The sequence below is a fragment of the Aeromonas sp. sif2416 genome (assembly GCF_019218665.1).
In the GTDB taxonomy this organism is placed as follows: domain Bacteria; phylum Pseudomonadota; class Gammaproteobacteria; order Enterobacterales; family Aeromonadaceae; genus Aeromonas; species Aeromonas encheleia.
The window spans coordinates 1-56,699 of record NZ_JAHUXC010000016.1; the positions used below are offsets into that span (position 1 = coordinate 1).

Here is a 56,699-nt window from a genome sequence, read left to right on the forward strand (position 1 = left end):
CTCCTCACTTCGAAAGTCAAGCGCTTGTTTTCGCTTTTCTTTCGGCGCCCACTTCACAAGGAAGCTGGCTCATCAGTCCGGCGTGTTCTGCCGTGCTGGTAGGGGCGCATTATAGGGAGCCAGGCCGGGATGACAAGAGGAAATCTGCGAAAAATGGCACTTTTTGCCGTTTAGTGGTTCGAATGCCTATTTATCAAACAAAAAGCCCCGCATCGGCGGGGCGTTAACGAGCAATGGCGCGGGTTTGCTACCTTTTTGACCAGAACTCCCGTGCAAAACTGCGCACCTTTTCCCAATCGGTAAACTCGAGATCCTTGCTGGTGTCCGTGCTGCCCCCGGTCAACCTCATGATCAGCTGGATGATGCGGGTCTGCCACCAGTTATAGCGGGAGTATTGCAGCGCACCGGCAAACACCCCCAGCGTCTTCGGCTTCCACGGCGAGAGGCGCAGGAACTTCTTCATATAAGCATTGGTTTGCGGTGTCTGCTTCTCGGGCTTGCGCGCCGTCAGGTTGACACAGAAGAAGGCCGCATTGGCCACTTCCAGCTGTTCATGATGTGCATGGATAAAGTTGAGCAGGCTGGGATGGAAGTTGCCGTAACGAATAGAGGCGCCGATCAACACCTTCTTGAACTTGCTGAGGTTGCACATGGGCAGGGTATGCAGGTCATGCATCACCACCTCGCATCCTGGCATCTCTTCCAGCATGGCATCCACGATTTTCCGTGTTTGGCCGTCCCGAGAAGAATAAAGCACCAAAATCTTATCCATACCTACCTCAACTACGCCAGAATGCAGGAGTAAACAGTACCAGAAGTGTGAAAATTTCCAATCGGCCAAACAGCATGGCGACCACCAGGATCCACTGGGCCGTCGCCGAGATATTGCCGAAGTTGCTGGAGACCTCCCCCAAGCCAGGCCCCACGTTGGTGAAGGCGGCCGCCACGGCCGTGAACGCGGTCACCTCGTTCAACCCCGTCATCAGCAACAGCAGCATGAAGATGAAGAACAGGATGATATAGGTGGCGAAGTAGCCCCACACCGCCTCGACGATCCGCTCCGGCACCGCCCGCCGCCCCAGTTTGAGGGTATAGATGGCGCGTGGGTGCACCAGCCGCTTGAGCTCACGCATCCCCTGCAGGAACAGGATCATGAAGCGCATCACCTTGATACCGCCCCCGGTGCTGCCGGCACAACAGCCAATAAAGGCAGAGAACATCAGCAGCATGGGCAGGAAAGAGGGCCAGTCGGCATAGCTGGTCGTGCTATACCCCGTAGTCGTACCGAGGGACACCGCCTGGAACAGACCGTGGTTGAGTGCCTCCTGCCAGGTGGCGTAGTGGCCGTGGAGCAGCAGGGAGACGAAGCAGATCAGCACCAGTACCCCTTGAATGGCCAGAAACACCTTCAATTCCGAATCGCGCAGATAACTGCTCAGCCGGACCGGCTTGTGGGCGAACACCATGAAGTGCAGGGCGAAGTTGACGCTGGCCAGCAGCAGGAACAGCACCGTGATCAGGTTGATGGCCGGGCTGTTGAAGAAGCCGATGCTGGCATCGTGGGTCGAGAAGCCCCCCACCGACAGGGTGGAGAAGGAGTGACAGATGGCATCGAACAGGGTCATGCCGGCCATCCAGTAGGCCAGGGCGCAGAGCGACGTCAGCAGCAGATAGATGAACCAGAGCGCCTTGGCCGTCTCGGCGATGCGCGGGGTGACCTTGTTGTCCTTGACCGGCCCCGGGATCTCGGCACGATAGAGCTGCATGCCCCCGATGCCGAGCAGCGGCAGGATGGCGACCGCCAGCACTATGATCCCCATGCCCCCCAGCCACTGCAGCAGCTGGCGATAGAAGAGGAAGGCCTTGGGCAGGTTGTCCAGCCCGGTCAGCACGGTCGCACCCGTGGTCGTCAGGCCGGAGAAGGATTCGAAGAAGGCCTCTGAGACCGTCATGCCGGGCACCTCGCCCAGCAGGAACGGCAAGGCCCCCACGCTGCCCAACACGACCCAGAACAGCACGACGATAAGAAAACCCTCCTTGGAGCGGAGGTCTTTCTTATGATGGCGGTTCGGGAACCAGAGCAGGGCACCGAGCAGCAGGGCGATGAAGAAGGAATTGACAAACTCGGCACCGCCACCGTCACGGTACCCAAAAGCGACCATCGCGGGCAGCAGCATGGTCGAGCTGAATAGCGCGACCAGCAGGCCAACGATACGAATAATGCTCAGAATCTGCATTCTGGCTCCCTCTTCAGGCTAAAAGAGCGATGGATTCTAGCCATCTAAGGGACGAAGAGATACCCGGCCATGAGTCCTATCTGTCAGTTCCTGGGCAATCCGGGTCCAGATGGCGGCATCCCAGGACACCTGCAGACGGACCTGCTGACCATAATCGGCCGTCAGCAACTGACCCTGATGGGCGGAGATCAGCGCCTCCACCGCGCCCATGTCGGTATAGTCACAGCAGATAAGGGAGCTGGCTTGCGGGCGTTGAATCCGGGTCTCGAGCCGCTTGAGCGCCGCCCCCACCCCGCCGCCATAGGCCTTGACCAGGCCGCCGGTGCCCAGCAGTACGCCACCGTAGTAACGCACCACCACGGCCGCGATCTCGCCGACACCTGAGCCCATCAGCTGGGCCAGCATGGGCTTGCCCGCCGTGCCCGAGGGTTCACCGTCATCGCTGAAACCGTACACCTGGCTATCCTGTGGCGCCCCGGCGACAAAGGCCCAGCAGTGATGCCGGGCCGTTGGGTGTTGCCGCTTGACCTCGCCGATCCAGGACTTGGCATCCTCGACCGTGGGGGTGTGAGCCAGCAGGGTGATGAAGCGACTCTTCTTGATCTCCTCACTCAATTCCATTGGCGCCGCAGGGATGGCATAGGCTGCCGCCATCAGAGCCCCGCTTGTCTGGTGAGATTCTCCACCCCGTTGGCATGCAGCACCACGTTGTCCTCGATGCGAATACCACCGAAGGGACGCAGCGCCTCGACCTTGTTCCAGTTGACACGCTTGCCCTGATCGCCCTGACGCAGCGGCTCCAGCAGGCTGTCGATGAAGTAGAGGCCGGGCTCGATAGTAAACACCTGACCCACCTCCATCACCCGAGTGCAGCGCAGGTAGGGGAACTGCTCGGGTGCCGGCAGATGGGTGCCGCGCTCGTCCTGCATGAAGCCACCCGCATCGTGTACCTGCAGGCCGAGGAAGTGGCCAAGGCCATGGGGGAAGAACACATTGGTGACGCCGGTGTGGATCATCTCGTCCACCGACATGTCCACCAGTTCCACGGCCTGTAACAGGCGCGCCAGCCTGTGGTGCATCTGCAGGTGTAGCTCGCTGTAGCGGCGACCCGGTTTGATCTCCTCGATGATCTCCTGCTGCTGCGCATCCAGCGCCGCGATCAGATCGGCGAACTCGCCACGGCGCCAGGCCCAGGTGCGGGTGATGTCGGAGGCATAACCGTGATAATCCACCCCGGCATCGATCAGGAAGGAGTGGCGCTCCGCATCCGGCACCCGCTGGGTAGACAGGTGGGTGTAATGGAGGATGGCGGCGTTGCGGTTGATGGCGATGATGTTGCCATAGGGTGCCTCATTGGCGCCCTGCCCAACCGCCTTCATATAGGACAGGTTGATCTCGAACTCGCTCGCCCCGGCCATGAAAGAGTCCTTGGCGGCGATATGGCCACGCACGCCGATGCGGTTCGCCTCGCGCAGACACTCCAGCTCATAGGGCGTCTTGTAGGCGCGGTGATAGTGCAGGTAGTTGAGCACGGCCTCCGGGTTGGGCTGGCCCAGCCCCAGCAGCTGGCCCACCTCGAGGTGACCGCCCAGATAGGCCCACTCCTGCTTGTCGGCGGGCAGATAATCCGCCACCTGCTCCGGCTTGGTCAGGAAGCGAATGTCGAAGAAGTCGACCCAGAAGGCATTGGGCAGGTCCGCCACCTTGTGCCAGAAATCCACCGGGCGATAGAACAGCAAGACCGGCTTGCTCACCCCATCCACCAGCAGCCAGCAATGGGGATTGTCCAGCACCGGCAACCAGGCCTTGAAGTGTGGATTGACCTTGAAGGGGTAATCCTGATCGTCGAGGAAGATGCGGTGTGTCTGGCCCGAATGAATGGCCAGGCCGCCGAGCCCCTGCTGTTGCAGTATGTCGCGGGTGCGTTGCTGTAGGGTGTCGAGGTGCTGGGCAAAAAGTTGACTGTAACTGCTCATGGCGTCCTGCTCCGGGCAAATGTGGCTTCAGCATAACATCAAGCGAATTCTGGCTCGAACCGTCAAGCTGTCGCTTCGTGAGGTAACGCATAGGTTACAAGGATTTTGTTATGAAACAAAAACCAACCATTAACAAATAAAGAACAATTCAATACACTGCCAGCAGATATAAGCAGTCAGGAACAATTCATGCACAACCTTTGCCTGTGGCAACCGGATCAGGACAGGATGCAAGGCTCCAACCTCCATCAGTTTATGGCCGAGGTCAACCACTTCCATGACCTGCAGCTGCGCAGCTATGCCGACCTGTACCAATGGTCGGTGGAGAAGACCACCCGCTTCTGGCCGCTGGTGTGGCAGCACTGTGGCGTCAAGGGCGAGCTGGGCAACATAGTGGCGGAGAACCGCCAGGACATGCAGCGCTCCCGCTGGTTCCCGGACAGTCGCCTCAACTTCGCCGAGAACCTGCTGCGCCGCCAGGACGAGAGCCCGGCCATCATCTCCCGCATCGAGGGAGGGGCGAGCCAGACCCTGAGCTGGGCCGAGCTGGGGGCGCGTGTCGCCCGCCTGAGCCAGTGGTTGCGTGCGCAGGGCATAGGGCGCGGCGATGTGGTCGCCGCCTATCTGCCCAATATTCCGGAAGCCGTGATCGCCATGCTGGCCACCACCAGCCTGGGGGCGGTCTGGACCTCTACCAGCCCCGACTTTGGCGAGGCCAGCGTGGTGGAGCGCTTCGGTCAGACCCGGCCCCGGGTGCTGTTCGCGGTGGACGGTTATCGTTACAACGGCAAGGGGATCGACATTCAGGCCAAGGTGGCCAGCGTGGTCGGACAGATCGACAGCATAGAGCAGACGGTGATGATCCCGCTGCTCGGCCATCCCCTGTTGCTCGGCCAGGATTGGCAACAGATCCTGGCCAGCCAGCCGGACGCCAGCCTCAGCTTCGAGCCCATGGGCTTCAACGATCCGCTCTACATCCTCTATTCGTCAGGCACCACCGGCAAACCCAAGTGCATAGTCCACGGCATCGGCGGCACCCTGCTGCAGCACCTCAAGGAGCATCAGCTGCACTGCGACGTCAAGCCGGGGGAGCGGGTGTTCTACTTCACCACCTGCGGCTGGATGATGTGGAACTGGCTGGTGAGCGCCCTCGCCTCCGGCGCCACTCTGGTGCTCTACGATGGCTCTCCCTTCTACCCAGACGGCAACGTGCTCTGGGACCTGGCCCGTGACGAACAGGTCAGCCTGTTCGGCACCTCCGCCAAGTATCTGGATGCCTTGCACAAGCAGGGTTATGCCCCGATCAAGACCCACCAGCTGCCGGCCCTGCGGCTGATCTGCAGCACCGGCTCAGTGCTCTCGCCGGAGGGGTTCGACTACGTCTATCAGGGGATCAAAAAAGATGTACAGCTCAGCTCCATCTCCGGCGGCACCGACATCTGCTCCTGCTTCGTCATCGGCAACCCCTTGAGCCCTGTCTATCGCGGCGAGAGCCAGGGCCGTGGTCTGGGGCTGGCGGTGCAGGTGTTCAACGAGGCGGGCCAGCCGGTGCAGGGCGAGAAGGGGGAGCTGGTCTGCACCAAGCCGTTCCCGGCCCAGCCCATCTACTTCTGGGGCGACGAGAACGGCGACAAGTATCACGCCGCCTACTTCGATCGCTTCGACAACATCTGGTGCCACGGCGACTGGATCGAGCTGACCGACACCGGCGGCGTCCTCTTCTATGGCCGCTCCGATGCCACCCTCAACCCGGGTGGCGTGCGCATCGGTACCAGCGAGATCTACCGCTACGTGGAGCTGCTGGACGAGGTGGAGGAGAGCATCGTCATCGGCCAGCAGTGGCAGCAGGACGAGCGGGTGGTGCTGTTCGTCAAGCTCAAGGCCGGGCTGCGGCTCGATGAGCTGCTGCGTGAGCGTATCCGCCAGCAGATCCGCCAACACTGCACCGCCCGCCATGTGCCCGCCCGCATCCTGCAGGTGGATGCCATCCCCCGTACCAAGTCCGGCAAGATAGTGGAGCTGGCGGTGCGCGAGGTGGTGCACAACAGGCCCGTCAACAACACCCATGCCCTCGCCGATCCCGAGGTATTGAACCAGTACCGCGACCGGCCGGAACTGGCCAGCTGAGCCGGACCAGCAGAATAAAGGCGCCTCCTGGCGCCTTTATTCTGTCTCGTCACCCAGAACGAGTTTTTACTCGAGATCTGTTAAACAATTGTTTTAAATAGGTGTTGAAATTGTCTTATTTTGGATCAATAGTGAGCCTCGCCCCCTGCTGGGGAGAAAGGAGCAAAGCCCCCCACCGCGTGGGAACAAGGAGACACTCTCATGATCTACCAAGGCGAAACCCTGTCGGTCAGCTACCTCGAACACGGCATTGCCGAGCTGAGGTTTGATGCCCCGGGTTCAGTCAACAAGCTGGATCGCGCTACCCTGCTCTCGCTGAGCGAAGCGATCGCCGCATTACAACAAGAACGTGAACTAAAAGGTCTGATCCTCACCTCTGGCAAAGACGCCTTTATCGTCGGCGCCGACATCACCGAATTCCTGGAACTGTTCGATCTGCCGCAAGAAGACTTGCTCGGCTGGCTGAAGAAAGCCAACGACATCTTCAGTGCCATCGAAGATCTGCCAGTACCGACCCTGTCCGCCATCAAGGGCCACGCCCTGGGCGGCGGCTGCGAAACCATACTGTCCACCGATTTCCGTCTGGCTGACACCACCGCCAGGATCGGCCTGCCCGAGACCAAACTCGGCATCATGCCGGGCTTTGGCGGCACAGTCCGCCTGCCACGGGTGATCGGTGCCGACAACGCGCTGGAGTGGATCACCACCGGCAAGGATGTCCGTGCCGATGATGCCCTCAAGGTGGGTGCCATCGATGCCGTGGTCGCCCCGGATGCCCTGCACGGCGCCGCCCTGCAGATGATGAGAGACGCCATCGCCGGCAAACTGGACTGGCAGGGCCGTCGCGCCGCCAAGAAGGCACCGCTGCGCCTCTCCAAGCTGGAAGCCATGATGAGCTTCAGCACCGCCGCCGGCATGGTCGCCGCGGTGGCAGGCAAGCACTACCCGGCCCCGATGATGGCCGTGAAGACGGTCGAGGCCGCCGCCGGCATGAGCCGCGACGAGGCCCTCGTTGTCGAGGCGCAAGGTTTCATCAAGCTCGCGAAGACCGACGTGGCCAAGGCCCTGGTCGGCATCTTCCTGAACGATCAGCACATCAAGGCGCTGGCCAAGAAGGCTGCCAAGCAGGCTGCCAAGGCCACCAGCCACGCCGCTGTGCTCGGTGCCGGCATCATGGGGGGCGGCATCGCCTACCAGTCCGCCAGCAAGGGCATTCCGGCGGTGATGAAGGACATCAACGAGAAGGCGCTGGCGCTTGGCATGGGCGAAGCCACCAAGCTGCTCAACGGCCAGCTCGAGAAGGGCCGCATCGACGGCATCAAGATGGGCCAGGTGCTCTCCGCCATCACACCCACCCTGAGCTATGACAGCGTCAAGCACGTGGATCTGGTGGTCGAGGCCGTGGTCGAGAATCCCAAGGTGAAGGCCGCCGTGCTGGGCGAAGTGGAAGCCATCATAGGTGATGACGCCGTGCTCGCCAGCAACACCTCCACCATCCCCATCTCCCTGCTGGCCAAGGGGCTGAAGCGCCCCGAGAACTTCTGCGGCATGCACTTCTTCAACCCGGTGCATCGCATGCCCCTGGTGGAGATCATCCGCGGCGAGCAGACCAGCGATGACACCATCAACCGCGTGGTGGCCTACGCCGCCGCCATGGGCAAGTCGCCGGTGGTGGTCAACGACTGCCCTGGCTTCTTCGTCAACCGGGTGCTGTTCCCCTACTTCTTCGGCTTCAACCAGCTGGTCGCCGATGGCGCCGACTTCGCCGCCGTCGACAAGGTGATGGAGCGAGAGTTCGGCTGGCCCATGGGCCCGGCCTACCTGCTGGACGTGGTCGGCATCGATACCGGTCACCATGCCGGTGACGTCATGGCGCAGGGTTTCCCGGCGCGCATGAGCAAGACCAGCCGCACCGCCATCGATGTGATGTATGACGCCAGCCGCTTCGGTCAGAAGAATGGCAAGGGCTTCTACGCCTACGAGCAGGACAAGAAGGGCAAGCCGAAGAAGGTGGCCGATGTCGCCGCTTACGAGCTGCTGGCCCCCATTGCCAAGCCGAAACAGGATTACGACAAGGACGCCATCATCGCCCGCATGATGATCCCCATGATCAACGAAGTGGTGCTCTGCCTGGAGGAAGGCATAGTCGCCACCCCGGCGGAAGCGGACATCGCGCTGGTCTATGGGCTGGGCTTCCCTCCCTTCCGTGGTGGCGTGTTCCGCTATCTGGACACCATAGGTCTGGATCGTTACGTGGCCATGGCCGACCAGTATGCCGATCTGGGCCCGCTCTACCGCGTCAGCGACAAGCTGCGTGCGATGGCCGCCCAGGGCAAAACCTTCTACTGATTGCGGAGAGGAGATCCATTCATGAAAGACGTAGTCATTGTCGACTGTATCCGGACCCCCATGGGCCGGTCCAAGGGCGGCGCCTTCCGCAACGTGCGTGCAGAAGATCTGTCCGCGCACCTGATGAGCTCCATCCTGCTGCGCAACCCCAACCTCGATCCGAACGAGATCGAGGACATCTACTGGGGCTGCGTGCAGCAGACCCTGGAGCAGGGCTTCAACATCGCCCGCAACGCGGCCCTGCTGGCCGGCATTCCCAAGCAGGTCGGCGCCGTCACCGTCAACCGCTTGTGCGGCTCCAGCATGCAGGCGCTGCACGATGCCTCCCGCGCCATCCAGGTGGGTGACGGGGACATCTTCATCATCGGCGGCGTCGAGCACATGGGTCACGTGCCCATGAGCCACGGCGTCGACTTCCACCCCGGCATGGCCAAAACGGTGGCCAAGGCCTCCGGCATGATGGGGCTGACCGCCGAGATGCTGGGCAAGCTGCACGGCATCAGCCGTCAGCAGCAGGACGAGTTTGCCGCCCGCTCCCACCGCCGCGCCCATGCCGCCACCCTGGAAGGACGCTTCGCCAGGGAGATCGTCGGGCTGGAAGGCCATGACGCCAGCGGCGCCCGCTTCTTCTACGACTACGACGAGGTGATCCGGCCTGAGACCACGGTCGAGACCCTGGGCCAGCTGCGCCCGGTGTTCGACCCGGTCAACGGCACCGTCACCGCCGGCACCTCCTCGGCCCTGTCCGACGGCGCCGCCGCCATGCTGGTGATGAGCGCGGATCGGGCCAAGGCACTGGGGCTGACCCCCCGTGCCAGGGTACGAGCCATGGCCATCGCTGGCTGCGACGCCGCCATCATGGGTTACGGCCCGGTGCCCGCCACCCAGAAGGCGCTCAAGCGGGCCGGTCTGACCGTCGGCGACATCGACCTGTTCGAGTTGAACGAGGCCTTCGCCGCCCAGTCCCTGCCCTGCGTCAAGGATCTGGGGCTGCAGGATCTGGTGGACGAGAAGGTGAACCTGAACGGCGGCGCCATCGCCCTGGGCCACCCGCTCGGCTGCTCCGGTGCCCGCATCTCCACCACCCTGATCAACCTGATGGAAGAGAAGGATGCCACCCTGGGGGTCGCGACCATGTGTATCGGTCTGGGCCAGGGCATCGCCACCGTGTTCGAGCGGGTGTGATGAACTGAAAGTCGCTGATCCGGCCATCTCGGCTAGATCAGGGTATCGCCCGCACTCGTGGGTGAGGGCGATACCGAATTGTCTGCTGTGGGGTCGGCCTGACCGACCCGTCATCGAGTCTGTGGAGATCGCCACACGGGGTGATCTCCTGCCGTCGGAATCTGCGTGTTGGCCGCCCCGTTTGGGTCGGCCTTTTTTCTTCTCAACCCCGGATCTGGGGCTATATTGCCCATAACCTCACATTAGGAGGGGGGCTTGCTTGCTTTTTGCCCCCTCGACAGGTTCAATCTGCACAAAAAAATGGGTGGATGCACATACATATGTCAACGAGCAAACAATTGCTGATCGTCGACGACGACCAAGAGATCCGCGAGCTGCTCAACGAATACCTGAGCCGGGCCGGCTTTCAGGTATTGACGGCGGCAGGGGGCGACGAGATGCGTCAGCAACTCGCCCAGCACAGCCCGGATCTGATCATCCTGGACATCATGATGCCCGGCGACGACGGCTTTACCCTCTGCCAGCAGATCCGTCGCGACTCTCAGGTGCCCATCATCATGCTGACCGCCGCCTCCGATGAGGCGGATCGGGTGATCGGCCTCGAACTCGGCGCCGACGACTACATCGCCAAGCCGTTCAGCCCGCGCGAGCTGCAGGCCCGCATCAAGGCGCTGCTGCGCCGGGCCGAGTTCCGCCAGCCGGAAAAAGAGAAGGAGCCGAGCCGTCGCCTGCGCTTCGCCGACTGGACTCTGGACACCCTGAGCCATCAGCTGACCCACGACGACGGCAGCCTGCTGGATCTCTCCGGCAGCGATGCCCTGCTGCTCGGCATGTTCCTGCAGCAGCCCGGCGTGGTGCTGGACCGAGACACCATCTCGGATGCCACCCGTGGCCGCGAGAGCCTGCCGATGGAGCGCGGCATCGACGTGCAGATCAGCCGCCTGCGCCAGAAGCTCGGTGACAACGGCAAGAGCCCGCGCATCATCAAGACCATACGGGGCAGCGGCTACATGCTGATCGCCGAAGTCCACGAGATCCCATGAAAGACCAGACGTTCTGGCAGGCGCAGCGCCATAGCTGCGGCTACCCGCTGATCGACAAGAGGCACGAGATCCCATGAAAAGCCGGCGGTTCTGGCAGGCGCTGGTGCCCCGCTCCCTGCTGTCGCGGATGCTGTTGCTGTTGCTGCTCGCCATCCTGCTCTCCCAGACCATACTCACCGGCATCTGGATGCAGCAGATCCAGAAGCGGGAGCTGGAAGGCATGCTCAGCACCACCCGCAACCTGGCGCTGTCGGCCGCCTCCACCGTCAACTTCTTCAAGTCCCTGCCGCTGCAGTACCGCCATATCGCGCTGGACCAGCTGCGCAACATGGGGGGCAGCCGCTTCTTCGTGTCGCTGAACGAGGAGGAGATCCACATCAGCGCCATCCCGGACAGCGAGCGCAAGACGCTGGTGCTGAAGGAGGTGGAGGAGGTGCTCGCCCGCAAGCTCTCCGACGCCATGGCCATCAAGGTGGATTTCTCCCGTCCGGAAGAGCTGCACGTCTTCAACAACGACACCCTGCTGGCGGATCTGCCCTCCTCCTGGGCCCGCTACACCCTCTCCCTCGAACCCATCAATCCCCCGGTGCTGGTGACCCAGATCGAGATAGAGCCGGGGGAGTGGCTCTACCTGGCGGCCCTGTTGCCCGCCCCCTACATGACGCTCGACGATACCGTGATGCCGAGCAACCAGGTGCGCTTCATCGCCCTGATGACGGTGTTCCTCTGCTTCTTCACCTTCCTGCTGGTACGCTGGCAGACCCGGCCCCTGCGCCGGCTCGCCAAGGCGGCGGTCAATCTCGGCAAGGACATCGATCAGCCTCCCCTCAAGGAGGAAGGGGCCTCCGAGATAGTGGCGGCGACCCGCGCCTTCAACATCATGCAGCAGCGTATCCGCCGCTTCATCGATGACAGGGAGCGACTGTTCAGCTCCATCTCCCACGATCTCAAGACCCCCATCACCCGGCTGCGGCTGCGGGTCGAACTGCTCGACAACGAGACCCAGATCGCCAAGTTCAGCAAGGATCTCGACGAGCTGGAACTGATGGTGAAGGGGGCGCTGCAGACGGTGAAGGAGACCGACATCCACGAGAACATCGAGCTTATCGACGTCAACCTCCTGCTGGAGCAGATGGCCGAGGCCATGAACCTGCACGAGGACCGGCTCACCATAGAGGGGCACTGCAAGTGGCCCTATCGCGGCAAGCTGCTGGCGCTCAAGCGCTGCATCGGCAATCTGGTGGACAATGGCATCAAATATGGCCAGAAGGTGCGCATCATCATCATGGATGACGAAGAGATGCTGATCCTGTTCATCATGGACGAAGGTCAGGGCCTGCCGGAAGATCAGCTGGAGCGCATCTTCGAACCCTACTACCGGTTGAGCTCGGATCCCTCGGGGACCGGTCTCGGCCTCGGCATCGCCCGCAACATCGCCCACGCCCACGGCGGCGATCTGGTGCTGGAAAATCGCCCGCAGGGTGGCCTGCAGGCCACCCTCTCCCTACCAAGGTAGTAACCTTATGAAGTGGTTGTCTTTTTCTGTCATAGCCCTGTTGTCCCTGCCGGTCGGCGCCGCCCAGGTGGAGGTGCTGCACTGGTGGACGTCCGGCGGTGAAGCCAGGGCGGTGGAGGTGCTCAAGTCGGAATGGGCGGAGCGCGGCAACCAGTGGAACGACTTCGCGGTGCAGGGCGGCGGCGGCAAGAGCGCCATGACGGTGCTCAAGAGCCGGGCGCTGGCGGCCAACCCGCCGGAGGCGGCGCACCTCAAGGGCTATGAATTGCACGAGTGGGCCGGGCTCGGCTTCCTGCGCGACCTCAGCCCCATGGCCGAACACCTCGGCTGGTACCCGCAGCTCTCCCCCATGGTGCGCGAAACCCTCAGCCAGAACGGCGCCCTGATGGCGGTACCGACCGGCATCCACAGAGTCAACTGGCTGTGGCTCAACCGCAAGGTGTTCGAGCGGCTGGGGCTGACCCCGCCCACCGACTGGAACCAATTCGTAGCGGTGGCGGAGCAGCTCAAGGCGCAGGGGGTAGCGCCGCTCGCTATCGGCAACGAGCCCTGGCAACTGGCGGTGCTGTTCGAAACGGTGGCGCTGGGGGAAGGCGGCAAGGCGTTCTACCGCAAGGCCTTCCTGGAGCAGGACGAGGCGACCCTGACCGGACCCGACATGGTGCGGGTGCTGACCCGCTTCCAGCAGTTGCGCGGCTACGTGCCGGAGAAGTATGCCGGGCTGAAGTGGCACCAGGCCACCAACCTGCTGGAGAGTGGCGGCGCCGCCATGCAGATCATGGGGGACTGGGTGAAGGGGGAGCTGAGCGCCGGCAACTATCGGCCAGGGGAGGATATCGAATGCCTGCCCAGCCCGGGTAGCCAGGGGCTGTTCAGCTACAACCTGGACTCCATCGCCATGTTCAAGCAGCGGGATCCCGCCCAGATACAGGCCCAGGGCGAGCTGGCCCAGTTGCTGATGACGCCGAAATTCCAGGAGGAGTTCAACCGGGTGAAGGGTTCCATCCCCGCCCTCAACCAGCCGGACATGAGCAGGTTCGATCGCTGCGCCATCCGCTCCTACGAGGACTTCCGGCTGGCGGAGCGCGATGGCAACCTGCTGCCCAGCATGGCGGAGGGGATGGCCACGCCGACCAACATGCGCCAGGCGATCATGGACGTGCTGAGCAACTTCTTCAACGATACCAAGGCCAATCCCGAGCAGACGGCGCTGCAGCTGGAGCGCGCCATGCGCTCGACCCGCTCCGGTGCCGAGCAGAAATGACAAAGGCGGATCCTGTCCGCCTTTGAGTACCGGGAGAGCCTGAGTGGCTCAGGAGCGATCGTTCTCGTCTTCGTCCTCGTCGTAGTAGTCGCTGAGCTCGATCCAGAGCCCCAGACCGATCATCACCATGGCACCAAACCAGGTACCAGTGTTTCCAATCGGGCTGCCCAACACTATCATGGCGAAAGACAGGAACCCCATGCCTGCGTAGGCTTGTAATCTGCCGTAGGAGACCTGCATATTCACACCTCCTTGTTGAATATGGTTCAATTTTTATATTACTCATCGAGCCGGGAGTGGATAGGGCCTGATCACATTTTGGTTACATATGCTGCATATCGCCCTGTAATTTGATTATTTTTTCGCCTTGAGTATTATTGGCAGCTGAATTGGTTGAAGGTTGATTATTGATGAGTGCTTTATTCTGCGACGCAACCCATGAATTGGACGCAATTGGGCTTCGTTGCCCCGAACCCGTGATGATGGTGCGCAAGAAAGTGCGGCTGATGGCCGAGGGGGAGACCCTGCTGGTCAGTGCCGACGATCCCTCGACGACCCGCGACATCCCCAGTTTCTGCCGTTTCATGGATCACACCCTGATCGCCAGCGAAACCGAGCAGGCCCCTTATCGCTATCTGATCCGCAAGGGTCAATGAGCCCAGTTCCGGAGCAAACATGACAGCCATTACCCGAATCGGCACCACGGCCCGCTGGTCAGATGTGGTTATCCACAACGGCACCCTCTATGTGGTGGAAGTGCCTGCCACCGAGACCGCCGACATTCACCAGCAGACCCGCGAGGTGCTGGACAGCCTGCAGCGTCTGCTGGAGGCCAACGGCTCCGGCGTCGACAAGATATTGATGGCCAACATCTACCTCAAGGACATCGCCGACATCGCCGCCTTCAACGCGCTGTGGGATGCCTGGCTCCCGGCCGGTACCGCGCCGGTGCGTGCCTGCGTGCAGGCCCGTCTCGCCCACGAAGGCTACAAGGTCGAGGTCCAGCTGACCGCCGCGGTCTGAGTCGAAGCGGATGGCGCCCTCCGGCAGGAGGCGTGACGCCAAACCGCCAGATAGCAAAAGCCCCGCCAGCGAACTGGCGGGGCTTTTTCGTTGCACGAGTCTAATTGATTATCAGGCGGTCGGCGTCAGGGTGATGGTCACCCGACGGTTCTGGGCCTTGCCGGCGGCGGTGCTGTTGGTGGCAACCGGCTGATCCGGGCCCACACCGCTGGTGGCGATGCGGCTACCGGCCACACCCTGACCGATCAGCTGGGCGGCGACGGCATCGGCGCGCTGGGCGGAGAGCTTCATGTTCAGCTCGCGGGAGCCGGTGCTGTCGGTGTGACCGACCACGTTCAGACGGGTCTTGTCGAACTCGGCCACCACCATGGCCACGCCGGACAGGGTGTTGGCACCGGCCGCCTTCAGCTGGGCGCTGGAGCTGTCGAAGGTGACGTTGTTCGGCATGTTCAGGATCAGCTGATCGCCGCTACGGGTCACGCTGACACCTGTGCCTTGCAGCTTCTCGCGCAGCTTGGCTTCCTGCACATCCATGTAATAACCGATGCCGCCACCCAGGGCGGCGCCGGCGGCCACACCGGTCAGGATCCCCTTCTTGCGATCCCCCTTGCTGGAGGAAAGCGCACCCACGGCGGCGCCCGTCGCGGCACCGGCCAGCGCCCCCCAGGCCCCCTTGGAGGTCTGGGATTCACCGGTATAGGGATTGGTGGTACAGCCGGACATGGCAATGGTCAGAGCAAGCGCTGGAACTAGTTTCTTGAAATGCATGGGAAAAACCTCTGAAAAAACCGACTCGAGCCGGACGAGTCGCGCATTCTACCTCAGAGGGGCGCCAGAGTGTGACGCGCACGCATCGCGGAAATGAACAAGGGGGCCTGAGCCCCCTTGTATCTTGATCACGACGGCATGGTTGCCATCACGCTCGCATCGCCTGCCCATGCAGGTCGCTCATCAGTATTTGATGTCGCGAGCCTCGTCACGGCCTTCCTGCTTGTTCTGGCGATGTTCCTGACGGCAATCGGCATTGCCGAACACACCACTGCGGCAATCTTGCTTGGCTTGGCGGGATTCCTGACGCGTGTCCTGGCGCACATCGCGGGCATCACGGCGTTGTTCCGCCTGTTCGGTTGCCAGTACCGGCGCGGCGGCCAGCAAGGCGGTAGCTGCAAGCAGCACAAATACGGACTTTTTCATGGTGACTCCTTGGCTAGGCGAAATACACCGGCTTGGCGTTACTGAAATTATACACTGAGGTCAACATGGCCGCGGCAAGGGGCCTTGTATGATGCCCACTTGCAAGCGGCCGCTCGGGATCAGTATTTGATGTCGCGGGCCTCGTCGCGGCCTTCCTGCTTGCTGTCACGGTGCTCTTGACGGCAATCGGCATTGCCGACCAGACCTTCGCGGCACTCTTGCTTGGCGTCGCGGGACTCCTGACGGGTGTCCTGACGCACATCACGGGCATCCCGGCGCTCCCCAGCCTGTTCGGTGGCCTGTGCAGGCAGAACAGCCAACAGGGAACTGGCGGCCAACAGCGCGAATACGAACTTCTTCATGATTAACTCCACAGGGTAGACGGGATACATGGATATCACGTCACTTGATTATATACGGAACCACGACTAGCAACGTCCGGCAGGGCGATCCCCTGCAGACTTGTCTGGGTCATTCACGCCGATGAGCCGAGCCTGGGTGGGTCCAGTCAGACCCGCCAGCAGGGCGGACGCTTGAGATCAGTATTTGACGTCGCGGGCCTTCTCCCGAACATCCTGCTTCACTTCACGCTTGTCCTGGCGACACTCGTAGTTGTCCTTGTTGTTGGCCTGACGACAATCTACCTTGGCCTCCCGAACCTCGGGGCGCACTTCCTGGCGCACATCGCGGGAATCCTGGCGATCGGTTGCCTGGGCAGGCATCACGGCCAGCAAAGAGCTGCAAGCCAGGATCAGACCGCCAAGGGCGCGTACACGGGATGGGATCAATGACATGGGGATTTCCTCAAAATGGTTAGGCGGATTTTGAGCAGCGATCACTGTATGCCAACTGAACCGGTGAGCTAATAATGGAGCCACCCTACCCCCGTTGGCACTCGGCATGGCAGGGGCAGGTCACCAGATGATCGTTCACCATCCCCACAGCCTGCATGAAAGCGTAGCAAATCGTACTGCCGACGAAGGTAAAACCGAGTTTCTTGAGCGCCTTTGCCATAGCGTCAGATTCTGACGAGGTAGCCGGGATGTCACCATTGCCCTGGCGCCGATTGACGATGGGGGCGCCGCCGACGAAGCCCCAGAGGAAGTCGGCGAAGTCGATCCCCTGCGCCTCCAGCGCCAGATAGGCCCTGGCATTTTTGATGATCGACTGGACCTTGAGGCGATTGCGGATGATGCCGGTGTCTTGCATCAGCCGCGCCACATCCTGCTCGTCGAAGGCGACGATGAGCCCGGGGTCGAACCCGGCATAGGCGCGGTAATAACTGTCGGTGCGCTTGAGGATGGTGATCCAAGAGAGACCCGCCTGCTGACCATCCAGGCAAAGTTTGGCAAACAGCACGCGCGAGTCGTGCACCGGCCGCCCCCACTGTCTGTCATGGTATTCGATATATTCCGGGTCCTTGGTCACCCAGGCGCAGCGTAGTTTCATTCCTTATCCCCTGTCATTTTTCCGATGCCCGACATGCCGACTGCTGCGGTGACTTCCTGTGGTAAACATCCCGGCCCAACCAGGCCCGGCACGGCGCCACCCCATGAATCCCCTGCAATTTCGCCTATTATCCGACCATGCCAGACGGTATACTCCTTCGGTTCACATTCAGCAAATCTTGCTCTGATCTCATTTCGCGCGAAAAACACTATGCAAAAATTCGATGTCAAAACCTTTCAGGGCCTGATCCTGCAGCTGCAGGACTATTGGTCCCGCCAGGGCTGTACCATCATTCAGCCGCTGGATATGGAAGTGGGTGCCGGTACCTCACACCCCATGACCTGCCTGCGCGCCCTGGGCCCCGAGCCCATCGCCTGCGCCTACGTGCAACCGTCCCGCCGTCCGACCGACGGCCGCTACGGTGAAAACCCGAACCGCCTGCAGCACTACTACCAGTTCCAGGTGATCATCAAGCCTTCCCCCGACAACATTCAGGAACTCTACCTCGGCTCGCTGAAAGAGCTGGGCATGGACCCTGAGATCCACGACATCCGTTTCGTGGAAGACAACTGGGAAAACCCGACTCTGGGTGCCTGGGGTCTGGGCTGGGAAGTGTGGCTGAACGGCATGGAAGTGACTCAGTTCACCTACTTCCAGCAGGTGGGCGGCCTGGAGTGCAAGCCAGTCACCGGCGAGATCACCTATGGTCTCGAGCGTCTGGCCATGTACATTCAGGGCGTCGACAGCGTCTATGACCTGGTGTGGTCCGATGGCCCCCTGGGCAAGACCACCTACGGCGACGTGTTCCACCAGAACGAGGTGGAGCAGTCCACTTACAACTTCGAACACGCCGACGTGGACTTCCTGTTCCACTGCTTCGAGCAGTACGAGAAAGAGGCCCAGCACCTGCTGGCTCTGGAAACGCCGCTGCCGCTGCCCGCTTACGAGCGGATCCTGAAAGCCGCCCACTCCTTCAACCTGCTGGATGCCCGCAAGGCCATCTCGGTCACCGAGCGTCAGCGCTACATACTGCGCATTCGCACCCTGACCAAGGCCGTGGCCGAGGCGTACTACGCCTCCCGCGAAGCGCTGGGCTTCCCCATGTGCAAGCGCAGCGACGAAGAGAACAAGCAAGGTTAAGGAACGGACATGGCACAACATACATTTCTGGTAGAGATCGGCACCGCTGAGCTGCCGCCCAAGGCGCTGCGCACCCTGGCCGAAGCCTTTGCCGACAACCTCAAGAGCGAGCTGACCAAGGCCGATCTGGCCTTCGGCGACGTCGAGTGGTTCGCCTCACCGCGCCGTCTGGCGCTGAAAGTGCACGCGCTGGCCGGCGAGCAGCCGAGCAAGAGCGTCGAGAAGCGCGGCCCGGCCGTCTCCCAGGCGTTCGATGCCGACGGCAAGCCGACCAAGGCCGCCGAAGGCTGGGCCCGTGGCAACGGCATCACCGTTGAGCAGGCCGAGCGTCTGGTGACCGACAAGGGTGAGTGGCTGGTCCACACCGCCAAGGTCGAAGGCCGTCCGGCCAAGGACCTGCTGGGTGAGCTGGTCGCTGCTGCGCTGGCCAAGCTGCCCATCCCCAAGATGATGCGCTGGGGCGACAAGACCATCCAGTTCGTGCGTCCGGTGTTCACCGTGACCCTGCTGCTGGACGGCGATCTCGTGCCCGCCACCATCCTGGGGATCGACTCCGCCCGCACCATCCGCGGTCACCGCTTCATGGGCAAGCCCGAGTTCACCATCGACAACGCCAGCCAGTACCCGCAGATCCTGCTGGAAAAAGGCAAAGTGGTTGCCGACTTCATGGCGCGCAAGGCCAAGATCAAGGCTGACGCCGAAGCGGCCGCTGCCGCCTTCGGTGGCGTCGCCGATCTGGACGACGCCCTGCTGGAAGAAGTCACCGCCCTGGTCGAATGGCCGGTGGTGCTGACCGCCAACTTCGAAGAGAAGTTCCTGGCGGTGCCGGCCGAGGCGCTGGTGCACACCATGAAGGGTGACCAGAAGTACTTCCCGGTCTACGACAAGAGCGGCAAGTTGCTGCCGAAGTTCATCTTCGTCACCAACATCGAGTCCAAGGACCCGAGCCAGATCATCAGCGGCAACGAGAAGGTGGTGCGCCCCCGTCTGTCTGACGCCGAGTTCTTCTTCAAGACCGATCTGAAGCAGACCCTGGCCTCCCGCCTGCCGCGCCTCGAGACCGTGCTGTTCCAGCAACAGCTCGGCACCGTCAAGGCCAAGGTCGAGCGCATCGAAACCGTCGCCGGCTTCATCGCCGAGCGCATCGGTGCCGACGTGACTCAGGCCAAGCGTGCCGGTCTGCTCTCCAAGTGCGATCTCATGACCAACATGGTCGGCGAGTTCGCCAGCACCCAGGGTGTCATGGGGATGCACTACGCCCGTCACGACGGCGAAGACGAAGTGGTGGCCGTGGCCCTGAACGAGCAGTACATGCCGCGCTTCGCCGGCGATGCCCTGCCGTCCGCGCTGGAAGCCTGCGCCGTGGCGCTGGCCGACAAGCTCGACACCCTGGCCGGTATCTTCGGCATTGGCATGCTGCCCAAAGGCGACAAGGATCCGTTCGCCCTGCGTCGCGCCGCCATCGGTGCCCTGCGCATCATGACCGAGAAGCAGCTGGACCTGGATCTGGTTGAACTGGTGGAAGAAGCGGTACGCGTCTACGGCGACAAGCTGACCAACAAAACCGTCGTCACCGACGTGGTCGACTTTATGCTGGGCCGCTTCCGCGCCGCCTATCAGGACGAAGGCATAGGTGCCGACGTGGTGCTGGCCGTGCTGGCCCGCCGCCCGACCCGCCCGCTCGACTTCGATCGCCGGGTCAAGGCCGTCAGCCACTTCCGCAGCCTGGATGCCGCCCTGGCGCTGGCTGCCGCCAACAAGCGCGTCAGCAACATCCTGGCCAAGGTGGAAGGCGAGCTGCCGACCGTGGTCAAACCGGAACTGCTGCAGGACGCCGCCGAAAAGGCGCTGGCCACCCAGGTTGCAGCACTGCAATCCGAGCTGGCCCCGCTGTTCGCCGCCGGTGACTATCAGGCCGCTCTCACCCGTCTGGCCGCCCTGCGCGAGCCGGTCGACACCTTCTTCAACGAGGTGATGGTGATGGCAGAAGACGAGGCCCTCAAGGCCAACCGTCTGGCGCTGCTAAACAACCTGCGCAACCTGTTCCTGCAAGTGGCGGATATCTCCCTGCTGCAGTAATTTGGGTTGATTAAGTGATAAAAAAACGGCGCCACAAGGCGCCGTTTCAATTTACAAAAGTATCAATGTGACAAAACCTAGAAAATGTACGTACTCATGACTACATGCAACTAAGCACTGTAACCATGAATTGAAAAATTGATTAACAACACATTTATCCTTGTATATTTGCATCATCAAAAATATAGTATTTGTCACGTGTAAGTTTTGTTTTTATTTATACAAGAGATATATATGCGCCCCATTTTTATTAGAGCATGCTTTAGACACGCCCTAAAAAAACCAGCACCACAAACTATACCTCGCTCTGGAGAAGAAGGAGCCAAAGTTGATTGCTATGCGGTCAAGATACAAATAGATAAAGACCAAAGTTTTTGGGTTGAAAGAATCTATGGAGATATTTTGTCTGGTTATATTTATGACCAGAGATCAGAACAAAGAGTACCATACGAGATGCCTCTTTCTACACTCGATACTTCCACTATAGAAATTACAAAATTTAAAGGATATTACGATTTTTCATTTAGTAGCCTAATAGAATTCTTTATCAAAGACTTCAGTTCATACATTCATATAAAGATGAGTTTTTTATCAGTCATAGATAGAACCTTACAATACGCATACAATCGCAAAACATTGCAGGCACATAAAAGAACTGAAGTGATTAAATTCCTTATTCAAAGACATCTCTATAAGAGAGAAGAGTTCAATATAGTTGACCTTATGTTGGGTCTACACTCACTTCGATTAATCAATCATCCAGATAAAAATAGAATAAAAGGAATTCTGAAGCTCTATGTTGAATCATTTATTGAGACTGGGGAAATTTTAAGGCTTGGTGGTGGTAGGTATAAAATAACAGGGAAAGCCATTTCAACTTTAGAGGAGTATGAAAACGTAGAGAGAAAACACTCTGAAAATAAACGATTACAGGAAATAATCGCTATGACAACAATAATTTTAATGCTTTTAGCTGCTGGTCTAATTAAATTTCCAGTGATGTTAGACTTTACCTAAGTTGCCCGTTGGGCATAGGTTCGATTAGCGAAGCGTAATCGGACAATCGCGAGACACTTCTCTGCAGGATCGGGGTATCCCCCACTCTCCTACTCGGGATTTACCAAAGTATCGAAAAAATGGTCGCTCCCGGAGGGTGGATGACCCCTGTCGGTCAGGTCTGCACGCCCGCCGTTTCCGTGTACAATCCCTCACTTGTTCCAGCCTCTTTTACCCGACCCGACGGCGACTCTATGAACCGCACGCCCCTGTTGTTGATGATCTGCACCACCCTGTTGGCGGCCGCTGGCTGGTTCTTCTCCAAGGAGGCGATCCGTGAGCTGCCGCCCGCCGCCTTTATCGGCAGTCGCTTCCTGCTGGCGGCGCTGATCCTGCTGCCCCTGGCCTGGCTGTACGAGCCCAGGCTCACCCGTAGCCAGCTGCTGCGTGCCCTGGGTTGCGGCTCCCTGCTCGGTCTCAACCTGCTGCTCTGGGTGACCGCCATCAGTCAGAGCGACGCCCTCGGCAGCGGCGCCTTTATCATGAGCATCGCCACCCTGATGGCCCCGCTGGCCGCCTGGGCCGGTTTCAAGACCCGCCCGGGGCGCCACTACTGGACCACATTGCCCCTGGCCGTGGCTGGCCTGCTGCTGCTCTCAAGCGGCACCGACTGGGGCGTCTCCCGCTCCCTGCTCTGGTTCCTGGCCGCCGCCATGGCCCTGGGGACCCAGCTCGCGGTCCATCGTCACTTCGCCCAGTCGATACCGGCTCGCTGGCTCACCTGCATCCAGCTGGCCATGACCGGCCTCATCGGCACCACGCTCTCCCTGCTGACCGAAAGCTGGCCGGCCTCCGTCAGTACCACCACCTGGGGCTGGTTTGCCGCCAGCGTGCTGCTCGCCACCACCTTGCGCTATCTGCTGCTGACCCTGGCCCTGAGCAAGATGACCACCACTCACGCGGCACTGCTGATGCTGCTCGAACCCGTCTGGACCCTGCTTCTCAGCACCCTCTGCTATGGCGAGGCGCTCGGGGGAGCCAAGCTGGCCGGCGCCGGGCTGGTGCTCGGGGCCCTGGTGCTCTATCAGTTGCCCCTGCTGCGCAGCGGCGCACGCCTGCCCGTGAAGGACCACAGCCCCGATTAGCAATGCGTCATCGGACCATCGCGAGACTCTTCTCTGCGGGATCGGGGTATCCCAAAGAGTCAAAAGAATGGTCGCTATCGGATGGGGCTGTCTCCCGCTTAACCCGCTGGTGAAGTGACGAGTTAGCTTCCCGTGCGTTCGATTACGCTGCGCTAATCGAACCTACAGGCACCTGCCATCTCTACGCCCCTGCCTATTATCCTCCCACCCGGCCACTGCGAGGTGGGCATGGCACTCTCAGACTGGTATGGTTTTACCATCAATTAATCAACGACCGAGGCGTTATGCAACGCAAGACCCTGGCCCTGCTGCTGGCCACTCATCTGCTGATCGGAGGCGCGGGCTTTGCCGCCGGCATCTATCTGTTGCCGATCCTGATAGCGCCACCCGCCCCCGCCGATGAACAGGTCGCGGCCAGCCAGCAACAGGCGAGCTTCAGCGGCACCTTTCGCCGGGATCTTAAAGACAGCGACCGGCTGCACTGGGGGGAAGGCAAGGTGAGCATTGGGCCGCACGCCATCAGCCTGATGGGCAAGCTGGCGCCGGGGCCCGATTACCGGCTCTACCTGTCGCCGGAATTTGTCGAGACAGAGGCGGACTTTGCCCGCCTGAAAGGCCAGATGGTGCAGGTGGGATCGGTGAAGACCTTCGACAACTTTATCGTGCCGCTGCCCGCCGGGATCGACCCGGCTCGCTACAACAGCGTCATCGTCTGGTGCGAGACTTTCGGCCAATTTATCACCGCCGCCCGTTACCGCTGATACCGGACTCTGGCAGACCCCCAGGCACAATTAGCACGGCTTAATCGGATTTTCACAATATTCGCTCTGGTGCTTATTTCAGGGGAGGATGTCAATATGCTGTCCCGGCAGATATTGATTCGATGGCAGGGCAATAATGTTTTCTACGCCTTCATTCAGCCCCAGTTAATATCTGTAGCTCATGGGTCTATATAATGGCGCCATATCTGTCATTGAATTAATTGGGATAGCTGCCGAGTCAACCCATAGATCAACATATTGGCAGCATCTACCATATGTATCACTTTAAAGGGCTTCTGCATGAAACGTCATCTTATCGTTATAGGCGCCATTTTCGCACTGAGCGCCTGCTCTTCCACTCCCAATAGTGAATATATGAAAGATGGCGCATCCGAATCCCAACGTGTCGATGCGTTATCCGAATGCCAATATCAGGTGAAGCTCAATAAGATCGAGGATGAAGAGCAGGAAGAGCTGATCAACCTGTGCATGCAAGGAAAAGGCTTCCGTCTGACCCCTGTGGAATAACCCCGCATTCCCGTCTGAATCAATCTCCGCTCAAAATAAAAAGCCCCAAATGATGACTCTATTTGGGGCTTTTCAGCCATTGGGTCGCAATGGCAAGGCCGTAATCAATGAACCTGAGGCCGATATTCCGGCTTTCACTTTACTGTTGCCGCAATCCCCTCGCCAAGGCCATGGCTCGTCAGAGCGCGACGCCTAGCTGTTGTTGCAGCAGCCGCTGCCCCTTGGCGGTCAGGGTCAGCTCGCGGCTGTCCAGCCCGCGCACCAGCCAGCCCTTGGCCAGCATATGGTCGAGCAGGCGGGCACCCAACTGGCCGCCAAGATGCATGCGCCGCTCGCTCCAGTCGAGACAGTGGCAGGCGAAGGGGCGCTTGCCACTCGCCACGCAGTCGATGCCAAGCTGACCGAAATGCTGCTCCCCCTGCGGGGTCAGTCCATAACCCTCCGCCAGCAGCCAGCCTTGGGCCATCAGGCCGTCATGGAGCCGCACCCCCAGCTCGCCCGCCAGGTGGTCATAACAGCTACGGGCGAAGCGCAGCCGCTCCGGAGTCTTGCTCCTGAGTGCACCGGCGCCCATGTCGACCAGCCCCATCAGCTGTTCAACGACCAGCGCCACCTCATGGCTCGCGATGCGGTAGTAGCGATGCTTGCCCTGCCGGACACAGGCCGTCAGCCCCTGCTGCTGGAGCCGGGCCAGGTGACTGCTGGCGGTTGAGGCCGACACCTCGGCCACCAGGCTCAGCTCGGTCGCCGTCCAGGCGCGTCCATCCATCAGGGCACACAACATGCGGGCGCGACTGCCATCGGCGATGGCGGCCGCCACCTGCGCCAATCCTTGTTCCAGGCTCTCCTGCTCGCTCATCTCGCTCCTCTCTGCTTGCCGCAGTCACTGCCACTCGGCCGTGACCCTACGGGCCTTGTCGATGTCATCGGTGACCAGGATCAGCTGGTTGGCATGGTCGCTGTACAGGGTGATGATGTTGACCGAGGCCTCCCCCAAGGCGCTGCAGATGGCCCCCAGTTGCCCCGGCACCTCCTGCTTCAGGCGGCGCACCAGCACCTCGTGCACCGCCACCACCTGCAGACCCGCCAGCTCGGCGGCCCGGGCCGCGCCGACGCCGTCCTCCACCAGAAAGTGGGCATGACCGGCTCCGCCCGTGGTGAACATGCCCCCCCCTTCCAGGCTGACACCGGCCCGCCCCATCAAGATCCCGAACTGCCCCAGTGTGCCCGGGTTATCGGGCAGCATCACGTGAATATCGTACATCCCTGACTCTCCTTGGCGATAAGAGCCCACAGATTAGTGCCACATCCAGGGCAACGCTTCGATGGCGGGCGAAGTGTCCTCACTCGCCCATGCTGGCCACAGCAAAACGGCGCCCGAAGGCGCCGTTTCTCTATATCCGCTCGACTCGCGAGGGCGGTCGATCAGCCGGTATAGACCGGCAGCAGGCCCGCCATGTTGAGCAGGTGGAACAGGGCGGTCAGCACCCCGAACAGGAAGACGGCCACTATCATCGGCAGGCCGCCCGGCGCCCGGAAGCCATCGCCGCCTTGATTCCCCTTGCCGGCGCGCACCTTCCAGGCCAGCAGGGCCGGGATGATGCAGGTCCAGAGCGTCGCCACGGCGCCGGCATAGCCGATGGCCATCAGGAAGCCGAACGGGAACAGCAGGGAGAGCAGCAGCGGCGGCAGGAAGGTGGCGGCCCAGGACTTGGCGCGACCCTGGCGGCTGTTGTCGAACTTGAACAGATCAGCCAGATAGTCGAACACCCCGAGCCCGACCCCGATGAAGGAGGAGAGGATGGCGGCCATGGAGAAGAGGTTGAGGGCGTTGGCGACGGCCTCGGACTCGATCACCGAGGCCAGCGCCTTGAGCAACACGTCGACGTTGCCGCCCTGGGCCACCACGGGTCCGAACTCGCTGCGCGGCAGGTTGCCGAACACGCTCACCAGCCAGATGAGGTAGAACAGCAGTGCGATGGCGGTGCCGCCGAGGATGGCGTAACGGGCGCGGCGCTCCTCACCGTAGTAGGCGCGCATGGACGACACCGAGTGGTGATAGCCGAACGAGGTGAGCGCCACCGGCAGCATGGCCAGCGCATAGGGCGCATAGCTGGCGTGCTGGCTCAGGGTATCGAACAGCAGGGTCGGCTTGATGTTGAGGGAGAGGCCAGAGATGCCGAACACGAAGCTCAGCCCCATGGCGATGACCAGCACCACAGAGATGCGATCCACCGCCCGGGTCGAATGCCACACCAGGCCGGAGAAGCCCAGGGTGAACAGGATGGAGCCCCAGTGGCTGCCGATGCCAGTCATGCCATCTATGATGAGGCCGGCGGAGGTGATGTAGGCGTAGAGCAGGATGCCGCCGACGAAGTAGACGGTGAGGTTGTTGAGGGCGTTGACCTTGTCCCCCAGCAGCTCCCGGGTCACGGTGTCGAAGGAGACGCGCAGCGGATAGCCCTGATAGGATTCGAGCAGCATCCAGCCGGAAACCGTCATCACTATCATGGTCAGGGTGATGGCCAGCACCGACCAGATGGTCCAGGCGCCCGCCCCGGCACTCGGCAAGCCCAGCATGCCGGCCCCCACACAGACGCCGGCAATGATACATGCCCCGCCCACCAACGATGGTTTATGTTCCATTTACTTCCCCAAAGACGATTGTTGATCTGGTCGCGACCGCGGACCGTTGCATCTGCTACGCCGGTTGTCATCGTAAGATCGCGCTCATCTGTGCTATCGGCGCCCTAGCCGCTTGCTTCTGCGTCAGCGAGGCAAGACGTGGCTGAGGCTAGCTACCGATCCCAAGATGGCAGCAGGGCCGCCATTTTGGGGGTGTGACTTTACTCTGCTCACCCCCGGGTATCAAATTTTGGCGTCATCCCTGTGGGGTTATTCCCCCGGTGAGCCCCCGTCTGCGGGAGGCGTGGCACTATACTGAACCCAGTTTTCACGGCAAGGAGCCCCCCATGGACAGGAAGTTCGTACTCAGCGCCCTCTGCTATGCCCTGCTCGGCATGCTGCTCGGCATCTATATGGCCGCCAGCAAGGATCACGGGCAGTTCGTCACCCACGCCCACATCATGCTGGTCGGTTTTCTGGTCTCGTTCGTCTATGCCCTGTGCCACAAGCTGTGGCTCGGCAACCCCGACGGGCGACTGGTGCGGATCCAGTTCTACCTGCACCAGCTGGGGGCGGCGGTGATGACGGCGGGGCTCTACCTGCTCTATGGCCGGCTGCTGCCGCCGGAGCAGATCGACCCCTTCCTCGCCGCCTCCTCCCTGGCGGTGCTGATCGCCATGGGGATCATGCTGGCGCTGTTGATGCGCCGCCCGGCCACCGCCTGAGCGAAGAGGCCACAGACAGAAACGGCGCCCAAGGGCGCCGTTTCTGTTATCGGGCTGAGATCCTCCCTACCCCGTGTAGGTGGGCAACATGCCCGCCATCGCCAGCAGATGGAAGATGGCGGTGAGCACCCCGAACAGGATGACGGCCACCACCATGGGCTGGCCCCCCGGCGCCCTGAAGCCCGGCTCGTCCTGGGCAATCTCCCGTGATTTTTTCGCCAGCAGGGCCGGGATGATGCAGGCCCACACGGTCGCCGCCGCGCCGGCATAGCCGATGGCGACGACGAAGCCGAACGGGAACAGCAACGACATGATCAAGGGTGGCAGGAAGGTCACCAGCCAGGACTGGGTGCGGCCCCGCCGGCTGTTGTCGAACTTGAACAGATCCGCCAGATAGTCGAACACCCCGAGCCCGACCCCGATAAAGGAGGAGAGGATGGCCGCCATGGAGAACAGGCTGATGGCGTTCGCCACCTGTTTGGACTCGATCACCGAGGCCAGCGCCTTCAGCAGCACGTCGACATCCCCACCCTGGGCGATGACGGGGCCGAACTCGCTGCGCGGCAGATTGCCGAAGATGCTCAGCAGCCACAGCAGGTAGAGCACCAGCGCGATGACGGTGCCGCCGAGGATCGCGTACTTCGCCTTGCGCTCCTCTCCGTAATAGGCCCGCATCGAGGCCACCGAGTGGTGATAACCGAAGGAGGTGAGGGCGACCGGCAGCATGGCCAGGGCATAGGGGGCCTGCTTGACCTCGTCGGCGAGGGAGTTGAACAGCAGGGAGGCATCGATGTGGAAGGCCAGGCCGGAGACCCCGAAACAGAAGCTCAGCACCATGAAGACGATCAGCACCACCGAGATGCGATCCACCGCCCGGGTCGAATGCCAGACAAACAGGGAGAACACCAGCACGAACAGCACGGATGCCAGCTGGCTGTCGATGCCCAGCAATCCCTTCAGGATGAGACCGGAAGAGGTGATATAGGCATAGAGCAGCACGCCGCCGACGAAATAGACGGTCATGTTGTTGAAGATATTGATCCGGCTACCGAGCAGATCCTTGGTGACCGTATTGAAGGAGACGGTTAATTCATACCGCTTGAATGCTTCCAATAGCATCCAGCCGGAGACCGTCATTATTATCATGGTGAGGATGATTGCCAAGGATGACCAGGTTGTCCAGGCGCCGGCGCCCGCACTTGGCAAGCCAAGCATGCCGGCACCGACACAAACGCTGGCAATGATACAGGCCCCTCCAATCACGGATGGTTGATGTGTCATGTGCTGTCACTCCCAAATATTTATTTCACAGAGCAGTGAAAAAAAAGGGCACAGATTAAGCTGTGCCCTTGACTCGTTATGCTTCTATTAATTTTTGATTCTTTTTATTGGCTGTTTTTTCGACGCTCTCGACCTCTTTCAGTCTGGCGGTGAAATGACGCAACACCGCTGGCTCATAAATAAAGTCGAGCCCCTTCACGTTCCTGGCGTTCTTCTTCACCTCGCCGAAGGCCTCGATGACGAAGTCCATGTGGGTTTGGGTATAAGTGGCGCGCGGTATGGTCAGGCGCAGCAGCTCGGCCGGGCAGGGATGCTGCTTGCCGGTGGCCGGATCGCGCCCCAGCAGCAGGGAGCCTATCTCCACCGCCCGGATGCCCGCCACCTTGTACAGCTCGCACGCCAGCGCATGGGCAGGGAACTGATCCGCCGGGATATGGGGCAGCAGCTTGCCGGCGTCCACGAAGGCCGCATGGCCCCCCGCCTGCTGGCACACCACGCCGATCGCCTCCAGGCCATTCACCAGGTACTGCACCTGACCGATGCGGTAGGCCAGCCAGTCCTGGCGCATGCCATCGCGCAGGCCGACCGCGAGTCGCTCCATAGCGCCCCCTTCCAGACCGCCGTAGGTCGGGAAGCCCTCCTGCACCACGCAGAGGGTGCGGCACTCGGTGTAGACGTCCAGCATGCCGTCGTCCTTGAAGCAGAGCAGGCCGCCCATCTGTACCATGGCATCCTTCTTCGCGGACATGGCGAGACCGTCCGCGTACTTGTAGGACTCCATGGTGATGGCCTCTATGCTCCAGTCGGCATAGCCGGGCTCGCGCTGCTGGATGAAGTAGGCGTTCTCCGCGAAGCGGGCCGAGTCCATGATGACCGGAATCTCATATTGTTGGGCGATGGCATAGACCGCCTTCAGGTTGGCGATGGAGACCGGCTGGCCACCGGCGGAGTTGCAGGTGATGGTGCTGACGATATAGGGCACGTTGGCCGGGCCCGCCTCCAGGATGGCCTCCTCCAGCTTGACCAGATCGAAGTTGCCCTTGAAGTCGGCGGTGACCGAGGTATCGAACGCCTCCTTGGTGTAGACGTTCTTGGCGACGCAGCAGTTGATCTGGGTATGGCCCTGGGTGGTGTCGAAGAAGTAGTTGGAGAGCGCCACCATCTTCTTGCGATCCAGCCCCTTCTCCTGCTCCCGCTTCTTGATCAGCACCGGGATGTAGATCTGCTCGGCGCCGCGTCCCTGGTGGGTGGGGATGGTGAGGGAGTAGCCGAAGATCTCCTGCACCGCCTTCTGCAGGGCGTAGTAGCTGCGGCTGCCGCTGTAGGCCTCGTCGCCGCGCAGCATGGCGGCCTGCATGTCCTGGGTGATGGCGCCGGTGCCGCTGTCGGTCAGCAGATCGATGAAGACATCCTCGCTGTCCAGCAGGAAGGGGTTCATGCCTGCCCTGACGATCGCCTCGTCCCGGTAGGCACGGGTGGTACGCTTGACCGGCTCGATGACACGAATGCGGAACGGTTCGGGAAGATGCTTGAAGTTTTCCATAATATAAACACCCATATTTAAATATTCAGGATGAGTCTCATCAGCCGCCCAAAATAGAACATTGGCAGCGCGCAAATAATGAGATCGGGTGCACGACATCGCCTCGCCAATAAACAAGGCGAGAACAGGTGCAGACTATTTCAGATTTGGTATGCAGACGGGCCGGTCACATCTTGATAAATGCACAGACACCGCGGGGATATTACAGCGGGAAGAAGAAAGCGATCTTGTGATCCAGGGTAAACCACTTGGGCGAAGCGATCATGGTAGCCATGTTGTTGCTCATCTGGTTGGAATTAACAACGTCAATTAACCCGACCCATTATGGAGAGCCCCCGCCCATGATCAATTGCCACTTCCACGATTTGGGATGGCGCTAACAGTTTGGCGGGGAATATTTATACAGCCCTGGTCAGGGTCCCCGTCAGCGGCGGCTCAGTGGTTCAACCAGGGCAGCCGTTGCAGCAGCCAGTATCGATCCGCCAGGCTGGTCTGGCTGACCCAGAGATCCAGCAGGCCGTGGGCCAGCAGCGGCAATATCAGCAACAGCAGGCAGAGCAGCCCCAGCAGCCGTTGGGGGCTGAGCCGGCGACGGGGCGTGCCGAGGTGCAGCGCATCGGCACGTTTGGGGCAGGCGGCCACACAGCTCAGGCAACTGCTGCACTCCAGGCTGCGCACCGCGATGAGTCGGTGCACCTGGATGCGGGAGGGACAGGCGCGGGAGCACTTGTCACAGTCATGGCCCGCGCTGCGCAGGCAGCGGGCCGGATCCCGGCGGATGCGCAGCGGGGTCAGCAGGCCGAGCAGGGCCAGCCAGGCGCCATAGGGGCAGAAGTAGCGGCAGAACCCCTGCCGGAAGGCGGCGGTCAGCAGCAGCACCCAGCCCAGGCAGAGGCCGGAGAGCAGGTTCAGGTTGAAGAAGAAGGCCCCCATCTTCATGTCCGCCGCCTGATGGTAGGGGCTGGCGAGATAGCCGGGCAGAGCGGCGCCGGGCACCGCGATCAGCACGATAAACAGCAGGAAACCGAGCACCAGGAACTTCTGGGCCCGCAGTAGCCCATCGAGCCAGGCTGGCGGTGTCCAGTCCCCCGGCAGCAGGCGGCTGCGCAGACGATGCAGCCACTCCCCCACCAGCCCGAGCGGGCAGAACCAGGCACAGAATGCCCGCCCCAGCAGCAGGGCCGACAGGCTGAGCACCAGCACTGTCACCGTCGCCGCCGGATGGTGCGGATCCGCGATGCCCTGGCCGAGCCAGGCCCGCAGCCCGAGCCCGCCGGCGATGGGCAGGAAGCCATCGACCACGTCAGGGCGCACCAGCCAGGGGGTCTCCCCCTGCCCCAACTGCCAGAGATGGAGCCCATACTGCAGCGCCACCAGCCCCCAGCAGAGCAGCAGCAGGTGGCGGGTCCAGGCCCGCAGCGGCTGGCTGTCGATATCATTCAGTGCCGGCAGCGGTCGGTATCTGTGCCACAGGGCGAGGGGGACGACCACCAGCCCCAGCGCGAGCCAGAGGAGGGGATCCGCCGCCATCAGCCAGGCGGCCGCCAGCAACGCCAGGGAGAGGCGCCACGACCAGCCGGGCCCGGCCCGCCACTGCAACAGGGCCAGATAGACCAGGCCAGCGGCCAGGGTCAGGGCTTCGATCAGGCTCATGCTTCTCCCTCATAGCACTCATTCGGATAAGGGGCTCAGAATAACCAACATCTGAGTTGATTATTTTGATCTGCATGGGCAGAGCGCGGTATTCACTCCTTGCGGCTATGGAATAGCGGCCGATCCGACTCGGCCTGCTCGGCCCAGAAGTGGATGTTGAAGCGGGCATCCTCGGACAGCTCGACCCTGTGCCAGTACTGGGGCGGGCTGGTGGCGAACTGGCCGGCCCGGATCACCAGGCTGACCTCAGGCTGTTCGGCCCGCTCGTCGGCGAAGCCGTGATAGGTGACGGTGCCCTCCATCACGCAGAGCTGGCCGAACACCCCGGCCGCGGTGTTGTGATGGCTGAGCAGGGCCGGCGGCACGTTGGCGCGGGTGAAGAAGGGGGTGGAGCGACGAACGACCCAGTGGGTAGGAATAAGCTGCATGGACATGGTAATTCTCCTCGAATGGCCGGTCTGCCCGGCCTTGAATAGTTGACGGATCAGCGGGGCAGCTGGCGCAGCAGCGGGAAGGCGGCGCTCATCTTGTCGCCTCCCACCACGAAGCCGCACAGTTCGCCATCCTCACCGCGCGCCTCGGCCACCATGCCGTGCTGGTTCCAGTGGCACTGCCAGGCGAGATCCTCGCCCTGGGTGCGGCCCGCCAATTGCAGCGGATAGCGCGGCGTCTTCACCTTCACCAGCATGGGCGGCAGGGTCAGCGGGGTCGGGGTGCCGAGCAGGGTCTTGGCCAGGGCACTGGCCCCCAGCACTATGGGCTGCAGGAAGGGAAGCAGCTGCCCCTGCCACTCGGCGCAATCCCCCAGCGCGAAGATATGGGAATCGCTGGTGCGCAGCAGATCGTCGATCAGTATGCCGCGCCCCACCGCCAGCCCGGCCCCCTGGGCCAGGGCCAGATTCGGCCGCAGGCCGATCGCGGCGATCACCAGATCCTGCTCGCAGATGCGGCCGTCGCTCAGGATCACTCGCCAGCCATCGCCGGGCTGCGCGTCTATCCCGGCGATGCCCAGCCCCAGTTGCAGCCTCACCCCCTGAGCGCGCAGCGCCTGCTGCAGCGGCTGCGTCAGGGCGGCCGGCAACAGGGTGCCGAGGGGGCTGTCGGCCAGATCCAGCAGGGTGACCTCGCGACCATCGCCCGCCATGTCCATTGCCAGCTCGCAACCAATCAGCCCGGCCCCCAGCACCAGGATGCGTCTAGCCTGACGGATCGATGCCTCGGTGGCGGCATACTCCTGCTGGCTGTTGAGGGTGACAAGGAATTCGCTTCCCGCCATATCGGGCCGCGCCGCGCTGGCACCGGTGGCCAGCACCAGCTGGCTGTAGGGAAAACTTCCCTGTGCGGTCAACAGGGTACGGCGGGCGGGATCGATGCCGAGCACCGGGCAGTGGGGCAGCAGCGTGATGCGCTGCTGCTCGGCAAATTCACTGCCGCTCAGCCGGGTCATGGCCGCGGCGCTGCAGCCCCGGCTCACCACGTGGCTCAGGTCCGGCTTGTTGTACTCGTCGCCGCTGTCGGCGGTGATGAGGCGGATGGGCCGCTCGCCGTCCAGCTTGCGCAGGCTCTTGACCAGCTGCTGGGCGGCGAAGCCGCTACCGATCACCACAATCTCCCGGCTGGTGCCAGCGTCATTCAGGGTTGCTGCATTCATACGCAGGCCTCCAGCGCGCAGGGTTCGAACACCTCCTTGCCGATGCCGCAGCCGGGGCAGAGAAAGCTGTCCGGCACCTGGGCCCAGGGGGTGCCCGGTGCCACCAGCTGATCCGGCTCGCCCTGGGCCGGGTCATAGACCCACTGGCAGACCACGCAGAGCATGCTCTGGTCATCATCCAGCGTGCTGGCGGCCGGGGCGGCGGCTTGAGAGGCCTGAGCCACCACCACAGGCGCCGCCGTCACGGCGGTTGTGGTGGTCGGACGGGGCGCCTCCAGCGGGTGCCGCGCCCACTGGCGGGCAAGCTGGCGGCCATGCTCGCGGCACTCGGCCAGCGCCGAGCCATCCGGCCGCCACTTGGCCTTGAGGGAGATGCTGATGTCGAAGCCCGCGTCCATCAGCCGGGTCTGGATCCGGTCCACGGCGCCACCGGTCCAGCCGTAGCTGCCAAAAGCCGAGGCACGCTTGTTTCTGAAGCGCAGGCCGGTGATCTCCTCGAGCATGCCCGCCACCTTGGGCATCATGACGTTGTTCATGGTGGAGGAACCCACCAGTATCCCCTTGGAGCGGAACACCTGGGTCAGGATCTCGTTCTTGTCGTGGCGCGCCACGTTGTAGATCTTCACCGCCACCCCGGGATCCACCTCGTGGATGCCCTGGGCGATGGCGTCGGCCATCATGCGGGTGTTGTTGGACATGGAGTCGTAGAACAATGTGATGCGATCCTCCTGGTAGTGATCCGCCCACTCCAGATATTTGAGGATGATCTGGGTGGGATCCTCGCGCCAGACGATGCCGTGGGAGGTGGCCACCATGCTCACCGGCAGGTTGAAGCCCAGCACCTCCTTGATCTTGGCGGTCACCAGCGGGCTGAAGGGGGTGAGGATGTTGGCGTAGTAGCGCTGGCACTGCTCCATCAGCTCGGTCTGATCCACCTCGTCGTTGAACAGGTGCTCGTCGCAGTAGTGCTGGCCGAAGGCGTCGTTGGAGAACAGCACGGCGTCCTCCGTCATATAGGTCATCATGCTGTCGGGCCAGTGCAGCATGGGGGTCTCGATAAACACCAGCTGCTTGCCGTTGCCTATGTCCAGGCTGTCGCCCGTCTTGACCGGCTGGAAGTTCCACTCCGGATGGTGATGGTGACCGGTGATCGAGTCGATGGCGTTGTGGGTGCAGTAGATGGGGGTACCCGGGATGCGGGCCATCAGCTCGGTCAGGGCGCCGGCGTGATCCTCCTCGGCGTGGTTGATCACCACATAGTCGATACTGGCGAGATCGATCTCCGCCGCCAGGTTCTGCACGAACTCGCGGCTGAACTTGTGATCGACGGTGTCGATCAGCACGTTCTTCCCTTCGCGGATGAGGTAGCTGTTGTAGCTGGTGCCCTTGTGGGTCTTGTACTCTGTGCCGTGAAAGTCGCGCACCTCCCAGTCCCGTTGGCCGACCCAGTGGATGTTGTTTTTGACGTGAATGCTCATGCGGTGGTTCCTCAGAATGCCATAGCGAATGTTCGACTGAACTCGCTATTGCAGTTGACGTGCCAACTCATAACTTATTGTTTTTATAGAAAACACATTTCACTCGTTGTCATTTAGACACTTGGCGTTCATAGTCAAAAACACAAACACACTGTCATTTGGACAATCTCTCGTGATCTCGACCGACAGCCTGGCGCGCATCGCCCTCGATCTGCAACTCGGCATCTCCCACCAGGACAGATTTCACCGCCTGATCCAGAGCGTGCGCAGCCTGCTGCACTCCGATGCCTCGGCCCTGCTGCGCTACGAGGGGGGCCAGTTCATCCCGCTGGCCATCGATGGCCTGATGCAGGACGTGCTGGGCCGCCGCTTCGCGCTCAAGGATCACCCGCGCATGGAGGCCATAGCCCGCGCCGGCGACGTGGTGCGCTTCCCCGCCGACAGCCAGCTGCCCGACCCCTATGACGGTCTGATCCCGGATCACGACGACTTCAGGGTGCACGCCTGCGTCGGCCTGCCGCTGTTTTCAGATCAGACCCTCATCGGCGCCCTGACCATAGACGGCATGAACCCGGCCCAGTTCGACGGCATCAGTGACGAGGAGCTGCGGCTGGTGGGGGCCCTGGCCGCCGCCGCCCTCAGCAATGCCCTGCTGCTGGAGCGGCTCGCCCGCCAGAGCAGCGAGCCGCTCAGCCCCTCCCCCCATACCAACCAGGGGCAGCCGGAGATGATAGGTCACTCCCCCGCCATGGCCCGGCTGCGCCACGAGATCGATGTGGTGGCGAACTCGGAGCTGAACGTGCTGATCCTGGGGGAGACGGGGGTCGGCAAGGAGCTGATCGCCAAGGCGGTGCATCAGGGCTCCCTGCGCGCCAAGGCGCCGCTGATCTACCTCAACTGCGCCGCCCTGCCGGAGTCGGTGGCGGAGAGCGAGCTGTTCGGCCACGTGAAGGGGGCCTTCACCGGCGCCATCCACCACAGGGCGGGCAAGTTCGAACTGGCCGACCGAGGCACCCTGTTTCTCGACGAGATCGGCGAGCTCTCCCTGCCGCTGCAGGCCAAGTTGCTGCGGGTGCTGCAATACGGCGATCTGCAGCGGATCGGCGACGACACCCCGCTCAAGGTGAGCGTGCGCATCCTGGCCGCCACCAATAGGGATCTGAAGCAGGCGGTGGTCGAGGGGCAATTTCGGGCCGATCTCTATCACCGGCTGAGCGTGTTCCCGATCCACGCCCCAGCGCTGCGGGAGCGGCCGGGGGACATTCCACTGCTGGCCGGTTATTTCTGCGAACGCTGCCGGGTCAGCCTGGGGTTGGAGCGGCTGCGCATCCAGCCCCAGACGCTGCAACTGCTCGATCGCCACGACTGGCCGGGCAACGTGCGGGAGCTGGAGCACGCCATCCACCGCGCCGCCGTACTGGCCCGCGCCGAGCAGGGCAGCCAGACGCCGACCCTCGCCAACCACCACTTCAACCTGACGAGCGCCGGCGCCTCCCCGGCCCAGATCGAGATGGCCGAGGCGCCGGCCCAGCCGCAACTGGCCGGCCTGGGGCTGCGCGCCGCCACCGACGCCTTCCAGCTCAGGCTGCTCGAGCAGACCCTGGCGGCTCAGGACGGCAACTGGGCCGCCACCGCCCGCGCGCTGGAGATGGACGGCGGCAACCTGCACCGGCTCGCCAGACGGCTCGGCCTCAAGCCCTAAGCCCTAAGCCCTAAGCCCTGGGGAGAGCCCACAAACAAAAACCCCCTCTGACGGAGGGGGTTTTTCGTTGCATCGGATGCCGCTGGAGGGTCAGCGCAGGGACTTGACCGAGCGACGGACGATCAACTCGGGCTGTACCGTCATGGACTCGACTTCCAGCTCCTTGTTGCGGATCCGGCTCACCAGCTGCTGCACCGCCAACAGGCCGAGCTCGGCCTTGGGGTGGCGAATGGTGGTGAGCGGCGGGCTGGAGAAGCGCGCCATCTCCACGTCGTCATAGCCGATCATGGAGATGTCGTCCGGCACCTTGACCCCGGCCTCCCAGGCGGCGCAAATGGCACCTATCGCCATGGGATCGTCGAAGGCAAACACCGCCGTCGGGCGGGGCTTGAGCGCCAGGATGCGCTGCATGGCATCGAAGCCGCTCTGGCTCTCGTAGTCCCCTTCGAAGATCTGAGCGTCCGACAGGGTCAGGCCCTGCTCGGCCAGGGCATCGCGCACCCCGTCCAGTCGCTGCTGGGTGGTCGGCTTGTCGATCTGACCCGTGATGCAGACGATCTCGGTGTGACCCTGCTCCAACAGATGACGCACGGCCATGCGCGCGCCGATGCGAGCGTTGTCGTTGATCACGTTGGCAAAATCACACTCGGTGCCCCAATCCAGTACCACCTGCGGCACATTCTTGTGGATGCGCAGCATGTCGCGCAGCGGGGTATCGATATCGGTCCCCAGCACCAGCAGGCCATCGACCCGCTTCTCCATCAGCATCCTCAGGTAATGCTGCTGACGGGGCGGCTGGTTCTCCGTATTGCACAGGATCAGGCTGTAGCCCTGCTCGAAGCAATAAGCCTCCACCCCGCGCACCACTTCCGCGAAGAAGGGGTTGGCGCTGGTCGTCACCAACATACCTATGGTCTTGGTTGAATTGATCTTGAGGCTGCGCGCCACCGAATTGGGCGCGTAGTTGAGCTCTGCCACCGCCTCAAGCACTTTTTGGGTCGCATCTTCGCTGACCCGACGGGTGTGATTGAGTACATGTGAGACGGTGGAGATGGATACGCCTGCGCGCGAGGCGACATCTTTAATAGTTGCCATCTCGGTCTCCTGAATAACAAAGGCGGAACAGTAGCAGATTTCCCGAATAAAGGCTTGGTTTTAACGAGAGCTGCCAGCGAATTGTCAATGTTGGCTAATCTAGGCGGTCGTTTCTATTTGCGCAAACGAAATTTGGTCAAAATGAGAGCAGGCGCAGAATGAAATATCGTCAGTTTTTTCATCTGGTATTTATCGGAACAACCTCTTGTTGTTAAGATGTTAATCGAGCATATTGGAATTAAATTCCAAACAAAAACCAAAAATCAGTTATTTAGTTCACAAAACCACTAGCCACCCCTCCATGGTTAGTATCTTTAACATCTTGTTATTGCCCAGCGAGGAATGATAGAACCTTATCTATTGCCGGGCTGGCGGGATACAGGTCCGGAATGGCACACGGAAAATGAAACAATCCACTGATTAAGGGACGAATCAATGAATAACTTGAGCAAAATGGCAGTCAGGGCAGCGGTTTCTTTGGCTCTGTTTGGATCGGTCTCCATGGCCAATGCGGCCGATACCATCAAGATCGGTATCGCCGGTCCGGTCACAGGTCCGGTCGCCCAGTATGGTGACATGCAGTTCACCGGCGGCAAGATGGCGGTCGAGCAGATCAACAAGGCCGGCGGCATCAAGGGCAAGCAGATCGAAGCCATCGTCTATGACGACGCCTGCGATCCCAAACAGGCCGTGGCGGTCGCCAACAAGGTGATCAACGACGGCGTCAAGTTCGTAGTCGGCCACCTCTGCTCCGACAACACCCTGCCCGCCTCCGACATCTATGAAGACGAAGGCGTGCTGATGATCACCCCCGCCTCCACCAACCCCAAGATCACCGAGCGTGGCTACCAGCTGACCATGCGCACCATTGGTCTGGACAGCGACCAGGGTCCGACCGCCGCCAAGTACATCATCGAGCAGGTGAAACCCCAGCGCGTGGCCGTCATCCACGACAAGAAACAGTACGGTGAAGGCATCGCCTCCAGCGTGAAGGCCTCCCTGGACAAGGCGGGCGTCAAGGTGGTGGCATTCGAAGGCATCACCGCCGGTGACAAGGACTTCTCCGCCCTGATCGCCAAGCTGCAGAAAGAGAACGTCGATTTCGTCTACTACGGCGGCTATCACCCGGAGCTGGGCCTGATCCTGCGCCAGGCGCACGAGAAGGGCCTGAAGGCCAAGTTCATGGGTCCGGAAGGGGTGGGTAACAAGGATATCTCCGCCATCGGTGGTCAGGGTTCCGAAGGCCTGCTGGTCACCCTGCCGAACAAATATGACCTGGTCCCCGCCAACGCCTCCATCGTAGAAGCCTTCAAGGCCAAGGGTCAGGACTCTTCCGGTCCCTTCGTCTGGACCACCTACGCCGCGGTGCAGACCCTGGCTGCCGGTATTGCCAAGGCGGGTGAGGATGACCCTGCCGCCGTGGCCGCCGCCATCAAAGCCATGCCGGTCGACACCGTCATGGGCCCCCTGACCTGGGCACCGAACGGTGACCTGAAAGGCTTCGAATTCGGTGTGTTCCAGTGGCACGCCGACGGCACCTCCACTCAACTCAAGTAATCTGCCGGTTGGGGCGACGTGAGTCGCCCCTCCTTTCTTTGCGGGCAAGTACAGGGAACGCAGTATGTCCGAACACCTTCTCTACCTGGTTCAGCAGTTGCTGAACGGATTAACCATAGGCAGCACCTATGCGTTGATCGCCATCGGCTACACCATGGTCTACGGCATCATCGGCATGATCAACTTCGCCCACGGCGAGGTTTACATGATCGGCTCCTATGTCGCGTTTATGGTGATGGCCGGGCTCTCGATGATGGGCATCGACAGCACCGTCTTGCTGCTGGGAGGCGCCTTCCTGGTCAGTATCATCATCACCGGCAGCTATGGCTGGACCATAGAGCGGGTCGCCTATCGCCCACTGCGGGGCGGCAACCGCCTCATCCCCCTCATCTCCGCCATCGGCATGTCGATCTTCTTGCAAAACATGATGCGGATGGCCCAGGGCTCGCGCGATATCGCCATGCCCACCCTGATCTCCGGGGGCTGGACCCTGGGTGGCGAGGAAGGCTTCCAGGCCAGCCTCTCCTACATGCAGCTCATCATCTTCGTGGTGACCTTCGTGACCATGCTGGCGCTGACCCAGTTCATCGGCCGCTCCCGCATGGGCCGGGCCTGCCGCGCCTGCTCGGAAGACATCAAGATGGCGAACCTGCTGGGCATAGACACCCACGTGGTCATCTCCATCACCTTCGTGTTGGGGGCCACCCTGGCCGCCGTGGCCGGGGTACTGCTCGGCATGTATTACGGCGTCATCAACCCCTACCTCGGCTTCATGGCCGGTCTCAAGGCCTTCACGGCGGCGGTACTGGGTGGCATCGGCAGCATCCCGGGCGCGGTGATCGGCGGCCTGCTGCTGGGGGTGGTGGAAGCGCTCACCGCCGGCTACCTCAGCACCGAGTACAAGGATGTCATGGCCTTCGCCCTGCTCATCTTCGTGCTGTTGTTCATGCCTACCGGCATCCTGGGTCGCCCGGAGGTCGAGAAGGTATGAAACGTCAATTTATTCAAGTGCCTACCACCTGTCTGATGCCGCTGTTCATGTCTATCGGCTGCATCCTGGGTCGCCCGGAAGTGGAGAAAGTCTGATGAAACGTCAATTCATCCATGCCTGCGTCGCCAGCCTGATGCTGCTGGTGCTCTCCTTCTGGCTGCTCGGCTTCAAGCTCGAGACCGATGGCTCCCGCCTGCTGGTGGTGAGCCGGCTCGACGTATCGCTGGCCTGGCTGCTGGGGGGCGCCGCCCTGGTGTTCTGGTTCCAGCTGATGCGCGGCCAGATCAGCCGACTGTTCCAGGCCTCCATCAGCGGCTTCTCCGTCGGCTTCACCAAGCTGGTGCTGCCGAGCCCGGAGGAGGCGCCACGCCTCTACAACATCACCGCCATCCTGGTGCTGCTGTTCGCGGTGAGCTGGCCCTTCATGGCGTCGCGCGGCGCCGTCGATCTGGCCACCCTCACCATGATTTACATCATGCTGGGGCTCGGCCTGAACGTGGTGGTGGGCCTCGCCGGCCTGCTGGATCTCGGTTACGTCGGCTTCTACGCGGTCGGTGCCTACACCTATGCCCTGCTCAACACCTACTTCGGGCTGAGCTTCTGGGAGTGCCTGCCCATCGCCGGCCTGATGGCGGCCACCTTCGGCTTCCTGCTCGGCTTCCCGGTGCTGCGGCTGCGCGGTGACTATCTGGCCATCGTCACTCTGGGCTTTGGCGAGATCATCCGCATCCTGCTCAACAACCTGACCAGTCTGACTGGCGGCCCGAACGGCATTTCCGGCATTCCCAAGCCCACCCTGGCCGGGCTGGAGTTCAACCGCACCGTCAAGGATGGGGGCTTTGGCACCTTCCACGACTTCTTCGGCATCACCTACAACGCGAACCACAAGGTCATCTTCGTCTACCTGATGGCGCTGCTGCTGGTGGTGGCCACCCTGTTCGTCATCAACCGTCTGCTGCGCATGCCGCTGGGACGGGCCTGGGAAGCCTTGCGGGAAGACGAGATCGCCTGCAAATCCCTTGGCCTCAACCCCACCATCATCAAGCTGACCGCCTTCACCATAGGCGCCTGCTTCGCGGGCTTCGCCGGCAGCTTCTTCGCCTCCCGCCAGGGCTTCATCAGCCCGGAGTCCTTCGTCTTCATCGAGTCGGCCATCGTCCTTGCGATTGTGGTGCTGGGCGGCATGGGCTCCCAGATCGGGGTGGTGCTGGCCGCCATAGTGATGACGGTGTTGCCGGAGCTGGCCCGTGAATTCAATGAGTACCGCATGCTGATGTTCGGTCTGCTGATGGTGTTCATGATGATCTGGCGGCCGCAAGGACTGCTGCCGATGAGTCGTCCTCACCTGGAGCTACGCAAATGAGCAACCTGAACAATACAAACAACAAGTTGCTCGACGTCTCTGATCTGTCGATGCGCTTCGGCGGCTTGCTGGCGGTCAACGGCGTCAAGCTGGATGTGGACAGGGGCGAGGTGATCTCCATCATAGGCCCCAACGGCGCGGGCAAGACCACCATCTTCAACTGCCTGACCGGTTTCTACCGCCCGAGCGGCGGCACCATCAACTACAAGGGCGAGGAGATCCAGGGGTTGCCCGGCCACCTCATCGCCCGCAAAGGGGTGGTGCGGACCTTCCAGCACGTCCGCCTGTTCAAGGAGATGACGGCGGTGGAGAACCTGCTGGTGGCCCAGCACAGGCACCTCAACACCGGCTTCATCGCCGGCCTGTTCAAGACCCCGGCCTTCCGCCGCGCCGAGCAGGAGGGGCTGGAGCAGTCGGCCTTCTGGCTGGAGAAAGTCGGCCTCAAGGAGCTCGCCAATCGCGCCGCCGGCAACCTGGCCTATGGCCAGCAGCGCCGGCTCGAGATCGCCCGCTGCATGGCAACCAGGCCTGATCTGCTGATGCTGGATGAGCCGGCCGCCGGCCTCAACCCGCACGAGACGGATGAGCTCAACGAACTCATCTCCAACCTGAGGGACGAGTTTGGCGTCTCGGTATTGCTGATCGAGCACGACATGAAGCTGGTGATGGAGATCTCCAACCGCATCTTCGTGGTCAACCAGGGCACCCCGCTGGCCCATGGCAAGCCGGACGAAATCCGCAACAACCCGGCCGTGATCAAGGCCTATCTGGGCGAATCCTAGGAGTCATGATGTTAGAACTTCGCAACGTATCGACCCACTACGGCAAGATCCAGGCGCTGCACGACGTCAGCGTCGAGGTGAAGGAGGGAGAGATAGTCACCCTGATCGGCGCCAACGGCGCCGGCAAGACCACACTGCTGATGACGCTGTGCGGCGAACCCAAGCCCAGCAGCGGCAGCATCTGGTTCGAGGGGGAACAGATCAACTCCCTCACCACGGCCCGCATCATGCGCAAGGACATCGCCGTGGTGCCGGAGGGGCGCCGCATCTTCGCCCGCCTGACGGTGGAGGAGAACCTGCTGATGGGCGCCTTCTTCGTCGACAAGGCCGAGCAACCGGCCCTGCTGGATCAGGTATTCACCATGTTCCCGCGGCTGCACGAGCGGCTGGAGCAGCGGGCCGGCACCATGTCCGGCGGCGAGCAGCAGATGCTGGCCATAGGCCGCGCCCTGATGAGCAAGCCGCGCCTGCTGCTGCTGGACGAGCCCTCGTTGGGGCTGGCCCCCATCATCATCCAGCAGATCTTCGACACCATAGAGCAGCTGCGCCAGAAGGGCATGACCATCTTCCTGGTGGAGCAGAATGCCAACCAGGCGCTCAAGCTGGCGGACAGAGGCTATGTGCTGGAGAACGGCCGGGTGGTGCTGCAAGACACAGGCGCCGCCCTGCTCGCGAACCCGGCGGTACGGCAGGCCTATCTCGGTGGCTAACCCGACATGAATGGGGCCAGGGTCGTACCGGATCGTCACCGCTTCTGGTGCGACCCGGCCCTGCCATTTATCGAGGCGCGGGCGGTGCAGGATGGCCGCCGCGTCTGCTACGACAAGCACAGCCACGCCCACTTCTCCATCGGCGCCATCACCGGTGGCCACAGCCACTACCTCAACCAGCGCAGCAGGCAGGAGGTAAGCCGCGGCAGCCTGGTGCTGATGAACCCGGAAGAGGTGCATGCCTGCAACGCCATCGCGGATCAGCCCTGGTCCTATCTGATGTTCTATCTCAATCTCGACTGGCTGCGCGGCCAGCAGGAAGAGGCGGGCCTGGGCTCCGAGTTTCGCCCCTTCGACATGACGGCGAGCCGGGACCCCCTGCTGTACCAAGCATTGCAACTGCTACACCAGAGCCTGGTGCAGGGCCGGGACCCGCTGGCCAAGGAGGTAGCCTGCCAGCGGTTCAGCCACCAGCTGCTGGCCAGGCTGACGCCCGCCAGCTGGGATGATCGTCCGCCGCTGCACCTGCAACGGGCCGCCGAGCTGATCCGTGACGACTGCACCCGCCCCCTCACCCTGGCCGAGCTGAGCGCCGTGGCCGGCATCACCCCCTCCCACCTGGTGCGCAGCTTCGCCCGCCACTATGGCATGACCCCCCACGCCTACCTGATCGATCACCGTATTCGCCACGCCCGCCCCCTGCTCAGGCAGGGCCAGTCCCTGGCCGAGGTGGCGCTGGCGAGCGGCTTCGCCGATCAGGCGCACTTCCAGCGCCAGTTCAAGCGCCGGGTCGCCGCCACCCCGGGCCAATACCAGCTGCAGCTCAGCCGTCAGGCAGCCAACCCCAGGTAACCGGCACTGAGTAAGAGCAGCAGAGCCATGGTCCGGTTGAACCAGCGCAGCCGGCGGGGCGACAGCAGCGCCTCCTGCAGCCGGCTGCCGACATAGGCCCAGCAGGCGATGGAGCCGAGGCAGATCACCAGATAGAGGGTGGTGAACAGGACTATCTGCCCCACCCCGCCGACGGCCCCATAGGCCCCCATCCCCATGCTGGCCGCCAGCCAGGCCTTGGGGTTGAGCCATTGCATCAGGGCGCCGTACAGGAAGGAGGGTGGCACCCCGCCGCCGTGCCCCAGGCTCCCCTCATCCACCATCAGCTGCCAGGCCATGTAGCAGAGGAAGAGGATCCCGCCCCAGCGCAGGGCACCGGCCGCCATGGGCCATTGCACCAGGGCCCCGCTCAGCCCCAACCCCATCAACAGGAGCAGCAGGATGAAGCCCAGCGTCGCCCCCACCACGTGACGCAGGCTGGCGTGGAAGCCGTATCTGGCCCCCGCGCCGAGGGCGACCAGATTGACCGGGCCGGGAGAGATGGACATGGCCAGCGCAAACCCGCACATCGACAGTAACAGACTCATTTCCATGAAGAGGACTCCTTGAGGTGACACAGCGCCACCCTACCGAGCCACCGCCTGGGGGTATTGAAGAAAATTGCGCAGCCCCTGCCGATGAGGGGCGACGGAGCGCATTGCGGGCTTAGCGCGGGCCGCGGCTTGCGGTAAACTGGGCATCAATCATCTATTCACAGGACAGGTTAATGGACCAGTTTGCCCATATCAGTGCCCAGGATGCCCACCAGAAGCTCAGTGCCGGTGACGCCCGTCTGGTGGATATTCGCGATCCCCAGTCATTCGAGACCGCCCATGCGGTCGGCGCCTTCCACCTCACCAATGGCAGCCTGGTGCGCTTCATGAACGAGGTGGACTTCGACACCCCGGTGATAGTGATGTGCTACCACGGCAACAGCAGCCAGGGAGCGGCCCAGTATCTGCTGCAACAGGGCTATGACCAGGTCTACAGCCTGGATGGCGGCTTCGAAGCCTGGCGCAAGGAGTTCCCCATCCAGGCGGGCGACGCATGATCCAGCTGCTGGTGCTCGACGACGCCCGCATGGCCCAGGCGCTGGTGGACTATCTCGCCACCCTCGGCATGTCGTGCGAGCTGACCCAGTCCGAGCTCGGCGTCTCGGTCTGGCTGGCGGATGAGCAGCGCCTCGCCCAGGCCCAGCAAGAGGTGAAGCGCTTCCTGAGCGATCCCAACCATCCCCGCTACATGGAGGCCTCCTGGCAATCCGGTCGGGCGGATGCCCGCATCGACTACAGCAAGAGGATGACGGATCCCGTCACCGACTTCCTGCATCAGGCGGGGCCGCTGACCCTGGTCGTCATAGTCGCCTGTCTGGCCATCTATGCCCTCGATGCCATAGGCCTGCCCATCTTCGATCAGCTGGCGTTCCACCCGACCCTGGCCCAGTTCACCGACTGGCAGGCGTGGCGCTACATCACCCCGGCCTTCATCCACTTCTCGGTGCTGCACCTGGTGTTCAACCTGCTGTGGTGGTGGTATCTGGGGGGGCAGATCGAGCAGCGCCTCGGCAGCGGCAAACTGTTCATCCTGCTCGTGGTGGGGGCGGCCCTGCCGAACGTGGCCGAGTTTTTCATGAGCGGCCCGCTGTTTGGCGGCCTCTCCGGGGTGGTCTATGCCCTGCTCGGCTACTGCTGGCTGCGCAGCAAGCTGCAGCCGGCCTGCGGCCTCAGCCTGCCGCCGGCGCTGATGGGCTTCATGCTGTTCTGGATGGTACTCGGCTTCTTCGACTTGCTCGGCACCCGCACCGCCAACATCGCCCACCTGACGGGTCTGCTGGTGGGCCTGCTGCAAGGCTGGCTGGATCGGCACCACAGACCGACATGACGGCTGGCCCCCGCCCAAGCTACAGAAACGAGAACGCCGCCCCGAGGGGCGGCGTTTTTTTATGGTCTGCAGCGTTATTGCTTGAGCAGAGAACTGTCGGTGACCTGCACCGCAGTACCGCCACTCATAAAGAAGCTGCCGAACTGGGTCTGCATCTCCGTGGTCACAGCACCGGTCGGATCGAAGTTCTCATCCGGTGCCAGCAGCGAGCTGTGACCCCCCGCCACGAAGCGAGCCGCGTGGTGGTTGGCCGCGCCGCTGGCAGTCAGCGGTTGCAGCTCCAGCACCTTGAACAGCGCCTCGGTACCACCCAGCGGGGCTGTCGCTATGCTGTTCGGGATCACCTGATCCGGCAGGCTCAGGGCGCCATCTCCGACGATCTCGGTGGCAAACAGCGGGAAGTCCGCCTTGATGCCACGCGCCAGGTTGATCGGGTCAGCCGAATCCAGCACCGACTGGGCCGCGAAGTTGTAGCTCTGCACAGTGCCGGCCGCGGTGGCCTGAGTGGCGGCGTCCAGGCTCGGCAGGAACTCGTTGACGAAGCAGCTGGCAACCGCCGTCTTGCAGCTCGGCGCATAGGCGGTGAAGGCCGCCTTCAGCTCAGGGCTGCCGCTGGTCAGCACGCTCATCTGGATCGTCGGCCCGAAGGTCGGCGAGTTGAGCAGCAGCGGGGCTATGCCGCCACCCGGCATGGCCAGGCCGCCGGTGTCGAACTTGAACAGGGCATCCGCCTGAGGACTGCCGATGGACTGGTTGGCCACCGCCAGCAGGCTGGCACCGGCAATGGCCCCCAGGGAGTGACCCAGGAAGTGCACCTTGACGCCGGCGGCGCCCAGCGCGCCCTTGGCGTTGGCCAGACCGACCGCCAGGCGCAGGCCCAGCAGATCCGCCACGCTCTGTTTCAGGTTGTCCCGCGCCACCGTCAGGTAGCTCAGGTTCAGATAGGGGGTCGGGTTGTCCGGGGTAGTCACGGTCGCCATGCTGCCGCTCAGGGCATAGCCGCGCTCACCGTGCAGCGGGTGATCGATCACCACCAGCGCCACCTTCTTGCCCGCCTTGGCACCGGCCGCAATCTGGCCCAGCGCCAGGGCGTAGGCGTTCTCCTTCACCGAGGTGACGCCGTGCTGATAGATGATCACGTCGGTGATGGTGTTGAGCGCGTCCTTGGCGAAGATGCGCATCGGCACGGACTGCACCTCTTCCAGCGCCGGCAGCGGGTTGAAGCGGCCTATGTTCATCTCGGCGTCCAGCGCCTTGCCACCGGAGGTGAGGGTCACCCCGATCAGCTTGCTCGCCTCGGCCAGCAGCTCGGCCTGACGGCTAGGATCGGCGATCAGCTCACCCAGCAGGGCCGGATCCACACCAGCCCCCACCAGACCGGCGATCACCTCGCTGTCACCGGCCTTCAGTGCGTTGGCGATGGCGTACAGGCTGGGGATGGCACCGTGCCAGGACTGGGTCCTGGCCTTGTCCCAGGAACCGGCGGTGGCCGGTGAGGAGAGGAAGTAGGGCAGTTTGACCGCGCCTGTGTAGACCTGGGTGATCTGGGCCAGGCCGTTGAGCGGGGTGCCGGTGCCGAAGGCGGCGGCCAGCGCATCCTTCTGTTCCTGCGGCAGGAATTGTTCGGCCTCCAGCTTGGTCAGGAAGCTGTCGTGGCTGGCCACACCCAGGGTGTAGGTGCCGGGCAGGCTGGTATTGCCCTTGGCATCCTCTTTCCACAGCACGGCCGCATCCAGGGTCGGACTGCTCTTCAGCACAGAGGCCGCAGCCCCCTTCACCGCCACCAGCACATCGGCGCCGGACTGGGTACCGAACCAGTCGGAGAAGATCACGTGGTCGCTGGTGATGCCGGTGGCGGCCTTGAACAGCCCTTCCTGCAGGGTGATCAGACCGTTGATGGACTGCTCCTGGGCGGTGCTGCCGGCATTGCTCTTATAGTTGCTGTAATCACTGCCGGCCTTGAGCGGAGTGCCGCTGCTGTCGTTGAGCGTATCCGTGGCCACTATCATGTAATAGGAGGAGGGGCTTAGGGGCTTGAGCGGCACCAGGTTCAGCTTGCCGGCCGACTCGGCCACCACGAAGTCCACGCCGTAGGTCAGCACCTTCTTCACGCCACTCGGGCGCAGTGCCGCGCTGTCGAAGGTCAGCTCCAGCAGATAGAGCGGTGCGACGGCGGCACCGAATTCGGCGGCCGTTGGCGCCTTGACTGTGATGCCGGATGCCGTCACGGGCACAATCTGGATAGCCTGGGTCGTGGACCAGCCATCCAGGGTAGAGAGGGCGGAGACCGGGTTGGAGAGATCGGCGGTCTCGGTGGAGAATTTCAGGGTACCGTCGGAGGCACGGGCGGCCAGGGCGCTGGGACGCACCGCATTGGAGCCACTCAGCAGGTAATCGAGATAGCTCGAGGTATCGCCTTCTTTATCGTCGCTGCCACCACAACCGCTCAGCAGTGCACTGACGACAGCTGCATAAATTAGCTTTTTTTTCATATCCTTATCTCTTTTATGTTGTTATCCATGATGAGCCTGACGGGGTAGGGTCCAAACCCGACCGAAACATCTTAACAGCAACGCAACAATTAATAAGCCTCTGGTCGGTCATCTGATCTGATTTTTTTGTGTACAACATCAAGGAAATGGAATTGGACCCTGGCGCCAGAGGGTAGCAGCATCCCTGGCATCACCAGACCCGACCAGAGCCTGTACAACCCAAGGGTGCAAAAAGCCGCCCCGATCTCGGCAAAGAGGCAGATTTGTCGGTAGAATGGCGCCATTGCTTAAGGAGAACCCCATGATCGACCCGAAGAAACTGGAAGAGATCGCCAAACAGGTACAGAACGCCCTGCCGCCCGGCATTCGCAGCATGGGTGAAGAGGTGGAAAAGAAGACCCGTCAGGTGCTGCAAGCCCAGCTGAACAAGCTGGATCTGGTCAGCCGCGAGGAGTTTGACGTGCAGACCAAGGTGCTGCTGCGCACCCGGGAGAAGCTGACCGCCCTCGAGGCCAAGCTGGCCCAGCTGGAACAGCAGCTCGGCGCCAAGGGCGAGTAAGCCGGCGCGGTGTCGCCGACCCGTCGGCCTTACCGGCACATAAAACAAACCCCAGCCAGGCTGGGGTTTGTTGTTTCTGCTGCGAGGGAACGCTTTAGATGAACTCGTAGGCGTCGCCGAAGATCCGCTCCGGCTCGGCGCCCAGTACCTTGAACTCCTCCCGCGCCGCACCCGCCATCTCGAAACGACCCGCCACATAGATGTCGTAGTCATGCAGGCTGACGAAGTCGTCCATGATGGCCTTGTGCACCAGCCCGGTCTTGCCGGTCCAGTCGGCCTCCGGCTCCTGCACCACGGGCACGAAGGTGAGCGGGGCGTAGTCACGCTCCCACTGCTGCATCTGCGCCTGCTCGTAGAGCCAGTGCGCCTGACGCACGCCCCAGTAGCAGAACACCGGGCGCTTGCTGCCGGTCGCTATCAGATACTCCAGGATGGAGCGGGCATAGGAGAAGCCGGTGCCGCCTGCCATCAGGATCAGGGGACGGGGCGAACTGTCCCGCAGGAAGGCCTTGCCCGCCGCCAGCTCGATCTCGATCTCGCCCTGTTCGCGCATGCGCGCCAGCACCTGGCCGGCGTAGGCGTTCTCCGGGGTGGCGCCGATCTGCAGCTCCAGCACACCGGAGCGGGTCGGCGAGTTGGCGATGGAGAAGGGACGCTTGTCCGAGTCGCTCATCACCACCAGCAGATACTGGCCCGGCTTGAAGCTGACCTCTTGCTGCGGCGCCAGGGCCACATGCCAGATGGTGTCGACATATTCGCGCAGTTCCTCTACGCGGCACTTGATACGTTGCATTCTTATCCTTGTGACGGGCTCGCTCGGCCCGCTTTCGCTCATTGATTCACTGTGTTCTGGCGACCAGCGATCTGGTCCGGTCAGTCGAGAATACCCAATTCGGTCGGCGAATACCGCTCTTTTGCGTCGGCGTCGCCGTGGAGGCGCGGGATCAGCCGAGAATATTCAGCTCGTCCCAGATCCCGTCGATCTTCGCGGTCACCGCCGCATCCTGGACTATGGGCTGACCCCACTCCCTATTGCTCTCCCCCGGCCACTTGTTGGTGGCATCCAGCCCCATCTTGGAGCCGAGCCCCGAGACCGGCGAGGCGAAGTCGAGGTAATCGATCGGCGTGTGCTCGATCAATGTGGTGTCCCGCGCCGGATCCATGCGGGTGGTGATGGCCCAGATCACATCCTTCCAGTCGCGGGCGTTGATGTCGTCATCGCAGACGATCACGAACTTGGTGTACATGAACTGGCGCAGGAAGGACCAGACCCCCAGCATCACCCGCTTGGCATGGCCGGGGTAGCGCTTCTTGATGGTCACCACCGCCATCCGGTAGGAGCAACCCTCCGGCGGCAGGTAGAAGTCCACTATCTCGGGGAACTGCTTCTGCAGCAGCGGCACGAACACCTCGTTCAGCGCCACCCCCAGCACGGCCGGCTCATCGGGCGGACGGCCGGTGTAGGTGCTGTGATAGATGGCATCACGGCGCATGGTCATGTGGGTGATGGTAAACACCGGGAACTCGTCCACCTCGTTGTAGTAACCGGTGTGATCCCCATAGGGGCCCTCCGGCGCCATCTCCCCCGGCTCCAGGTAACCTTCCAGCACGATTTCGGCGCTGGCGGGCACCTCGAGCTCACAGCTCAGGGCCTTCACCACCTCGGTGCGGCTGCCGCGCAGCAGGCCGGCGAAGGCGTATTCGGAGAGGGTGTCCGGCACCGGCGTCACGGCGCCGAGTATGGTCGCAGGATCGGCACCGAGCGCCACCACTACCGGGAAACGCTCACCCGGGTGGGCCTCCTGCCACTCGCGAAAATCGATGGCGCCGCCACGGTGATCCAGCCAGCGCATGATCAGCTTGTTCTTGCCGATCTTCTGCTGGCGATAGATGCCGAGGTTCTGGCGTTTCTTGTAGGGGCCGCGGGTGATGGTCAGCCCCCAGGTCACCAGGGGGGCCACATCGCCGGGCCAGCAGTGCTGGATCGGGATCTGATCCAGGTCGACCGCCTCCCCTTCCAGCACTATCTGCTGACAGGGGGCGGAGGAGAGCCGCTTGGTCGGCATGTTGAGCACCTGCTTGAAGATCGGCAGCTTCTCCATCAGCTCCTTGAGGCCACGGGGCGGCTCAGGCTCCTTCAGGTAGGAGAGCCAGGTCCCCACCTGGCGCAGGGCGCCGACGTTGGGCTGGCCCATGCCCATGGCGACCCGATCCGGGGTGCCGAACAGGTTGGTCAGCACCGGCATGCTGTAGCCCTTGGGATTCTCGAACAACAGGGCCGGGCCACCCGCACGCAGGGTGCGATCGCTGATCTCGGTCATCTCCAGATAGGGGTCTATCTCGCGACTGATGCGCTTGAGCTGTCCGGTTTGTTCCAGCTGCGCGATGAAATCACGCAAGTCCTTGTATTTCATGCGGGTACCCTGTGTTCAGGCGGTGGGGCATTATAACCCCGGTCGCGCATCCAGTGTACCCGTATCGGGCAGCATGACGGCCAGGCCGTGACGCTGCTCCTGCCGGGTGAGGCGATCCGCCAGCTGGGCCAGCAGCCTGGGTTCGTCCATCTGCAGCAGCAGGCCGGCCACCAGCCCGCCATATTGATGCTTGCCGAGTTCGGCCAGCAGATACTGCTGGGCCGTGTCGGGCAGCGGCGAGAGCTGACTGAGCTGCTGCAGGGCGGGGATCATCAGGCGGTCGTTGCGGCTGGCGGCGATCAGCAGATCGCTCGCCTCCTGGCCCCGATAGAAACGGGTGATGCTGTGCAGGGCCGCCAGGCTGTCGTGATCCGCCGGCTGGCGCCACAGCGTCTGATAGAGGCCGGGGTCACCGGTTCGATCGATGAGGTGCAGCAACAGCTGGTTGTCCGGCAGGAAGAGGGGCAGGGAGGCCAGTCGCTTGGCTTCGCGCCTGAGCACGGGGGTGGGTTGACCATCGAGCACGGCCAGCAACGCCTGCTGCTGCTGCGCCAGCTCCTGGTTGCGGCTGTAGTAGAGCTGCTTGAAGTCAAAGCTGTTCTGCTCCAGCAGCTGACGGTAGTTGTCCTGCCAGGCCAGCTGCTGCCAGTGGCTGAGCACCAGTCTGGCCTCGGCGGCAAAGTCATAGGCGGGCAGCTGGACCAGGAAACCGTCCACCTCCCCCTCCACCAGCCACAGCGGTGCCTTGGCGGCCTGTTCCCGCACCCAGGCCAGCAGCGCCGGGGTCGGCGCCCCCGCCGACTTGAGGCCGCTCAGCAGCCGGTGCAGCAGGAACTCCCGCTGCCCCAGGGTCAGCGTCTCGAGCAGGGAATCCATGGCGGCAAACTGCCCCAGTCGCAGGCGACTGTTCAGATAATCGACATGCCCCTGCAGGCCCTCATCCGCCACCAGCTGAGCCTGCGGCTGTGGCAGTGAATCGGCCTGCACCGGGCTGGCCATCAGCCAGCCGAGCCAGATCAGGAATACCAGCTTCATGACGTCCCTATCCTTGTGACATCGAGGCCTCACATACTACTAAGGCAACAGGGAAATAGATAAACAAAAACCGCGACCTGGGCCGCGGTTTTGGCATTCTTCGACGTCTTCGGCGCAGTTACTTCTGCTGACGCTTCATGGAATCGAAGAACTCGTCGTTGGTCTTGGTGGCTGCCAGCTTGTCGATGAGGAACTCGATGCTGTCGATCTCGCCCATGGGGTGAATGATCTTGCGCAGTATCCACATCTTCTGCAGCTCATCCGGCGCGGTCAGCAACTCTTCCTTGCGGGTGCCGGAGCGGGTGATGTCGATGGCCGGGTAGACGCGCTTCTCGGCGATCTTGCGCGAGAGGTGCAGTTCCATGTTGCCGGTACCCTTGAACTCTTCGTAGATGACTTCATCCATCTTGGAGCCGGTGTCGACCAGCGCGGTCGCGATGATGGTCAGGCTGCCGCCTTCCTCAACGTTACGGGCGGCGCCGAAGAAACGCTTGGGTCTGTGCAGGGCGTTGGCATCCACACCACCGGTCAGTACCTTGCCGGATGAGGGGATGACGGTGTTGTAGGCACGGGCCAGACGGGTGATGGAATCCAGCAGGATCACCACGTCCTTCTTGTGCTCGACCAGACGCTTGGCCTTCTCGATCACCATGTCGGCAACCTGGACGTGACGGGATGCTGGCTCGTCGAAGGTGGAGGCGATCACTTCACCCTTCACCATACGCTGCATCTCGGTCACTTCTTCCGGACGCTCGTCGATCAGCAGGACGATGAGCTCACAGTCCGGGTGGTTGTAAGCGATGCTCTGGGCGATGTTCTGCAGCAGCATGGTCTTACCTGCCTTGGGCGGCGCCACGATCAGGCCACGCTGGCCTTTACCGATGGGGGATGCCAGGTCCAGCACACGGGCGGTGATGTCTTCGGTCGAGCCGTTGCCCCGCTCCATGCGCAGACGCTCGTTGGCATGCAGCGGCGTCAGGTTTTCGAACAGGATCTTGTTGCGGACGTTTTCCGGACGGTCATAGTTGACCTCGTTGACCTTGAGCAGCGCGAAGTAACGCTCGCCCTCTTTCGGGGGTCGGATCTTGCCGGAAACGGTATCGCCGGTACGCAGGTTGAAGCGGCGGATCTGGCTCGGGGAGACGTAGATGTCGTCCGGGCCGGCCAGATAGGAGCCATCTGCACTACGCAGGAAGCCGAAGCCGTCGGTCAGGATTTCCAGCACACCGTCGCCAAAGATATCCTCACCACCCTTGGCGTGCGCCTTGAGGATCGCGAAGATAATGTCTTTCTTGTGGGCCCGAGCCAGATTTTCTAACCCCATGGATTCGCCAAGCTTGACCAGCTCGGACACAGGAGTGTTCTTTAATTCAGTCAGATTCATAGTGGTGAGAGTCTGTAAGCAAGGATTGAAATGAGGAGACAGTCTGCTGGATTGATACTAATCGGATTTGACTTGCCAGGCTGTTGTTAAGGAGTCGGGCAAAATGGTTAGCAAACGAACGATAAGCTAGCACCAATCGGGATGAGCGTCTAGGTGATAAAACACAAGGAGCGCATTATTGCAATGCGCTCCTTCTTGATTATTACAGGTTACCGTCCAGGAACTCTTTCAGCTGAGTCTTGGACAGGGCACCGACCTTGGTCGCTGCCACTTCGCCATTCTTGAACAGCAAGAGGGTCGGGATACCGCGAATGCCATACTTGGGCGGAGTGTCGGCGTTATGATCGATGTTCAATTTCGCCACGGTCACGCGACCGGCATATTCTTGGGCGACTTCGTTCAGGATCGGGGCAATCATCTTGCACGGACCGCACCATTCAGCCCAGAAATCGACCAGAACGGGGCTGTCGGCTTTGATTACATCGGCCTCGAAGCTGGCATCGCTCAGCTGAACAATCTTGTCACTCATCTCCAACTCCAGTCAGTAATTAAGGCTTTATTGATGGATCAACAAAGGCAATAGTTGCCCTATTTGAAATGATCCTGTTTATTATTGCAAGCCTAACCTGATAACCTACCGCCATGAGCAAAACACACCTTACGACCGAAAAATTCGCCCAAATGGGCCTCGAACCCGAAGTTCTGGCTGGTCTGGAATCAAAGGGATTTCACTATTGCACGCCCATCCAGGCACTGTCTCTGCCACTGCTGGTAGAAGGCCATGACCTCGCCGGTCAGGCCCAGACGGGAACCGGCAAGACCCTTGCCTTCCTGGCAGCGACCTTCAACTATTTGCTGACCCACCCGTTGACCCAGCCGCGCCTGATCAACCAGCCGCGCGCCATCATACTGGCACCGACCCGTGAGCTGGCCGTCCAGATTTACAACGACGCCGAAGGCATGTCCGCCTCCACCGGTCTGAAGCTCGGTCTCGCCTATGGCGGCGAGGGCTACGACAAGCAGCTGGCCGTGCTGGAACAGGGTGTCGACATCCTGATCGGCACCACGGGTCGCATCATCGACTACTTCAAGTCCAAGGTCATCGATCTGGGCAGCATCCAGGTCGTGGTGCTGGACGAAGCGGATCGCATGTTCGATCTCGGCTTCATCAAGGACATCCGCTTCCTGTTCCGTCGCATGCCGCCGGCCACCGAGCGCCTGAGCATGCTGTTCTCCGCCACCCTCTCCCTGCGCGTGCAGGAGCTGGCCTACGAGCACATGAACCACCCGGAACACGTGCAAATCGAACCGGAACAGATGACGGGCGTACGCATCAAGGAGGAGCTGTTCTACCCCTCCAACGAAGACAAGATGCTGCTGCTGCTCTCCCTGATGGAAGAGGAGTGGCCGGAGAAAGCCATCGTCTTCGCCAACACCAAGCATGTCTGTGAAGACGTACATGCGTGGCTGGAGAACGACGGCCACCGGGTCGGCCTGCTGACCGGTGACGTGCCGCAGAAGAAGCGGATGAAGATCCTGGAAGAGTTCACCAAGGGAACGCTGGACGTCCTGGTCGCCACCGACGTGGCCGCCCGTGGTCTGCACATCCCGGACGTGACCCACGTCTTCAACTACGACCTGCCCGACGATGCCGAAGACTATGTACACCGTATCGGTCGTACCGGTCGTGCCGGCAAGAGCGGTCACTCCATCAGCCTGGCCTGTGAAGACTATGCCTTCAACCTGCCGGCCATCGAGGAGTACATCCACCACCCGATCCCGGTCAGCAAGTATGATCGCGAGTCGCTGCTGGATGACGTGACCGCCCCGAAACGGGTGTTCCGCAACCGCCAGCCGGTGAACCGCAACATGCGGGATCGCCAGGGTGGTGGCAACAGCAACAACCGTCGTCGCCCGCCCCGCAAGAACTAAGGGACCGGGCCCAGTTGCACAACTCGCCGCTCTATGCCGCCATCGACCTCGGCTCCAACAGCTTTCACATGCTGGTGGTGCGCGAGGTCGCCGGTGCCCTGCGCACCGTCACCAAGGTCAAGCGCAAGGTGCGCCTCGCCGCCGGTCTCGACCCGGAATTTCGTCTCAGCCGTGCCGCCATGGAGCGGGGCTGGGACTGCCTGCGCCTGTTCTCCGAGCAGTTGCAGGACATCCCCTCCGACAACATCCGGGTGGTGGGTACGGCGACGCTGCGCCTGGCCACCAACGTCGACGAGTTCCTGAGCGAAGCCGAACGGGTACTCAACCACAGTATCGAGATCATCTCGGGCGAGGAAGAGGCCAAGACCATCTACGAAGGGGTCTCCTGGACCTCCGCCGGGGAAGGCAATCGGCTGGTGATCGACATCGGCGGTGCCAGCACCGAGCTGGTGATCGGCGAGCACAGCGAGGCGAAGCTGCTCAACAGCCTGCATATGGGTTGCGTCACCTGGCTCAACAATCACTTCGGTGACGGCGAGCTGAGCGAGACCCGCTTCAACCAGGCCATCGCCGCCGCCAAGGCGGTGATGGCTCCGGTCGCGGAGGATTACCGCGCCCTGGGTTGGCGTACCTGTGTCGGTGCCTCCGGCACCGTACAGGCGCTGCAGGAGATCATGCTGGCGCAGGGCAAGAGCGAGCGGGTCACCCTGCCGAAATTGCAGGAGCTGATGGGTCAGGCCATCGCCTGTGGCAGGCTGGATCGGCTGCAGCTGGAAGGGCTGGCGGCCGAGCGGCTGACCGTGTTCCCCTCCGGTCTCGCCATCCTGATCGCCATCTTCGAGACTCTGGGCATAGAGAGCATGACGCTCGCGGGCGGGGCGCTGCGGGAGGGCCTGATCTACGGCCTGCTCGGCAACAACCACGACTGTGATGCCCGTGATCGCACCGCCGACAGCCTGATCAG

The 56,699-nt window shown here is 62.1% G+C and carries 56 protein-coding genes (1 of these 56 running past the window's edge); 28 read left to right on the top strand and 28 right to left on the bottom strand.

Features of this window, described 5'->3' with window-relative positions; genetic code table 11:
* Positions 1-227 (top strand): hypothetical protein (locus KW821_RS20010; protein ID WP_218292659.1); only part of this gene is annotated, 227 nt, incomplete at its 5' end.
* Between the two features lie 20 nt (positions 228-247).
* Here the strand turns inward: KW821_RS20010 and hemG are convergent.
* The 4 genes from hemG to pepQ are packed head-to-tail and all read right to left on the bottom strand — an operon-like array spanning position 248 to position 4,213.
* Positions 248-772, bottom strand: coding sequence for a menaquinone-dependent protoporphyrinogen IX dehydrogenase (gene hemG, locus KW821_RS20015; protein WP_042651613.1), 525 nt, complete (start codon positions 770-772; stop codon positions 248-250).
* A gap of 7 nt (positions 773-779) precedes the next feature.
* Entirely contained in the window at positions 780-2,237 is a 1,458-nt protein-coding gene (locus tag KW821_RS20020; RefSeq protein WP_042651614.1) for a TrkH family potassium uptake protein, read from the bottom strand.
* 36 nt (positions 2,238-2,273) lie between these two features.
* Positions 2,274-2,891: a YigZ family protein gene (locus KW821_RS20025; RefSeq protein WP_042651615.1), complete on the bottom strand. Its 618-nt coding sequence runs from the start codon at positions 2,889-2,891 to the stop codon at positions 2,274-2,276.
* Complete coding sequence (pepQ, locus tag KW821_RS20030) at positions 2,891-4,213, bottom strand: Xaa-Pro dipeptidase (protein ID WP_218292660.1); 1,323 nt, start codon at positions 4,211-4,213, stop codon at positions 2,891-2,893. Before pepQ ends, KW821_RS20025 begins: the two co-directional genes overlap by 1 nt.
* Positions 4,214-4,402: 189 nt before the next feature.
* Here pepQ and KW821_RS20035 point away from each other — a divergent pair, with 189 nt between their 5' ends.
* The 6 genes from KW821_RS20035 to KW821_RS20060 all read left to right on the top strand — a co-directional run bounded on the left by KW821_RS20035 (position 4,403) and on the right by KW821_RS20060 (position 13,697).
* Complete coding sequence (locus tag KW821_RS20035; RefSeq protein ID WP_218292661.1) at positions 4,403-6,340, top strand: acetoacetate--CoA ligase; 1,938 nt, start codon at positions 4,403-4,405, stop codon at positions 6,338-6,340.
* A 201-nt stretch (positions 6,341-6,541) separates the two neighbouring features.
* Positions 6,542-8,689 (top strand): fatty acid oxidation complex subunit alpha FadB, encoded by a 2,148-nt coding sequence (gene fadB, locus KW821_RS20040; RefSeq protein ID WP_218292662.1) that lies wholly within the window; start codon positions 6,542-6,544, stop codon positions 8,687-8,689.
* 21 nt (positions 8,690-8,710) lie between these two features.
* The gene (gene fadA, locus KW821_RS20045) at positions 8,711-9,874 is read left to right on the top strand and encodes an acetyl-CoA C-acyltransferase FadA (protein WP_033132552.1); all 1,164 of its coding nucleotides are present in this window, start codon (positions 8,711-8,713) and stop codon (positions 9,872-9,874) included.
* 320 nt (positions 9,875-10,194) lie between these two features.
* On the top strand, positions 10,195-10,917 hold the full coding sequence (locus KW821_RS20050) for a response regulator (protein WP_033132551.1): 723 nt from the start codon (positions 10,195-10,197) through the stop codon (positions 10,915-10,917).
* Positions 10,918-10,990: 73 nt separating this feature from the next.
* Positions 10,991-12,433, top strand: coding sequence for an ATP-binding protein (locus KW821_RS20055; protein WP_042651619.1), 1,443 nt, complete (start codon positions 10,991-10,993; stop codon positions 12,431-12,433).
* Positions 12,434-12,440: 7 nt separating this feature from the next.
* A complete protein-coding gene (locus KW821_RS20060) occupies positions 12,441-13,697 on the top strand; it encodes an ABC transporter substrate-binding protein (protein ID WP_042651620.1) in 1,257 nt (418 codons plus the stop codon).
* Between the two features lie 48 nt (positions 13,698-13,745).
* On the opposite strand, the gene KW821_RS20065 is transcribed toward KW821_RS20060, so the two are convergent.
* Positions 13,746-13,937, bottom strand: coding sequence for a hypothetical protein (locus KW821_RS20065; protein WP_042651621.1), 192 nt, complete (start codon positions 13,935-13,937; stop codon positions 13,746-13,748).
* A 170-nt stretch (positions 13,938-14,107) separates the two neighbouring features.
* Here KW821_RS20065 and tusA point away from each other — a divergent pair, with 170 nt between their 5' ends.
* Positions 14,108-14,353, top strand: coding sequence for a sulfurtransferase TusA (tusA, locus tag KW821_RS20070; protein WP_042642635.1), 246 nt, complete (start codon positions 14,108-14,110; stop codon positions 14,351-14,353).
* 19 nt (positions 14,354-14,372) lie between these two features.
* On the top strand, positions 14,373-14,720 hold the full coding sequence (locus KW821_RS20075; protein ID WP_218292663.1) for a RidA family protein: 348 nt from the start codon (positions 14,373-14,375) through the stop codon (positions 14,718-14,720).
* Between the two features lie 111 nt (positions 14,721-14,831).
* On the opposite strand, the gene KW821_RS20080 is transcribed toward KW821_RS20075, so the two are convergent.
* The 5 genes from KW821_RS20080 to KW821_RS20100 all read right to left on the bottom strand — a co-directional run bounded on the left by KW821_RS20080 (position 14,832) and on the right by KW821_RS20100 (position 17,363).
* A complete protein-coding gene (locus KW821_RS20080; RefSeq protein WP_042651623.1) occupies positions 14,832-15,488 on the bottom strand; it encodes an OmpA family lipoprotein in 657 nt (218 codons plus the stop codon).
* A 183-nt stretch (positions 15,489-15,671) separates the two neighbouring features.
* Positions 15,672-15,914, bottom strand: a complete 243-nt coding sequence (locus tag KW821_RS20085) for a hypothetical protein (RefSeq protein WP_042651624.1) — start codon at positions 15,912-15,914, stop codon at positions 15,672-15,674.
* Between the two features lie 119 nt (positions 15,915-16,033).
* Positions 16,034-16,276 (bottom strand): hypothetical protein, encoded by a 243-nt coding sequence (locus KW821_RS20090; protein WP_042651625.1) that lies wholly within the window; start codon positions 16,274-16,276, stop codon positions 16,034-16,036.
* A gap of 177 nt (positions 16,277-16,453) precedes the next feature.
* A complete protein-coding gene (locus KW821_RS20095) occupies positions 16,454-16,708 on the bottom strand; it encodes a hypothetical protein (RefSeq protein ID WP_218292664.1) in 255 nt (84 codons plus the stop codon).
* Positions 16,709-16,793: 85 nt separating this feature from the next.
* Positions 16,794-17,363 carry a DNA-3-methyladenine glycosylase I gene (locus KW821_RS20100; protein WP_218292665.1) on the bottom strand — a complete coding sequence of 190 codons (570 nt, stop codon included), beginning with the start codon at positions 17,361-17,363 and terminating at the stop codon, positions 16,794-16,796.
* A 210-nt stretch (positions 17,364-17,573) separates the two neighbouring features.
* Between KW821_RS20100 and glyQ the strand changes: the two genes are divergently transcribed.
* From glyQ to KW821_RS20130, 6 genes are all read left to right on the top strand, one after another.
* Positions 17,574-18,503 (top strand): glycine--tRNA ligase subunit alpha, encoded by a 930-nt coding sequence (gene glyQ / locus KW821_RS20105; protein WP_042651628.1) that lies wholly within the window; start codon positions 17,574-17,576, stop codon positions 18,501-18,503.
* A gap of 9 nt (positions 18,504-18,512) precedes the next feature.
* Positions 18,513-20,582: a glycine--tRNA ligase subunit beta gene (glyS, locus tag KW821_RS20110; RefSeq protein ID WP_218292666.1), complete on the top strand. Its 2,070-nt coding sequence runs from the start codon at positions 18,513-18,515 to the stop codon at positions 20,580-20,582.
* Between the two features lie 234 nt (positions 20,583-20,816).
* Positions 20,817-21,599: a hypothetical protein gene (locus tag KW821_RS20115; protein WP_218292667.1), complete on the top strand. Its 783-nt coding sequence runs from the start codon at positions 20,817-20,819 to the stop codon at positions 21,597-21,599.
* 233 nt (positions 21,600-21,832) lie between these two features.
* Complete coding sequence (locus KW821_RS20120) at positions 21,833-22,723, top strand: DMT family transporter (protein WP_218292668.1); 891 nt, start codon at positions 21,833-21,835, stop codon at positions 22,721-22,723.
* A gap of 284 nt (positions 22,724-23,007) precedes the next feature.
* Positions 23,008-23,484 (top strand): DM13 domain-containing protein, encoded by a 477-nt coding sequence (locus KW821_RS20125; RefSeq protein WP_218292669.1) that lies wholly within the window; start codon positions 23,008-23,010, stop codon positions 23,482-23,484.
* A gap of 300 nt (positions 23,485-23,784) precedes the next feature.
* A complete protein-coding gene (locus tag KW821_RS20130; RefSeq protein ID WP_218292670.1) occupies positions 23,785-24,012 on the top strand; it encodes a lipoprotein in 228 nt (75 codons plus the stop codon).
* A gap of 178 nt (positions 24,013-24,190) precedes the next feature.
* On the opposite strand, the gene KW821_RS20135 is transcribed toward KW821_RS20130, so the two are convergent.
* The 3 genes from KW821_RS20135 to KW821_RS20145 form a co-directional block, all read right to left on the bottom strand.
* A complete protein-coding gene (locus tag KW821_RS20135; protein WP_218292671.1) occupies positions 24,191-24,871 on the bottom strand; it encodes a helix-turn-helix transcriptional regulator in 681 nt (226 codons plus the stop codon).
* A gap of 24 nt (positions 24,872-24,895) precedes the next feature.
* On the bottom strand, positions 24,896-25,276 hold the full coding sequence (locus tag KW821_RS20140; RefSeq protein WP_218292672.1) for an amino acid-binding protein: 381 nt from the start codon (positions 25,274-25,276) through the stop codon (positions 24,896-24,898).
* Positions 25,277-25,437: 161 nt separating this feature from the next.
* Complete coding sequence (locus tag KW821_RS20145) at positions 25,438-26,658, bottom strand: aromatic amino acid transporter (protein WP_218292673.1); 1,221 nt, start codon at positions 26,656-26,658, stop codon at positions 25,438-25,440.
* A 326-nt stretch (positions 26,659-26,984) separates the two neighbouring features.
* On the opposite strand from KW821_RS20145, the gene KW821_RS20150 reads away from it, so the two are divergent.
* Positions 26,985-27,362: a hypothetical protein gene (locus tag KW821_RS20150; protein ID WP_042651770.1), complete on the top strand. Its 378-nt coding sequence runs from the start codon at positions 26,985-26,987 to the stop codon at positions 27,360-27,362.
* A 66-nt stretch (positions 27,363-27,428) separates the two neighbouring features.
* Here the strand turns inward: KW821_RS20150 and KW821_RS20155 are convergent, their stop codons facing one another.
* The 7 genes from KW821_RS20155 to norV form a co-directional block, all read right to left on the bottom strand.
* Positions 27,429-28,643, bottom strand: a complete 1,215-nt coding sequence (locus KW821_RS20155; protein WP_042651771.1) for an aromatic amino acid transporter — start codon at positions 28,641-28,643, stop codon at positions 27,429-27,431.
* 76 nt (positions 28,644-28,719) lie between these two features.
* A complete protein-coding gene (gene tnaA, locus KW821_RS20160; RefSeq protein ID WP_218292674.1) occupies positions 28,720-30,186 on the bottom strand; it encodes a tryptophanase in 1,467 nt (488 codons plus the stop codon).
* A 202-nt stretch (positions 30,187-30,388) separates the two neighbouring features.
* Positions 30,389-30,472 (bottom strand): tryptophanase leader peptide, encoded by an 84-nt coding sequence (tnaC, locus tag KW821_RS21940; RefSeq protein WP_084228226.1) that lies wholly within the window; start codon positions 30,470-30,472, stop codon positions 30,389-30,391.
* 149 nt (positions 30,473-30,621) lie between these two features.
* Complete coding sequence (locus tag KW821_RS20170) at positions 30,622-31,839, bottom strand: 4Fe-4S binding protein (RefSeq protein WP_218292675.1); 1,218 nt, start codon at positions 31,837-31,839, stop codon at positions 30,622-30,624.
* A gap of 92 nt (positions 31,840-31,931) precedes the next feature.
* Entirely contained in the window at positions 31,932-32,273 is a 342-nt protein-coding gene (locus tag KW821_RS20175; RefSeq protein WP_042651774.1) for a DUF1971 domain-containing protein, read from the bottom strand.
* A 50-nt stretch (positions 32,274-32,323) separates the two neighbouring features.
* On the bottom strand, positions 32,324-33,490 hold the full coding sequence (gene norW / locus KW821_RS20180) for an NADH:flavorubredoxin reductase NorW (protein ID WP_218292676.1): 1,167 nt from the start codon (positions 33,488-33,490) through the stop codon (positions 32,324-32,326).
* Positions 33,487-34,968 (bottom strand): anaerobic nitric oxide reductase flavorubredoxin, encoded by a 1,482-nt coding sequence (gene norV / locus KW821_RS20185; protein ID WP_218292677.1) that lies wholly within the window; start codon positions 34,966-34,968, stop codon positions 33,487-33,489. Before norV ends, norW begins: the two co-directional genes overlap by 4 nt.
* A 172-nt stretch (positions 34,969-35,140) precedes the next feature.
* Between norV and norR the strand changes: the two genes are divergently transcribed.
* Entirely contained in the window at positions 35,141-36,670 is a 1,530-nt protein-coding gene (gene norR / locus KW821_RS20190) for a nitric oxide reductase transcriptional regulator NorR (RefSeq protein ID WP_218292678.1), read from the top strand.
* Between the two features lie 90 nt (positions 36,671-36,760).
* Here norR and KW821_RS20195 read toward each other — a convergent pair whose 3' ends face one another.
* Positions 36,761-37,765 carry a substrate-binding domain-containing protein gene (locus KW821_RS20195; protein ID WP_042651778.1) on the bottom strand — a complete coding sequence of 335 codons (1,005 nt, stop codon included), beginning with the start codon at positions 37,763-37,765 and terminating at the stop codon, positions 36,761-36,763.
* 435 nt (positions 37,766-38,200) lie between these two features.
* On the opposite strand from KW821_RS20195, the gene KW821_RS20200 reads away from it, so the two are divergent.
* The 6 genes from KW821_RS20200 to KW821_RS20225 all read left to right on the top strand — a co-directional run bounded on the left by KW821_RS20200 (position 38,201) and on the right by KW821_RS20225 (position 44,020).
* Positions 38,201-39,322, top strand: coding sequence for a branched-chain amino acid ABC transporter substrate-binding protein (locus tag KW821_RS20200; protein ID WP_042651779.1), 1,122 nt, complete (start codon positions 38,201-38,203; stop codon positions 39,320-39,322).
* A gap of 64 nt (positions 39,323-39,386) precedes the next feature.
* Entirely contained in the window at positions 39,387-40,313 is a 927-nt protein-coding gene (livH, locus tag KW821_RS20205; RefSeq protein WP_218292679.1) for a high-affinity branched-chain amino acid ABC transporter permease LivH, read from the top strand.
* 94 nt (positions 40,314-40,407) lie between these two features.
* Positions 40,408-41,676, top strand: coding sequence for a high-affinity branched-chain amino acid ABC transporter permease LivM (locus KW821_RS20210; RefSeq protein WP_042651781.1), 1,269 nt, complete (start codon positions 40,408-40,410; stop codon positions 41,674-41,676).
* Positions 41,673-42,458, top strand: a complete 786-nt coding sequence (livG, locus tag KW821_RS20215; RefSeq protein ID WP_218292680.1) for a high-affinity branched-chain amino acid ABC transporter ATP-binding protein LivG — start codon at positions 41,673-41,675, stop codon at positions 42,456-42,458. Before KW821_RS20210 ends, livG begins: the two co-directional genes overlap by 4 nt.
* 8 nt (positions 42,459-42,466) lie before the next feature.
* Positions 42,467-43,168, top strand: a complete 702-nt coding sequence (locus tag KW821_RS20220; RefSeq protein WP_042651783.1) for an ABC transporter ATP-binding protein — start codon at positions 42,467-42,469, stop codon at positions 43,166-43,168.
* A gap of 6 nt (positions 43,169-43,174) precedes the next feature.
* A complete protein-coding gene (locus tag KW821_RS20225) occupies positions 43,175-44,020 on the top strand; it encodes an AraC family transcriptional regulator (protein ID WP_218292681.1) in 846 nt (281 codons plus the stop codon).
* Here KW821_RS20225 and KW821_RS20230 read toward each other — a convergent pair.
* Positions 43,999-44,592: a LysE family translocator gene (locus KW821_RS20230; RefSeq protein WP_256353577.1), complete on the bottom strand. Its 594-nt coding sequence runs from the start codon at positions 44,590-44,592 to the stop codon at positions 43,999-44,001. The two genes, KW821_RS20225 and KW821_RS20230, sit on opposite strands and share 22 nt — an antisense overlap.
* Before the next feature lie 173 nt (positions 44,593-44,765).
* On the opposite strand from KW821_RS20230, the gene glpE reads away from it, so the two are divergent.
* Positions 44,766-45,089, top strand: a complete 324-nt coding sequence (gene glpE, locus KW821_RS20235; protein WP_042651785.1) for a thiosulfate sulfurtransferase GlpE — start codon at positions 44,766-44,768, stop codon at positions 45,087-45,089.
* Positions 45,086-45,919, top strand: a complete 834-nt coding sequence (gene glpG, locus KW821_RS20240; protein ID WP_218292682.1) for a rhomboid family intramembrane serine protease GlpG — start codon at positions 45,086-45,088, stop codon at positions 45,917-45,919. The genes glpE and glpG overlap by 4 nt, the downstream gene beginning before the upstream one ends.
* 74 nt (positions 45,920-45,993) lie before the next feature.
* On the opposite strand, the gene KW821_RS20245 is transcribed toward glpG, so the two are convergent.
* On the bottom strand, positions 45,994-48,411 hold the full coding sequence (locus KW821_RS20245; RefSeq protein ID WP_218292683.1) for a VolA/Pla-1 family phospholipase: 2,418 nt from the start codon (positions 48,409-48,411) through the stop codon (positions 45,994-45,996).
* A 301-nt stretch (positions 48,412-48,712) separates the two neighbouring features.
* Between KW821_RS20245 and KW821_RS20250 the strand changes: the two genes are divergently transcribed.
* The gene (locus tag KW821_RS20250; protein WP_042651788.1) at positions 48,713-48,970 is read left to right on the top strand and encodes an accessory factor UbiK family protein; all 258 of its coding nucleotides are present in this window, start codon (positions 48,713-48,715) and stop codon (positions 48,968-48,970) included.
* A 94-nt stretch (positions 48,971-49,064) separates the two neighbouring features.
* On the opposite strand, the gene fre is transcribed toward KW821_RS20250, so the two are convergent.
* The 5 genes from fre to trxA form a co-directional block, all read right to left on the bottom strand.
* Positions 49,065-49,763 carry an NAD(P)H-flavin reductase gene (fre, locus tag KW821_RS20255; RefSeq protein WP_218292684.1) on the bottom strand — a complete coding sequence of 233 codons (699 nt, stop codon included), beginning with the start codon at positions 49,761-49,763 and terminating at the stop codon, positions 49,065-49,067.
* A gap of 151 nt (positions 49,764-49,914) precedes the next feature.
* On the bottom strand, positions 49,915-51,384 hold the full coding sequence (gene ubiD, locus KW821_RS20260) for a 4-hydroxy-3-polyprenylbenzoate decarboxylase (RefSeq protein WP_042651790.1): 1,470 nt from the start codon (positions 51,382-51,384) through the stop codon (positions 49,915-49,917).
* Positions 51,385-51,414: 30 nt separating this feature from the next.
* Positions 51,415-52,419, bottom strand: coding sequence for a hypothetical protein (locus KW821_RS20265; RefSeq protein ID WP_218292685.1), 1,005 nt, complete (start codon positions 52,417-52,419; stop codon positions 51,415-51,417).
* A gap of 118 nt (positions 52,420-52,537) precedes the next feature.
* Positions 52,538-53,803: a transcription termination factor Rho gene (rho, locus tag KW821_RS20270; protein WP_033132515.1), complete on the bottom strand. Its 1,266-nt coding sequence runs from the start codon at positions 53,801-53,803 to the stop codon at positions 52,538-52,540.
* 202 nt (positions 53,804-54,005) lie between these two features.
* A complete protein-coding gene (gene trxA, locus KW821_RS20275; RefSeq protein ID WP_025328829.1) occupies positions 54,006-54,332 on the bottom strand; it encodes a thioredoxin TrxA in 327 nt (108 codons plus the stop codon).
* Positions 54,333-54,445: 113 nt separating this feature from the next.
* On the opposite strand from trxA, the gene rhlB reads away from it, so the two are divergent.
* Entirely contained in the window at positions 54,446-55,735 is a 1,290-nt protein-coding gene (gene rhlB, locus KW821_RS20280) for an ATP-dependent RNA helicase RhlB (protein ID WP_033132514.1), read from the top strand.
* Positions 55,736-55,749: 14 nt separating this feature from the next.
* A protein-coding gene (gppA, locus tag KW821_RS20285; RefSeq protein ID WP_042651792.1) for a guanosine-5'-triphosphate,3'-diphosphate diphosphatase crosses the window boundary here: on the top strand, positions 55,750-56,699 show its 5' portion. Its footprint extends 541 nt past the window's final position; only the first 950 of its 1,491 coding nucleotides appear in the window; its start codon is at positions 55,750-55,752; its stop codon lies off the right edge, out of view.

Coding starts and splice junctions, on each gene's coding strand:
- KW821_RS20020 (WP_042651614.1), bottom strand. CDS start 2,237: ATGCAGATTCTGAGCATTATTCGTATCGTTGGCCTGCTGGTCGCGCTA.
- KW821_RS20100 (WP_218292665.1), bottom strand. CDS start 17,363: ATGAAACTACGCTGCGCCTGGGTGACCAAGGACCCGGAATATATCGAA.
- KW821_RS20115 (WP_218292667.1), top strand. CDS start 20,817: ATGCGCCCCATTTTTATTAGAGCATGCTTTAGACACGCCCTAAAAAAA.
- norV (WP_218292677.1), bottom strand. CDS start 34,968: ATGAGCATTCACGTCAAAAACAACATCCACTGGGTCGGCCAACGGGAC.
- KW821_RS20250 (WP_042651788.1), top strand. CDS start 48,713: ATGATCGACCCGAAGAAACTGGAAGAGATCGCCAAACAGGTACAGAAC.
- KW821_RS20055 (WP_042651619.1), top strand. CDS start 10,991: ATGAAAAGCCGGCGGTTCTGGCAGGCGCTGGTGCCCCGCTCCCTGCTG.
- KW821_RS20080 (WP_042651623.1), bottom strand. CDS start 15,488: ATGCATTTCAAGAAACTAGTTCCAGCGCTTGCTCTGACCATTGCCATG.
- fadB (WP_218292662.1), top strand. CDS start 6,542: ATGATCTACCAAGGCGAAACCCTGTCGGTCAGCTACCTCGAACACGGC.
- KW821_RS20245 (WP_218292683.1), bottom strand. CDS start 48,411: ATGAAAAAAAAGCTAATTTATGCAGCTGTCGTCAGTGCACTGCTGAGC.
- KW821_RS20050 (WP_033132551.1), top strand. CDS start 10,195: ATGTCAACGAGCAAACAATTGCTGATCGTCGACGACGACCAAGAGATC.
- KW821_RS20025 (WP_042651615.1), bottom strand. CDS start 2,891: ATGGCGGCAGCCTATGCCATCCCTGCGGCGCCAATGGAATTGAGTGAG.
- KW821_RS20035 (WP_218292661.1), top strand. CDS start 4,403: ATGCACAACCTTTGCCTGTGGCAACCGGATCAGGACAGGATGCAAGGC.
- KW821_RS20060 (WP_042651620.1), top strand. CDS start 12,441: ATGAAGTGGTTGTCTTTTTCTGTCATAGCCCTGTTGTCCCTGCCGGTC.
- KW821_RS20120 (WP_218292668.1), top strand. CDS start 21,833: ATGAACCGCACGCCCCTGTTGTTGATGATCTGCACCACCCTGTTGGCG.
- norW (WP_218292676.1), bottom strand. CDS start 33,490: ATGAATGCAGCAACCCTGAATGACGCTGGCACCAGCCGGGAGATTGTG.
- KW821_RS20200 (WP_042651779.1), top strand. CDS start 38,201: ATGAATAACTTGAGCAAAATGGCAGTCAGGGCAGCGGTTTCTTTGGCT.
- KW821_RS20220 (WP_042651783.1), top strand. CDS start 42,467: ATGTTAGAACTTCGCAACGTATCGACCCACTACGGCAAGATCCAGGCG.
- KW821_RS20265 (WP_218292685.1), bottom strand. CDS start 52,419: ATGAAGCTGGTATTCCTGATCTGGCTCGGCTGGCTGATGGCCAGCCCG.
- fre (WP_218292684.1), bottom strand. CDS start 49,763: ATGCAACGTATCAAGTGCCGCGTAGAGGAACTGCGCGAATATGTCGAC.
- KW821_RS20065 (WP_042651621.1), bottom strand. CDS start 13,937: ATGCAGGTCTCCTACGGCAGATTACAAGCCTACGCAGGCATGGGGTTC.
- rhlB (WP_033132514.1), top strand. CDS start 54,446: ATGAGCAAAACACACCTTACGACCGAAAAATTCGCCCAAATGGGCCTC.
- ubiD (WP_042651790.1), bottom strand. CDS start 51,384: ATGAAATACAAGGACTTGCGTGATTTCATCGCGCAGCTGGAACAAACC.
- rho (WP_033132515.1), bottom strand. CDS start 53,803: ATGAATCTGACTGAATTAAAGAACACTCCTGTGTCCGAGCTGGTCAAG.
- KW821_RS20075 (WP_218292663.1), top strand. CDS start 14,373: ATGACAGCCATTACCCGAATCGGCACCACGGCCCGCTGGTCAGATGTG.
- glpE (WP_042651785.1), top strand. CDS start 44,766: ATGGACCAGTTTGCCCATATCAGTGCCCAGGATGCCCACCAGAAGCTC.
- KW821_RS20175 (WP_042651774.1), bottom strand. CDS start 32,273: ATGTCCATGCAGCTTATTCCTACCCACTGGGTCGTTCGTCGCTCCACC.
- KW821_RS20135 (WP_218292671.1), bottom strand. CDS start 24,871: ATGAGCGAGCAGGAGAGCCTGGAACAAGGATTGGCGCAGGTGGCGGCC.
- KW821_RS20155 (WP_042651771.1), bottom strand. CDS start 28,643: ATGACACATCAACCATCCGTGATTGGAGGGGCCTGTATCATTGCCAGC.
- tnaC (WP_084228226.1), bottom strand. CDS start 30,472: ATGAGCAACAACATGGCTACCATGATCGCTTCGCCCAAGTGGTTTACC.
- fadA (WP_033132552.1), top strand. CDS start 8,711: ATGAAAGACGTAGTCATTGTCGACTGTATCCGGACCCCCATGGGCCGG.
- glpG (WP_218292682.1), top strand. CDS start 45,086: ATGATCCAGCTGCTGGTGCTCGACGACGCCCGCATGGCCCAGGCGCTG.
- KW821_RS20195 (WP_042651778.1), bottom strand. CDS start 37,765: ATGGCAACTATTAAAGATGTCGCCTCGCGCGCAGGCGTATCCATCTCC.
- KW821_RS20225 (WP_218292681.1), top strand. CDS start 43,175: ATGAATGGGGCCAGGGTCGTACCGGATCGTCACCGCTTCTGGTGCGAC.
- KW821_RS20150 (WP_042651770.1), top strand. CDS start 26,985: ATGGACAGGAAGTTCGTACTCAGCGCCCTCTGCTATGCCCTGCTCGGC.
- trxA (WP_025328829.1), bottom strand. CDS start 54,332: ATGAGTGACAAGATTGTTCAGCTGAGCGATGCCAGCTTCGAGGCCGAT.
- KW821_RS20125 (WP_218292669.1), top strand. CDS start 23,008: ATGCAACGCAAGACCCTGGCCCTGCTGCTGGCCACTCATCTGCTGATC.
- KW821_RS20130 (WP_218292670.1), top strand. CDS start 23,785: ATGAAACGTCATCTTATCGTTATAGGCGCCATTTTCGCACTGAGCGCC.
- KW821_RS20140 (WP_218292672.1), bottom strand. CDS start 25,276: ATGTACGATATTCACGTGATGCTGCCCGATAACCCGGGCACACTGGGG.
- KW821_RS20090 (WP_042651625.1), bottom strand. CDS start 16,276: ATGAAGAAGTTCGTATTCGCGCTGTTGGCCGCCAGTTCCCTGTTGGCT.
- glyS (WP_218292666.1), top strand. CDS start 18,513: ATGGCACAACATACATTTCTGGTAGAGATCGGCACCGCTGAGCTGCCG.
- livH (WP_218292679.1), top strand. CDS start 39,387: ATGTCCGAACACCTTCTCTACCTGGTTCAGCAGTTGCTGAACGGATTA.
- livG (WP_218292680.1), top strand. CDS start 41,673: ATGAGCAACCTGAACAATACAAACAACAAGTTGCTCGACGTCTCTGAT.
- KW821_RS20145 (WP_218292673.1), bottom strand. CDS start 26,658: ATGGAACATAAACCATCGTTGGTGGGCGGGGCATGTATCATTGCCGGC.
- KW821_RS20170 (WP_218292675.1), bottom strand. CDS start 31,839: ATGAGCCTGATCGAAGCCCTGACCCTGGCCGCTGGCCTGGTCTATCTG.
- hemG (WP_042651613.1), bottom strand. CDS start 772: ATGGATAAGATTTTGGTGCTTTATTCTTCTCGGGACGGCCAAACACGG.
- KW821_RS20085 (WP_042651624.1), bottom strand. CDS start 15,914: ATGAAAAAGTCCGTATTTGTGCTGCTTGCAGCTACCGCCTTGCTGGCC.
- KW821_RS20095 (WP_218292664.1), bottom strand. CDS start 16,708: ATGTCATTGATCCCATCCCGTGTACGCGCCCTTGGCGGTCTGATCCTG.
- KW821_RS20210 (WP_042651781.1), top strand. CDS start 40,408: ATGAAACGTCAATTCATCCATGCCTGCGTCGCCAGCCTGATGCTGCTG.
- tnaA (WP_218292674.1), bottom strand. CDS start 30,186: ATGGAAAACTTCAAGCATCTTCCCGAACCGTTCCGCATTCGTGTCATC.
- KW821_RS20230 (WP_256353577.1), bottom strand. CDS start 44,592: ATGGAAATGAGTCTGTTACTGTCGATGTGCGGGTTTGCGCTGGCCATG.
- pepQ (WP_218292660.1), bottom strand. CDS start 4,213: ATGAGCAGTTACAGTCAACTTTTTGCCCAGCACCTCGACACCCTACAG.
- glyQ (WP_042651628.1), top strand. CDS start 17,574: ATGCAAAAATTCGATGTCAAAACCTTTCAGGGCCTGATCCTGCAGCTG.
- tusA (WP_042642635.1), top strand. CDS start 14,108: ATGAGTGCTTTATTCTGCGACGCAACCCATGAATTGGACGCAATTGGG.